This is a genomic window from Actinoplanes cyaneus (assembly GCF_016862095.1).
Taxonomy (GTDB): Bacteria; Actinomycetota; Actinomycetes; order Mycobacteriales; family Micromonosporaceae; genus Actinoplanes; species Actinoplanes cyaneus.
Map to the genome: position 1 here is coordinate 55,377 of NZ_BOMH01000066.1, position 56,014 is coordinate 111,390.

Here is a 56,014-nt window from a genome sequence, read left to right on the forward strand (position 1 = left end):
AGGCAGTCGACGGCCTGGTTGCCCTTGAGGTCGATGATCGTCAGGGTCTGGCCCGCGCGGACGATCGCGGACCACGGTGCCCGCGCCTCGACGATCTGATCAAGAACGGTCGTCATCCGATCCCCCGGGCGGTGAGATAGTCGGCGGTGTTCAGGAAGGCGCGCTCGCCCTCGGGTGACCGGCTCCACAGCGCGTCAGCGGGCGTCGTCGGATGACCTTCGAAGGCGTTCACGCGTACGGCGGAGCAGGTGTAGTCGTCACGAGGGTCGAGCGGGTGCGGCACGTTGGCGAGCAGCACCGTCACCGGCATCTCGGCGCGCAGCTCCACGACCGCGCCCGCCCCGGCCGAGCCGAGCCAGGTGAACCCGCCGTCGTCGCCGACCCGCAGCCCCTGGAAGAAGGAGATGCTCGGCGGCAGGTCGCGGCGGGTCAGGCCGTGCTTGGCGGCGGCGAGCGTGAACAGTTCCCGCCCGGCGGGGGTGGGGCCGTGGGGGCTGCCGTCGCCGTACCGGGAAGTGTTGCTCCGCAGTGTCGTCGTGCCGCAGAACGTGTCCGAGCGGTCGCGCGCTCCGGCCGTCACCGACGCGAGGACGCGCCCCTGGTCGGAGAGGAGCAGGTGACCCTCCCCCACGTAGGCCTGCCAGAGCACCTTGACGGTGTCGGCGACGTTGAGGCGTTCCCACGGTTCGTCGGCGTTGAACAGCAGCACCGAGACGCAGGCGTCGCCGTACAGGTCGGTGAGTCGCAGGGTCGTGCCGCGGGCCAGGCGCTTGCTCGCGTACCCGCCGCCGGGAATGGTCTCTTCCCAGGTCAGCCCGGGTGAGGCGGGAACGGTCGGCATGGCCTCGACGACGGTGCCGCCCTGGGCGCGGGCGTGCTCGCGGGCGCCCGCGGTGGTAGCGGTGGTCGCGGTGCTCATGCGATCTCCTCGGCGACGACGGGCGCCGCGGTGGGCAGGGTCAGGTGCAGCGACATCGCGCGGGTGCGGTAGCGCAGGTAGGCGAGCCCGCCCAGGGCCAGCGCGCCACCGACGAAGAGCAGCGAGAAGTAGTGCAGGTACCAGTGCGCGCCGGCCGGGTCGTAGACCTCGGGACGCGGCCAGCCGAGGTTGAGGATCATGCCGATGCCGTAGACGACGGCGAGGACGTTGACGACCAGGCCGAACCTGCCGAGCGAGAACAGTCTGCCGCCGCGCTCGGTGGTCACCTCGTCCTCCGCGTGCGGCCAGCCCTTCAGCCTGCGGACCAGGAGCGGGACGGTGACCAGGGCGTACGCGATGTAGAGCATCACGATGCAGACGCTGGTGATCGCCGTGAACAGGGCCGGCTGACCGATGTTGACCAGCAGCACCGCCGCCGCGCCGACGCCGACGACCACCGACGGCAGGATCGGGGTGCCGGTGCGCGGCGAGACCTTCTGGAGCGCGCGGGAGAACGGCAGGACGTTGTCGCGGGCCATCGAGAACACCATCCGGCTGCCCGCGGTCTGGATCGCCAGGGTGCAGACCGCGATCGCGATCGCCACGTCGATCAGCAGGATCCGGCCGCCGGTGTCGCCGAGCCGGCTCATCAGCACGTACGGCAGGCCCTCGGTCGCGAGCCGGCCGTCGGTCAGGCTCGGCGCGGCCATCAGCGCGGCGATCAGCGTCAGCCCGCCGCCGATCCCCGCCGCGGCGAGCGCCCGCAGGATCGTGCGCGGGGCGGTGTGCCGCGGGTCGCGGGTCTCTTCGCTGAGCTCGCCGGCGGAATCGAAGCCCACGACGACGTACGCGGCCATCAGCGCCGACACCAGGAAAGGCCCGACGTAGCCGAGGCCCGAGCCGGTCCCGCCGGTGTCGAAAACGACGCCCGGTCCGCGCTCGGCGTGCGTGAACAGCAGCACGATCACGGCCGCCACGCCGATGATCTCCAAGGTCACGCCGGTGCTGTTGACGATGGACATCAGGCGTACGCCGGAGATGTTGATGATCGTCGTGACCGCGATCAGCAGCGAGCCGAGGATCACCGCGTTGGTGGCGCCGGTGGTGGAGGTGAGGGCGGAGTCACCGCCGACCAGCTGGAATCCGGACCAGATCGACGGCAGCACGACCTGCAGCGCGATCGCGGCGGCGGCGACCGTGGCGATCTGCGCGATGATCATGACCCAGCCGGCGAACCAGCCGACCGTGGCATTGGAGAGCCGGCGCGACCACTGGTAGATGCACCCGGAGATCGGGTAGCGGGCGGCCAGCTCGGCGAAGGTGAGCGCGACCATGAACTGCCCGGCGAAGACGAGCGGCCAGGTCCAGAAGAACGCCGGCCCGCCGAACGAGAAGCCGAACGCGAAGAGCTGGAAGACGGTGGTGAGGATCGAGACGAAGGAGAACCCGGCGGCGAAGCTCGCGTAACTGCCGATGCTGCGGCGCAGTTGCGGCTCGTAGCCGAAGCCGCGAAGATCCGCGCCGTCGGTGTCGGGCGGGGCAGAGGTTACAGACATGGCCGCCTCCTGGGAGTTCAATTCCTGTCAGTTGACAGATTCCGGTGAGCAGCCTCGACAGTGGTTTCTCCGCGGTAAACCTTGAGTTGCCGACTGTGTCGGCACGGTTACATCGCAGCCGGGCCGGAAGTGACGTCCGGGGGCCGTGGCACGATTCAGGCGTGAGTTCCGCACCCTCGTCCGTCGGCCGGCCACGATCCGGCGCCCGGCGGCTGCCGTCCGCCAGCGCGCGCGAGGAGATCCTGGACGCCGCCGCCGAGCTGTTCGCCCAGCGGGGTTACGCCGCGACCTCGACGCGGCTGATCGCCGAGCGGGTCGGGATCCGGCAGGCGTCGCTCTACTACCACTTCAGGACCAAGGAGCAGATCCTCGCCGAGCTCCTGGAAGCCACGGTCCGGCCGTCGCTGACGCACGCCGAGTCGCTCGGCGACCTGGACGCGGCTCGGGCACTGGAGTCGCTGGTGCGCTTCGACGTCGGCGTGCTGCTGACCGCGCGGTGGAACATCGGGATCCTGTACGCGTTGCCGGAGATCGCCACCGAGCCGTTCGCCCGGTTCCGCCGCGAGCGTGGCGAGCTGCGCGCCGTGTACCGCCGGCTGGCCGGCTCCCCGACCCCCGGCGACCTGGTGTTCGGGCTGGTCGAGAGCGTGATCGGGATGCGCCGCGACGTGCCGGACCTGCCCCCGGCGGAATCCTTGCAGGCCACTGTCGCGGCGGCCACGACCCGCATCATCGAAGCCACATCGATGATCTAGCATTCCGTGCGGAACGTAGTTACGTTCTCCACTATGACGATCATCAATCGCCGGGTCTTCGTGCTCGGCGGATTGGCAACCGCCGGCACGCTGGCCGTGCCGTCCCTGGCCAGCGCTGCCGTCCCGTACCCGTTCACCCTCGGGGTCGCCTCCGGCGAACCGGACTCCTCCAGCGTCGTGCTCTGGACCCGCCTGGCGCCCTCCCCGCTCAACGCCGACGGGCAGGGCGGCATGGCCAACGCCGATGTCACCGTCGACTGGCAGGTCTCGGCCAGCTCCACGTTCGGCTCGCTGGTCGCGTCCGGCTCGGTCACCGCCCGCTACGCCGACGCGCACTCGGTGCACGTCGTGGCCGGTGGGCTCGCGCCCGGCGCCGAGTACTACTACCGGTTCCGCGCGCAGGGGCACCTCTCCGCGGTCGGCCGCACCCGCACCGCCCCGGCCGCCGGCACGTCCGGCAGCGACCTGCGGATGGCGTTCGCGTCGTGCGCGCACTACGAGTCGGGATACTTCACGGCGTACCGCCGGATGGCCGAGGACCGGCCGGACCTGATCCTGCACCTGGGCGACTACATCTACGAGGATGCCGCCACCACCGGATCGGTGCGCGAGCACGCCGGGGCGGAGATCGTCAGCCTCGCCGACTACCGGCGCCGGTACGCGCAGTACAAGGCCGACCCGGACCTGCAGGCCGCGCACGCCGTCGCGCCGTGGATCGTGGTGCCGGACGACCACGAGGTGGAGAACAACTACGCGAACATGGTGCGCAACGACAACAGCCCGGCGCTGACCGCCGCGCAGTGGACCGCCCGGCGGACCGCCGCGTACCGCGCGTACTACGAGAACATGCCGCTGCGGCCCGCGCAGGCACCGACCGGCAACAGCATCCCGCTGTTCCGGCGGGTGCAGTGGGGCACGCTGGCGACGTTCCACATGCTCGACACCCGGCAGTTCCGCGACGACCAGGCCTGCGGTGACGGGTGGAAGGTGTGCGCGGACGCGGACCTGGCCGGCCGCTCGCTGACCGGCGCGGCGCAGGAGAGCTGGCTGCTCGACGGGCTGGACCAGCACGCCGCGACCTGGGACATCCTCGGGCAGCAGGTGTTCTTCGCGCGGCGCTTCGACACGGCGGGCGCGGCCAGCATGGACGGCTGGGACGGCTACCGGGCCTCCCGGTCCCGCATCCAGCAGGGGTGGCGCGATCGCAACGTCCGCAACCCTCTGGTCCTGACCGGTGACGTCCACCGCGCCTGGGCGAACGACCTGCTCGCCGATTACGCCAGCCCGAACTCCGCGGTGATCGGCACCGAACTGGTCTGCACGTCGATCGCGTCCGGCGGCGACGGCACCGCGAACAGCACCATCCCGGACGTGGCGACCAACCCGCACCTGAAGTTCTACTCCGAGCGCCGCGGTTACACGCTGACGACGATTTCCCCCTCCCAGGTACGGGCGGACTTCCGCGCGGTGGCGTCGGTCAGCGAGCACGGCGCGGCCGTCTCCACGCTCAAGTCGTTCGCGATCCTCGACGGAACCCCGGGACTGGTGGCACTGTGATCCCCCTTCTGACCGCGGCCCTGCTCGCCGCCACCTCGGTCACCTTCAGCACCGTCAACAGCGTCGCCACCGGCGACCAGGACTCCCCCGCGATCGCCACGAACCGCAACGGGCAGGTCGCCGTCGTGTGGAAGGACGACCGGGACGAGACCGACCCGGCGGACGACGCGCACTCCGAGATCTACCTGCGACTGTTCAAGGACGGCACGCCGGTCTACGAGCTCAAGCTGTCCACCGGCGGAACCAGTGGCGTCGACTGGAAACACATCACTCCGGACGTCGGGCTCGACGACAAGGGCAACGCCGTCGTCGTGTGGGCCGACGACCCCGACGGCAACGGCGTGTTCAACATCCCCTACCGCGTCGTGTCGCCCACCGGCGCTGTGCTCGCCTCCGGCCGGGCCAACGCGGACGTAGCCGGTGACCAGCGGGTTCCGCGCGTCGCCGTGGACCCCGACGGGACCTCGGGCAGCGCCTCCGCGGTGGCGTTCACCGTCGTCTGGGAGGACATCCAGGGCTCCGCCTACACCGTCAAGGCCGCCGGATACACGGCCGCGACGACCAAGGCGTACGAGGTGACCGCCTCGCAGTCCACCGGCGCGCACCACCGGCCGGACGTGGCGGTGTCCGCCTCCGGAGACGCGACGGTGGTGTGGGAGGAGGACGCCGACGGCAACGCGTACGACAACGTGGGCCTCGTCCGGCTCGCCCGGGCCAACGGCGCGGTGACGCTCAGCCGCCGCAGTGCCAACTCGCTCGGCGACGGGCAGCAACGCCGGCCCGCGATCGCCGCGAACTACAACGGCGACTTCGTGGTGGGCTGGGAGTCCGACCACACCGGGACGAACGGGGTGTGGGCCCGCTCGTTCACGGCCGCCGGCGTCGCCCGGCACCCCGACGCCGAAGTCTCGGCCACGGCGGGTGCGGCGGCTCCCACCGTCGGCATCGACGACCAGGCCGGCGCGGTGGTGGGCTGGACCGTCTCCGGGGCCGACGGATGGCTGCGCGGGATCAACGAGGACGGGACGTTCACCGGGCGTCTCGGGGCGCAGACCCTGACCGGCACCACGACCGGACGGCAGGACCAGTTCCAGGTGGCGGTGTCGGCTTGGGGTGAGGTGCCGGTCGCGTACACCGACGACAACGACGGCAACCTCTTCGACCAGATCATCCTGGGGGTCGGCGCCACCAACAGCGACTGGTGACCCACCCCACCCCGTAGCCCTCCCGCCCCGACCCCAGCGCTCCACCGTCCGCAGCGCTCGTGCGCGGCCCGCAGCGCTCGTGCGCGGCCCGGCCCGCGGGAGGCCGCCAAGATCGTGGTCGCCGACGAGGGATGGCAGCCGCGGGTGAGCGCCGCGGGCTGGTCTGCCGGCCGGCCCGCGGCGCGACTCACGCTTTCCGGCTCGCCCAACCCCCCGGGTCTGTTCACAGCTCGGGTTCCGTGCGACGTCGTCGAAGTGCTCGTCTTACAGCTGCGGGGACCGTGCGACCTCGTCGAGGTGCTCGATGAAGCGATCGACCGCAGGCGGGCGGCTGCGGCCCGCCGGCGTCGCGGCGTAGACCTTGCGGGCCGGCGCGTCGTCGGCGTGGACCCGCAGCAGGACGAGGTCGGCCGGAGCGCTGCGCGCGGCCAGCGACGGGACCAGGGTGACCCCGAGCCCGGCGGCCACACAGCCGAACTTGGCGGTCCACTCGGAGACGGTGAAGTCGATCCGCGGACGGAAGCCGCTCGCCGCGAACAGGGTCTCCTCCGGCCGGGTGGAGTTCGCGATGAACGGGTCATCGGCCAGCTCGGCCAGCCGGACCGTGCGACGGCGGGCCAACCGGTGATCGCGGGGCACCGCGACCAGCATCCGCTCGTCGACCAGATGGTGCAGGTCGAACCGGGCCGGGTCGGGCGGCCCGGACGGAACCGTGCTGACCACGGCGACATCTACCTCCCCGGCCTCCAGTCGCTGCAGCAGCGCCGGGGTGAAACCCTCCACCAGCGACAACGCGATCGCCGGGAAGGACGCCCGGAACGACGCCAGGGCCCGGGGCACCAGCGCGGCGACCGCGGTGGCGAACGCGCCGACCCGCAGCCGTCCCGCGTCCAGCGCGTCCAGATCGTCGACGGCCTGGCGCGCCGTGGTGAGCCGGTCGAGGAGCGCCTCGGCGTGCGGCAGCAGCGCGCGGCCGTGCTCGGTCAGCGCGATGCCGCGGGGCAGCCGGTCCAGCAGGCGGGCGCCGACCTCCGCCTCCAGGGTGGCGATCTGCCGGGACACTGCGGACTGGGTGAACCTGAGCCGCTGCGCGGCCGCGGTGATCGACCCGAGGCGCGCGACCGTCCGGAACACCTCGAGCAGTTGCGTCTCCACCGAGCCATGCTAGCCGGGCATGGCAGCCATGCGAGACAGTCGCTGGTCGCATGGCTGTCGCTCCCCTAGCGTCATCGGCATGACAGATGTTGCGGTGCTCGGCACCGGAAGGATGGGCGGCGCCATCACGGGCCGGCTGCGCGCGGCCGGCCACCAGGTCACGGTCTGGAACCGTGACCGGACCCGGGCCGCCGCCACCGGCGCCCCGGTCGCACCGACCCCGGCGGCGGCCGCGGCCAGCGCCGACCTGGTGATCACCATGCTGACCGACGGCGAGGCTGTCGAGGCGGTGCTGTTCGACGGGGGTGCCGCGGCAGCCGTACGCCCCGGCGCGGTGCTGGTGCAGATGTCCACGATCAGTCCCGCGCAGACAACGGCGATCGCCGCCCGCCTGCCCGGGACATCCTTCGTGGACGCCCCGGTCGGCGGCAGTGTGGACGCGGTCGCCGCCGGAACCCTCGCCCTGTTCGCCGGTGGCACACCCGAATCCCTGGACCGGGCCGAGCCGGTGCTCGAGAGCCTCGGCACGGTCACCCGATGCGGGAAGGCAGGCGCCGGATCCGCAGTCAAACTCCTCCAGAACACGGCCATGCTGACCGCGCTCGGCGGACTGCACGACTCGCTCGCGCTGGCCGCCGCGCTCGGCATCCCGCACCCGCTGGCGGTCCGGCTCCTGGCCGCCGGGCCGCTCGGGACGGCGCTGCGCCGGGCGGCCAGTGTCACGGCCGACTTCCCGGTCGCGCTCGCCGTCAAGGATCTGCGCCTGACCGGGGCCGCGACGCCGATGATCGCGGCCACGCTCGGGCTCCTGGAAGACGTACCTGATCAGACCGCGGACCTCGGTTCGCTGATCGCTCTCAAGCACCTCGATTCACTGATCGCCCTGAAGCACCTCGATTCACTGATGGCCCTGGAGAACTCGTGAAACTGACGCTGGACAATCCCGCGAGCGTGCCCGCGCCGTTCGCCGACCGGTACACCAACGTGGCGCGGGTCGACCTGCCCGGCGGCGCGCTGCTGACCCTCGCCGGGCAGGTCGCGATCGACGACAACGGCGAGGTGGTGGCACCCGGCGACACGGGGGCGCAGGCCGAGCGGATCTTCGAGCTGATCGGCGACCTGCTCGCCGCGCACGGGGCGGGCTTCGCGGACGTGCTGCACGTGCGGACGTTCATGCTCGACCTGGCCGACCTGCCCGCGTACGGAAAGGTCCGCCGCCAGATCTTCCCGAGCACTCCCCCACCCAGCACCACGGTTCAGGTGAGCGGACTCTTCCTGCCCGGGCTGACCCTGGAGGTCGAGGTCACCGCGGCAGTCACCGTCCCCTGAACCCGGCACGGCCCCGGTGTCAGGAGGCACACACGCCGGGCGCGGTGCCACGAGGTACACACGCCGGGCGCGGGGCTCAGGGAGTGAGGACGCCGGGGCGCGGGGTTCAGGGGGTGAGGACGTCGGGGAAGGCGGCCTCGCCGAACAGGCGGGTGAGGCCGAACAGGATCACGGAGACCAGGACGGAGACCACGATCGCGATGCCGAGGCCGCGCCAGCCGGTGCGGCGTGTCTCCGGGATCTCCGGGCGCGCCCACGGGACTTCGCGGAACGTCCAGTAGAGCACCCCCAGCCCGAACGGGATCAGGGCGAACAGCCACCACCAGTACCACCGCGTGCCGGTGACCGGGGTCGGGCCGGCCCAGAGCACGCCGAGGAAGACCAGCGTGAAGAGCAGGCCGATGCCGTTGATCAGCGTGCTCAGGCCGAGCACGTTCGCCGAGCGATGCTGCGGCAGCTGCGCTTTCAGATCCGGGGTGTCGCTGATGTCGGCCCAGTGAGCGCGGCCGTCCGGCGTACGCCAGGCGAAGATCCGGTCCTGCTCCCCGCCCTCCACGGTCGGCACGGCGAACCAGCGGTCCGGGGCGTTGTCCCGCCATTGTGCCCCGAGTTGGTACGCGACCACGCGGTCGGAGGCCATGTCCGCGAATGCCCTCTCGACGCCGGCCTCGCGCGGCGCGCCCCACCAAGCAGCGCCTGCCGCGACCAGCCACAGCGCGAGGAGCACCCACCGCACGATTCGCCACATGCGCTGACCTTAAACCGGATGATCAAGCATGAAATCGCGCGCCCCCGGGCATCGAACCAGCAACCGAAGGGGAACTTCATGAGCTGGGCACAGACGGTCCGGGAGCGCGCCCGGGCCACACTGGCGACCGCCGCCAGTCGCAACACACCGCCGCCGTTCACGGCCGGCCCCGACCTGACCGACAGCACCACCCCCGTCGTGGTCGTCAACCAACCGCCGACGTCCTCCGCGGACGTGCTGCCGCGCGGTGTGCGCACGGCCGGCGCGTGGTCGTGGCGTTTCATCCTCTTCGTCGTCGCGGCCTACCTCTTCCTGCGCATCGTCGCGCTGCTGCACATCGTGCTGATCCCGGTGGCCGTGGCGATTCTGCTCGCCGCGCTCTTCCAGCCGCTGAGCGCCATCATGATCCGTAACGGCATGAAGAAATCGCTGGCAGCGGGTCTGGTGGAGATCACCGCTCTCCTGGTGGTCATCGGTGGGCTCAGTCTCATCATCCGGACGTTCATCAGCCAGTTCGACAACCTGTCGACCCGGGTCAGCCAGGGCGTCGACGAGGTGCAGCGCTGGCTGGCGGACAGTCCGCTGCACATCACCGATCAACAACTGAGCCAGTACGTCGATCGGGCGCGCGACTCGTTCACCTCCAGCCAGGGGTCGATCACCAGCGGCGCTCTGAGCACGGCCACCACCGTGGGTGAGGTCGTGACCGGGTTCTTCCTGGTCCTCTTCACGCTCTTCTTCTTCCTCCGGGACGGTGGCCAGATCTGGGCTTTCCTGTGCCGGCTGCTCCCGCGGGAAGCCCGGGTGGCGACCGCGCGGGCCGGGCACTACTCGTGGCACACGCTCGTCTCCTACGTCCGGGCGACCGTGCTGGTCGCCTTCGTCGACGCCGTGGGCATCGGCATCGGCCTGTTCGCCTTCCGGGTCCCGCTGGCGCTGCCGCTGGCCGCGCTGGTGTTCCTCGGCGCGTTCATCCCGGTGGTCGGCGCGACCATCAGCGGCGCGGTGGCGGTGCTGGTCGCACTGGTCGCCAACGGCCCGGTGACCGCGCTCGGCATCCTGGCCGTCGTCATCGCCGTCCAGCAGTTGGAGGGGCACGTCCTCCAGCCGCTGATCATGGGACGTGCGGTGGCGTTGCACCCGCTCGCCGTGATCCTGGCGATCGCCGCCGGCGTGGTGGTCGCCGGCATCGTCGGTGGCCTGATCGCGGTGCCGCTGCTCGCCGTGCTGAACACCGCCATCCGATACCTCGTGCAACACCCGAGTGGCGAGCCGACGCCGGATCGTGAGCCGCCGGGCACCGAACCGACCGACGACGACGAGGCGAGGGCCGAGGATCAGGCCGAGGCCGCCGAGCGCCGCCTGGACCCGACCAGCCCGCCCCCGGGCGACACCTCGGTGGCCACCGCCTAATCAGTTACCGACGCCGACGCCGGACATCATCGCCGAGGGGTAGCGGTCGCCTCGGGCCGCTCCCTTCGGCACGGCTCTCTCGATCTCCGCGAGATCGGCCGCCGAGAGCTTCAGGTTCGCCGAGGCCAGGGCTTCCGCCAATCTGGTACGTGTCCGGGCACCGACCAACGGCACGATGTCGTCCCCCTGGGCCGCGACCCACGCGATGGCGAGCTGGGCCACGGTGACGTCTCTCGTCCCGGCGACTCGGCGCAACGCCTCGACCAGGGCCAGGTTGTGCTCGGCGTTCGCACCCTGGAACCGTGGCATGCGCCCTCTATTCTCGCCGGGACGACCGGCGTCGGCCGGTTTCCAGTGCCCCGAGATCAGGCCACGGCTCAGCACCCCGTACGCCGTCAGGCCGATGCCGAGCTCCCGCAGCGTGGGCAGCACCTCCGACTCGACAGCCCGGGAGATCAACGAGTATTCGATCTGGAGGTCGGCGACCGGGTGCACGGCGTGCGCCCGGCGGATCGTGTCGGCGCCCACCTCGGAGAGGCCGACGTGCCGCACATGGCCGGCGTCGATCATCTCCTTGATCGCGCCGACCGTCTCTTCGATCGGCACGGCCGGGTCGAGTCGCGCCGGGCGGTAGATGTCGATGTGGTCGACGCCGAGGCGGGTCATCGAGTGGATCAGGAAGTTCTTCACCGCGGCGGGCCGGCTGTCCTGCCCGTTGAAGCCACCGCCCGGCTGGCTGAGCGCGCCGAACTTGACGCTCAGCAGGTAGGAGTCGCGCGGCCGGTCGCGCAGGGCCTCGGCGAGCAGCATCTCGTTGTGCCCGGTGCCGTAGTGGTCGCCAGTGTCGATCAGGGTTATGCCGGCGTCCAGCGCGGCGTGCACGGTGGCGATGCTCTCGGCGCGGTCGCTGGCGCCGTAGACCCCGTTCGTCATGCCCATGGCGCCCAGCCCGAGGGCCGAGACGACCGGGCCGTCAGTTCCCAGAGTTCGGGTGGATCCCAGAGTTCGTGTGGTGACCGGAGTTCGTGTCTGCATGCCGTTCACCCTGCTCCCGTTTCCGGGTGGCGAGCAGTGGAGCGCTTATCGTGGGAGCAACGCTCCCTGTTTGGTCGCCCTTCGGCGAGGAAGCATGGGGGCATGCAACGAGAGCAGCTCGCCGACTTCCTCCGCCGCCGGCGCGAGGCGATCCGCCCGGCCGAGGTCGGGCTCGCCGACGGTCCGCGCCGCCGCACGCTCGGCCTGCGGCGTGAGGAGGTGGCCGCGCTCGCCGGCATGTCCACTGATTACGTGATCCGTCTGGAGCAGGGCCGCAGCAGCCAGCCGTCCACGCAACTGCTGGGTTCCCTCGCCCGGGCCCTGCGCCTGTCCGACGACGAGCGCGCTCACCTGTTCCGCCTCGCCGGTCACCAGCCGCCGCCGGCCGACGGGGTCGCCCGGCTGGCCCGTGCCGGCCTGGTGCGGATGCTCGACCTGCTCGGCGACACCCCGGCCATGGTCATCTCCGACCTGAGCGAGGTGCTCGCACAGAACCGGGCGTCGCAGCTGCTCGTCGGCGATCTGACCGCTTTCTCCGGGCCCCGCCGCTACCTGATCTATCGCTGGTTCACCGAGCCCGAGGTTCACGCCGTCCACATCCCGGAGGAGCGGCAGCACCACACCCGCCAGCTGATCGCCGACCTCCGGGTGACCGAGGGCCGGCGTCCCGGCGATCCGGTGGTCGAGCGGCTGATCAGCCGGTTGCTGGCCGACAGCGTGACGTTCCGCCGCTTCTGGCCCCAGCACGAGGTCGGCGTCCGCCGGGCCGACCGCAAGACCCTGGTGCATCCCCGGGTGGGCCCGATCCTGCTGGACTGCGAGACCTTGGTGACTCCGGATCTGGGTCAGCAGCTCGTGGTGCTGACCCCGGCCGACGCGGAGTCCCGGGAGCGGATCGACCTGCTGCGCGTCCTCGGCATCGAGGAATTCCCTCTGGCCGAGATCGACGAGAACGTGAGGTGATCCTGGCCTGGGGTTCTAGTGTGGACGCGTGACTACGATCCTTGTGCCCTATCACCAGGACGAGCGGGTGGAGATCCCGGTCCGGGCAGACATCACCGTCGAGCCGGATTTCCCCGGTGGCGACGCCTGGCAGCAGGTCGCGGCGCTGTGCGACGCGACAGCGGCGGCGGTGGCGCCGGCCGTCGCGCGCGGCGAGGTCCCGCTGGTGTTCTCCGGCGACTGCCTGGTCGGTGGCGGCGTGGTGGCGGGCACGCAGCGAGCAGGCGCGGATCCGGCGATCGTGTGGTTCGACGCGCACGGCGACGTGCACACGGTGGAGACGAGCACCTCCGGTTACCTGGGCGGGATGTCGCTGCGGCTGGTGACCGGGGCACATCCGGAGAGGTATGCGGACAGGTTCGGCCTGCGCCCTCTGGGGCCGGAGCGCGCGGTGCTGGTCAACGCGCGTGACCTGGACCCGGCCGAGGCGGAGTATCTGGCGACAAGCGCCACCGGCCGGATCCCGGTCGATCAGGTGACCGTCGACGCGCTGCCCCCGGGCGCCCTGGTCCTGCACGTCGACGTGGACGTGATCGACCCCGCCGACCTGCCCGGGCTCAAGTTCCCTGTCCCGGGCGGCCCGTCCGCGGACGAGGTGCTGGCCGCGTGCGGGCGGGTGCTGGCGACCGGCCGGGTGGTGGCCGTGCACGTCTCCTGCCCCTGGTGGGTCGCCACCGACCGGGAGCAAGACGTCACGCGTGAACGCTTGGCGGCGCAGTTCGCCGCGCTCTGAGCCGCAGCGACACTCAAGCCAGGGGCCGGGCCGAAGCGAGTAGACCCGTTCCCGCCCGGCCCGCCGTTCCCTGACCAGCCCGGCGTCCCTGACCAGCCGCAGATGCTCGGGGATGCTGGGCCGCGCTTCCCGCCAGGCCGGGTTGGCCGGTGCAGGAGATTTCCTACCCGTCGAGCCGCACCAGGCGTTCCTTCAGGTAGTCCCGCTCGGCGGGGTCGCTCGTCAGCTCGATCGCCATCCGGTACGCCGTAACCGCCTCCCCCACCCGCCCGAGCCGCTCGAGCAGATGCGCCCGAGCGGCCCGCGCCGGCTGGAATCGGTCACCTGCCAGCGCGTCGAGCCGCGCCAGCCCCGCGGCGGCGCCTTCCACCTCGGCCACCACGACGGCGTGGGCGACGCTCGCACCGAGCGACGGCGCCACCGAGTCCAGCACCTCGTGCAACGCCAGCAGCGACCGCCAATTCGCGGGCCGCACGCAGTGCACGGCCTGGATCGCCGCCTCGAGCTGGAACCGCCCGAGCCGGCCGCACGCGTGCGCCCGCCGCAGATGCCGATGCGCCCGCTCGATCAGTTCGCGATCCCACCGCGCCGGATCCTGCTCGCCCAGCGGCACGAACCGGCCGTCCCCGTCCGTCCGGGCCTCGGCCCGAGCCGCGCTGAGCTGCATCAGCGCGGCCAGCCCGTGTGCCTCCGGTTCGTCCGGGGCGAGTTCGGTGAGCACGCCGGCCAGATGCAGCGCCTCGCCGGTGGCGTCGATCGCGTACGCCCCGTAGACCGCTTCGAGCACCGCTGTCATCCGCCCCGGCAGGTCACCCCGATCGGGCAGCCGGAACGGGATGCCGGCCGCCTTGATCCGCCGCTTCGCCCGGACGAGCCGGGTCGCCATCGTCGCGCCCGGCGTCGAGAAGGCGCGCCCGATCTGCCCGGCCGTGAACCCGAGCACCGTGTTGAGCATGAGCGGCGTGTGCACCGCCGGGTCGATCGCCGGATGCGCGCACACGAGCATCAGCTCGAGGCGCCGGTCCGGGATCGCGTCGACGTCCAGCTCGTCGAGGTGAGCCGGGGCGTCGCGGGACTCCTCGAGCGGGACGACCCGCCGGAGATCGGCCGACCTCCACCGGTCCCGCAGCCGGTTGCGCGCCACCGTCAGCAGCCATCCGTCGGGGTTGCCCGGGGTGCCACGCTCCGGCCACGTCCGCACCGCCCGCTCGAACGCGTCCGCCAGCGCGTCCTCCGCCGCGGCGACGTCGCTGGTCACCGCGAAGAGCAGCGCCAGCAGCCGCCCGTAGCTGTCGCGCGCCGCGAGCGTCGTCAGTTCGACCATCGGCCGTCCAGGAACGCCGTCGCCACCGGCCGCACCTCGATCGTGCCCCACTGCGCGCCCGGGCACGTGCCGGCCCAGCCGATCGCGGCATCGAGATCGGCGACGTCGACCAGGAAGATGCCGGCCAGGACCTCCTTCGTCTCGGCGAACGGCCCGTCCTGAACCCGCAGCTCACCGTCGCGGCGGGTGACGGTGGTCGTGGCCAGGACCGGCTGCAGCACGTCCGCCGACACGAGCACCCCGGCCTGCTCCAGCGCCTTCGCGTAGATGTCGAACTGCCGCCGCGCCTCGGTGATCGTCTCCTCGGCGAGCTCGCCGTCGGCCGGCTCCCCGTAGTGCATCAGGATGGCGTACCTCATCGTGGATCCTCCCTGCCGAGCATGTGTCGCTGTCACCGATATGACGATCCGGCCCGGCCCTGATCGCCGGATGTGCCATCTTTTCCCGGGATCCGGGTACAGCAGCCGCATGAAAGACTTCCGATGGCTGGGAATCGTGCGGCACGGCGAGAGTGTCGGCAACATAGCCGCCGCCGAGGCGGAGCGCAGTGGCGCCGAGGTGATCGACATCGCGGAACGGGACGCGGACGTGCCGCTCTCGCCGACCGGCCGTCGACAGGCTCAGGCCTTGCACCACCATTTCCGCCGTACGGCGTTGAGCACCGACCTGGCCGTCGTCTCGCCCTACCTGCGGGCGCGGCAGACGGCTGAGCTGGCACTGGACGGTCTCGGCGTCCCGCTGATCGTGGACGAGCGCCTGCGCGACCGGGAGCTGGGCATCCTCGACCTGCTGACCAACGCCGGGGTGCACGCCCGCCACCCGGAGGAGGCGCTGCGCCGCTCCCACCAGGGCAAGTACTACTACCGTCCACCGGGCGGCGAGAGCTGGGCGGACGTGCTGCTGCGTCTGCGCTCGCTCCTGCGGGAGCTGCGCGAGGACCACCCGGACGGCAGGATCCTGCTCTTCGCCCACGAGGCCACGGTGTGGCTGGTCCGCTCGCTGGCCGAGAACGTCCCGGAGCCCGAGCTGATGACGCTGGCGCGCGGCGAGGCGATCGCGAACTGCTCGATCAGCTCGTGGTCCGGGGACGGCGTGCGCCTGACGCCGGAGCGCTTCAACGACGCCGGGCACCTCGAGGACCACGGTGCCCCCGCGACCGAACAGGAGGAAGTCCGTGCCGAACCGGCCTGACGAACAGGTGATCACCCCGCAGGTGCTGCGCGACTGGTCGCTGCCCGATCCCGGGGACAGCAAACTGTCCCGGGGCACGGTGCTGGTGATCGGCGGGTCCCGGTTCAACCCGGGCGCGGTCCTGCTGGCCGGGGAGGCGGCGCTGCGCGCGGGCGCCGGCCGGCTCCAGCTCGCGGTCGCCGACGAGGCCGCGATCTCGTTGAGCATCGCGGTGCCCGAGGCGAAGGTGGTCGGCTTCCCGTCCGGCGGCGGGCCGCTGCCCGAGCAGGTGACCGAACTCGCGGCGGAGGCCGACGTGATCCTGATCGGCCCGGGGCTGGACGACATCGGGCAGACCGACGCGCTGATGCGGCAGGTGCTGGATGCGGCGAATCCGGACGCGGGCGTGGTGCTCGACGCGTACGCGCTGGGTGCTCTGAGCAAGGACGCGGGACTGTTGCCGCAGACCCGAGCCGTCCTCACCCCGAATCTCACCGAGGCCGAGCATCTGCTGGGCCGCGAGCCGGGCGACGACCTGGCCGCGGCGAGCCGGGCGCTGGCTGATCGTTATCAGGCAGTCGTCTCGCTCTACGGCCGTATCGCCCACCCGGACGGGCGGGTGTGGCGGGAGGAGAGCGGCGACGCCGGGCTCGGCACCTCCGGCAGCGGTGACGTACGCGCCGGGATCGTCGCCGGCCTGCTGGGACGCGGCGCCGAGCCGGCTCAGGCGGCGTGCTGGGCGGCGTTCGCGCACGCGGTCAGCGGGCAGCGGCTGACCCCGCGCCGCGGCCGCACGGGCTTCCTCGCCCGGGAACTCGTCGACGAGGTCGCCGACACCCTGGCCACGGTGTGAGGAAACGGATTACCCGCATTCCGGAGTCGTATTCCGGCCACCCAAAGTAATCAGGCAGAAAGCACCGAACTGCATTTCTCCCCCTTTCTTCCGTGCTTCACTCAATGGGTCCGAACCCGAATACGGAAGAAGTGGGAAAATGAGTAGGTCGAAAGTATTGGCGCTGGTGGTCGGCCTGTGCACGCTGGCCGGGCCGATCCCCGCGGCGCACGCCGCACCCCAGCCGCCGCGCGATTTCGACACGATCGGGTACTTCCCCGCGCCGTCCGACTGCCAATGGGCCGGCAACACCGGCCGTCAGCAGAGGCAGTGGACGCGATTCGATTGCGACCGTGCCGGTGGCGCGTACCGCGGGCTGTGGCAGCTCACCGTCCAGCGTTACGGCGCGACCCGGTGGCCGGGTGGCCCCGGCGGCCCGGGCCGCCCCGACTGGCCGCACGGTCCCGGGCCGCGACCGCGCTGATCAGCGGGGACCTTCGGGACGCGGAGTGCCGCAACAACCCGAAGACCCTCAACTCGCAACCAGCCGTGCCGATCTCTGACCATGCGACGGACAGTCCATGACGAGGGAGGCGCGAGTTGGCCCGCTGGCGCGGCTGGTTGACGCCCCTCGCCCTGGTCATGGCCGTGGCGGAGGTGTTGCTGATCCTGCTGGGCACCCGCACCGGCTTCCCGCGGTTGCTGGTGTGGGGCCCGGCGGTGGCCGGGGTCGCATCGACCGTCTGGGCGTTCCGCGTCGCCTCCCGACGAACAGCCGGCGAGCTACGGACCTTCTGGGCCCGCCTGTCCGTGGCGTTGGGCGCGATCCTGATCGCCGCGATCAGTCAGATCGCCGACCTCGTCACGATGCCGTTCACCGGCATGCCGCCGATCGGCGCGCGAACACTGCTGCTGTACGTGATCGGCACCGTCCTGGCCATCGCCGGCCTGCTCCGGCTCCCCGGCGGTGGCAGCTCCTGGCGCCAGCTGACCACCGCGGTGCTGGACGTGGCGGTCGTCGCGGTGACCCTCGGGATCGCCGCCTCGGAGTACGTCGGCTGGTATATGAACAGATTCGGCGTCAGCACGTCCGCGTGGTGGCTGAACATCGCGGTGATGGCGATCGCCGGCGCCGGCGCCACCGTCGTCGTGAAGATCATGGCGGCGCGCCGCAGCCCGGTCCCGCGCGCGGCGCTGTGGTGGCTGGCCCCGATCGGGCTGGCCGGGCCACTCTCCACGGTCCTGATGACCCTGCTCAAGCCGTGGCCGCACCTCAACGGCAGCGCCGCGGTGCTCCCGTTCGTCGGCCTGTTCGGCGTGCTCGCCGCACGCGCCCAGCAGCGTCACCTCGCCGGCGCGCAGGAGACCCCACTGCCCGCGGAGGATCTGCCCGATCACCGGCGGAGCACCGCGATCCCGCTGGTCGCGACCGGGCTGACCAGCCTGCTCGTGGCGACGGTGTTCCTGAGGACCGGGCATCTGAGCACTGTCCAGGTGGCCGGGACGACGCTGTTGTTGCTGCTGGTCGTGGCGCGGCAGGCGGTGGCGCTCGCGGAGAACGGGAGGCTGCTGCGGACCGTGGCGCGCCAGACCGCGCACGACGAGCTGACCGGGCTGTTCAGCCGCCGGCACTTCACCACCGCGGTGGCCCGGGCCGGCGGGACGAACACCGTGGTGCTCCTCGACCTGCGGGAGTTCCGGGCGGTCAACGACGGGCTGGGGTCGGCCGTCGGTGATGCGGTGCTCATCGCGTACGCGAATCGTCTCTGTCTGGTCTTCGGCGACCGTGCGGTGATCGCCCGCCTCGGGGGCGACGAGTTCGGCCTGCTGCTGCCGGAGTCGGTGGACGTCGCCGAGCGGCTGGCCGCGGCGGGCGCCGAGCCGCTGCGTGCCGCCGGGCACGACGTGCTGATGGAGGTCTCCGTCGGTGTCGCCTCGGGCGCCGACGACCTCTACCGGCAGGCCGAGATCGCACTGCGCGAGGCGGCGAGCGGCGCCGGGGCGCGCGTGGTCCGCTACGACGCGTCGCTGGAGCAGCGGCTGACCCAGCGCGCGACGATCGCCGCGGATCTGCGCCGGGGGCTGACCGCGGGTGAGTTCCACCTCCTCTACCAGCCGATCGTCGAGCTGCCGCACGGGCGGACGGTCGCCGTAGAGTCGCTGATCCGCTGGTCGAAGGACGGGCGGACGATCTCGCCGGCCGAGTTCATCCCGGTCGCCGAGGACACCGGGCTGATCGTGGAGCTCGGTGCGTGGATCATCGACACGGTGTGCGCGCAGGCGGCCGCGTGGAGCCGGCGGCACGGATGCGACGCGCTGCGATCAATCGCGGTCAACGTGTCGGCCCGGCAGCTCCTCGACCCGGGTCTGGTGGACGTGGTGGCCGGCGCCATCGCCCGGCACGGGATCCCGGCGGCGCGGCTCACCGTCGAGATCACCGAGACCGCCGTGTTCGCCGGGGGCCGTGCGCTCGCCACCGTCAACGCGCTGTCGGCGCTCGGGGTGACGATCGCGCTGGACGACTTCGGGACGGGCCACTCGTCGCTGGGGCTGCTGCGGATCTGCCCGGTGGACGCCATCAAGGTGGACAAGTCGTTCGTGGACGGGCTGGGCGGCGGGCCGCAGCAGGAGGCCATCGTGATCGCGCTGACCGGGATCGCGGAGACGTTGGGGCTGTACACGGTCGCCGAGGGCGTGGAGACGGCGGCGCAGGCGCGGCGGTTGCACGAGCTCGGGTACCGGTATGCGCAGGGCTTCCACTTCGCCCGGCCGCTTCCCCCGGCCGCCATCGACGACCTGCTCGACCAGCAGGTCACCACCGCCGCCTGACGACACTGACCCCCGGCATCAGTGCGCGACCGTGACGACGATCTTGCCGACGTGCCCGTTGGCCTCCAGGTAGCGGTGGGCGTCGGCGATCTCGCCCAGGTCGAACGTCCGGTCGATCACCGGGGTGAACGAGCCCAGCGCGAGCCCGGCGTTCACGAACGCGACGGCGCGGCGCAGACGTTGCGGATCCGTGGTGATCTCGTGCAGCGTGTACGTCCGGGTCGACAGCGCCGGATAGCTTCGCGCCCGGGGCAGCGGGGTGGTCCGCGGGTCCAGCGCGCCGTAGACCACAAGGCTCCCACCAGGGGCGATGCCCCGCGCGATGGTCTCGACGCCGGGCCCGGCGACCGGGTCGAAGGCGAGCCGCACACCCTCTCCCCCGGTGATCTCCCCGATCCGGGCGGGCAGGTCCTCGTCGTCGGTGACGATCACGTGGGCGGCGCCGGCGTCGAGCAGCCGTTGCCTCTTGGCCGCGGTCCGGGTCGCGGCGACGGGGACCGCGCCGACGTGCCTGGCGATCTGGATCGCGGCCTGGCCGACACTGCTGGACGCGGCGGTGATCAGCACGTGGTCGCCGGGACGGACCTCACCGGTCTCGGCGAGCGGGCCGTACGCGGTCACGTACGCCATCCACACGGCCGCCGCGGTGGTCGCGTCCACGGTCGCCGGGCGGGGAACCACCACCGCGCCCGGCACCAGCACGTGGTCGCCGTACGTACCGTATTCGGTCAGGGAGAACCCGGGGACCACCGCGACCGGATCGCCCACCCGGAGATGGCCGACGTCCTCGCCGAGCGCCTCGACGACGCCGGCCGCCTCGTAACCCAGGGTGGCCGGGAAGCGGGGCCGGACGAAGTAGACGCCCTCGCGGTACATCACGTCGGCCCGGTTCAGACCGATGGCGTCGACGCGGAGCCGGACCTCACCCGGGCCCGGGTCGCCGACCTCCATCTCACGCACTGTGAGAACCTCGGGCCCGCCGAGCCGGTCGAACTGCACGATCCTCGCCACGATGACTCCGTTCTGGCCACGGGAGCAGATGACCGGAACGCTACGCGCTATCTTCGATGACCGTCAAACTTTGACGGCCATCGGAATATCAATCGTCGGCGGAAGCGGACAGCACCGAGGTCAACAGGCCCGGAAAACGCTCCTCCCACTCGTCGGCGCGCAGCGCGTTCATCTTGGTCGTGCCCGCGTAGTACTGCCGGATCAGGCCGGCCTCGCGCAGCACCGCGAAGTGATGGGTGAGGGTGGAATCGGACACGTTCGTGTCGAAGGATCCGCAGCTCTTCTCCGCCTCGCTGCGCGCCAGCTGAACGACGATCGAGCGGCGCACCGGGTCGACCAGCGCGTCGAGCAGCTGCTGGAGCGACACGTCCGACACGTCCGGATGCTCGATGGTCCGGACGGCACTGCGGGGGCGGGGCACGACGAACTCCTCCAACCAGACGACAAGTCAGACTAGCTCTCCGTCAGAGCGCGATCAGGCCGGCCGGGGTCGGGCGGAAACCGCACCGGTCCAGGTAGAAGTGCTCCAGGTGCGGCTCGAAGTCGACGTGCCGCCACCGCCGGGTCACCGCCGAATGCCCGGGCGTGCAGGGCGCTGAGGACGCGGTCGTCGACCGGGAACCGCGGGCCGAGTCGCATCAGGCGGCGCTCCTGGGTGCGTACATGATGATGGCGACACCGGCCAGGCAGATGCCGGCGCCGATCAGATCCCAGCGGTCCGGGCGGAACCTGTCCACCAGCACTCCCCAGGCGAGCGAGCCGGCCACGAAGACTCCGCCGTACGCGGCGAGGATGCGCCCGAAGTTCGCCTCCGGCTGCAGGGTGGCGACGAAACCGTACGCGCCGAGCGCGATCACGCCGGCGGCGACCCACCACAGCCCGCGGTTCTCCCGCCAGCCCTGCCAGATCAGCCACGCCCCGCCGATCTCGGCGAGAGCAGCGAGAACGAAGAGCAGCAGGGAGCGTACGACGATCACGCGCCCGAACCTACCGTCCGCCCGCCCGGGTCGTCCCACGGCATCGGTCCGCAGGACCCCTCGGACGCCTGCGGAAACGTATCCTGAGGCGGCCCCGACGAGACGGAGAGCCATGGCAGACGACACCGGCGTGCTGCTGGAAGCGGTCGCCAAGGGCGACGAGAAGGCTTTCGGCCGGCTCTACGACCTGGTCGCGCCGCGCGTGTTCGGCCTGATCCGGCGCGTCCTGCGGGACCCGTCGCAGTCCGAGGAGGTCGCGCAGGAGGTGCTGGTGGAGATCTGGCGCTCGGCGGCCCGCTTCGACCCGTCCCGCGGCACACCGACCGGCTGGATCCTCACGATCGCCCACCGCCGCGCCGTCGACCGGGTCCGCGCCGAGCAGGCCGCGGCCGACCGGACCCGCAGTGTCGGCGCGGCGTCGCTGGACACGCCGTACGACACCGTCGCCGACGAGGTCACCGGCCGCCTCGAACGCGAACAGGTGCGCGACTGCCTCGACGGGCTCACCGAGCTGCAACGGCAGGCGGTGACGCTCGCGTACTACCGGGGTCACACGTACCCGCAGGTGTCCAAGCTGCTCAACGTGCCGCTGCCGACCGTCAAGACCCGGATGCGCGACGGCCTGATCCGCCTGCGGGACTGCCTCGACGTGGAGGTCACGGCGTGAACGCGGACATCCACTCGCTCGTCGGCGCGTACGCGCTGGACGCCCTCGACGACCTCGAACGCGCCGCCTTCGACCGGCACCTGCGCGAGTGCGAGCCCTGCCGGATCGAGGCCGATGAACTGCGCGAAACGGCGGGCCGGCTCGCCGCCGACTCCTGGTCGGCGCCGCCGCCCGCCCTGCGCGACGACGTCCTGGCCGCCGTCGCCGGGACCCGCCAGCTCGGCCCCGCCGCGGAGCAGCGCGCCGCGAAGCCGCCACGCCGGCTGCGGTGGGTCGCCGCGGCCGCCGTCGTTCTCGCGGCCGTCGGCGCGGGCACAGTTGTCTATGCCATTCAGGATCAGCGCGTACGGCGTGAGCGGGTGCTCGCCGCGATCCTCACCGCCCCGGACGTCATCTGGCACGAGGAGGCCCTGCTCGGCGGCGGTCGCGTCCGGGTCGCCACGTCCGCCAGCCGCGACGCCGGGGTGATCCTGCTGAACGCGGCGAAGGCGCCCGAGGCCGGCAAGGTCTACCAGCTGTGGACGATCCGCGGGGGTGTGCCGGCGTCGGCGGGGGCGCTGGGCGAAGGGCAGGCCGTGTCGACCCAGGTCGTCGAGGAACTGCCGACGGCGAGCGCGGTGGGGGTCACCGTGGAGCGGGCGCCCGCGGCGACGACGCCGACGGCGCCGCTGGAGGCTCAGGTCACGCTCGGCTGAGCCGGATCCGCAGGGGCGCGCCAGGCTCGGCTGGGCCGGACCCGCAGGGGCGCCCCCCGATGCGATTGTCCCAAGGCTTTCGATGATCATGTCGGTGGCCTGTGGACGAACGACTTCTGTGGAAAACCCATCCGCACCCACCACCGCTCCGAACCCCCTGCGCAGACGAGGAGTTCGGGGGTGCGGGATGGGCGGCGTGGACAACACCGACGATCGGGTGGGCGGCCGGTACCGGCTGCTGGAGGTGGTCGGCACGGGCGGGATGGGTCAGGTCTGGCGCGCCGAGGACGACCTGCTCCTGCGGACCGTCGCGGTCAAGGAGATCACCGTGCCGTCCACCGCGCTGCTGGTGGCGGAGGCGATGCGGGAGGCACGGGCGGCGGCCCGGCTGGACCATCCGGGCGTGGTGAAGATCTTCGACGTGGTGTGGCGGCGGGGACGCTGCTGGATCGTGATGGAGTACGTCGAGTCCCGATCGCTGCAGCGGGTCGTGCGGGAGGGCGGGCCGTTGCCGTACCGCGAAGTCGCCCGGATCGGCCTGGCCGTGCTCGCCGCCCTGCGCACCGCGCACGCCGCCGGAGTCCTGCACCGGGACGTGAAGCCGGACAACGTGCTGCTCGCTGACGACGGCCGGGTCGTGCTGACCGATTTCGGACTGGCCACCGTGAGCGGCGCCGAGGACGGACCGGATCCGCGGCTCGGCTCGCCGAGTTTCATCGCGCCGGAGCGCCTGGAATCGGATGATGCCGGCGTCGCGTCGGACCTGTGGTCGTTCGGGGCGATGCTGTACGCCGCGGTGGAGGGCCGCCCGCCGTTCGCCCGCGGTGACGCGGCGACCTCGTTGCGGGCGCTGCTCGAGGACCCGCCGGACGCCCCGAAGCTGGCCGGGCCCCTGACGCCGATCATCCTGGCGCTGCTCGACAAGGATCCGGCCCGCCGCCCGTCCGCCGCGCAGATCGAGCCCCGGCTGAGCGCGGCCCTGCGGCCTCGCCGTCGCTCCCGGCTGGTCCTGGCGTCGCTCGCCGTCGTCGCTCTCGTCGCCGCCGTGATCGTCGTCGGTCACGATCCCGGCCAGAAACCACAGCGGATCTCCCCGGCCGCGATGCGGCCGGCGGTGTCGGCGACAGCCCGGGTCCCGGGCGGCACCGAACCGTTGATGGCCGTCGCGACAAGTCCCTGCGGCGCCCCGGGGAATGTCGTGGCCGCCGCGACCACCGGGGCCCCCGCGGACCTTGCGCCGGGCTGGATCTGGTTCCGCGACCCGACCGGTTTTGCCCTGTCCCTGCCGCGGGGCTGGCGCCGCTCCCCCGAGGACACCGACTCGCGGGGCGACAGCGGCGTCTGCTTCAGCGACCCGACCGGACACCAGGCTCTCACGGTACGCAGCGTCACCACGGAGGCCGCCGCCCCGTACTGGCGGAAGCAGGAGGCCGCCCGTCCCCTGACCGGCTACCGTCGCATCGCCCTGGACGCCGAGTGGGAGTATCTCTGGAACCCGGCGCCGGCCACGATCCGTCACGAACGCCGCGCCCTGATCCCCGCCGTCCGCAACCGCTCCTATCTGCTGCGCTGGCGGGTGGCGGATCCCGAGTGGTCGTCGACGGTCACCATCCAGCGTGGGCTCTTCGACCGGTTCCGATCAGAAGCCTGACGCGGGCACGGCGACCTGCGCAACGCGCTGCAGCCGGGCCGGCCCGATCACACCTCGTCGCCCGGCACGGACATCGGATGCCGCCGGTCGTCGCGGGCGGCGAGGCCCTCGACGGCGCGCCGGTACTGCTCGGGGCTGATCTCGCGGCGCATCAGGTGGGCGACGAGCACGCCCTCCAGACTGTCCGGTGAGGGCCGCACGGGCTCGGCGACCGACTCGGCCTGGCGGGCCGCCCGCGCTGACGACGGCCACACCGCCCACACCCCGACGGCGAGCGCGGCCAGCCACAACAGGATCACGATCGCCATCATCGCCGCGCCCTCCTTCGCCAGAGCCTCCTGTACCCGGTTCCCGCCCATTCTCACGCCGCGACGCCGCTACGGACAGAGGCCGAGGTGACCGATCACGGAAACACATCGGTGCAACCATGGTCGGATGACGATCAGGGTGGCGATGTGGTCGGGGCCGCGGAACATCTCGACGGCGATGATGCGCAGCTTCGGCGAGCGCGCGGACACCGTGGTGGTCGACGAGCCGCTCTACGCGCACTACCTCGACGTGACCGGGATCGACCATCCCGGTCGGGACGCGATCCTGGCGAGTCAGCCCCGGCGGTGGCAGGACGTGGCGGCCGCGCTGACCGGTCCGCTGCCCGGCGACCCGGCCGTGCAGTACCAGAAGCACATGACGCACCACCTGCTGCCGGGGATCGGGCGTGACTGGCTGCGCGGCCTAACGCACGCGTTCCTGATCCGGGATCCGGCGCACGTGGTCGCCTCCTACGCGCGCGTGCGCGGCGAGCCGACCCTGGAGGATCTGGGCTTCCCGCAGCAGGCGGAGATCTTCGCGGCGTACGGCGGGCCGGTCGTCGACGCGGCGGACGTGCTGCGTGACCCGGCCGGGACACTGGGCCGGCTCTGCGCGGCTCTCGGCATCGCCTTCGATCCGGCGATGCTCACCTGGGCGCCGGGTCCGCGACCGGCCGACGGGGTGTGGGCGCCTTTCTGGTACGACGCGGTGAACGCGTCCCGCGGTTTCGCCCCCTACGATCCACGGCCGGCCGCCGTGCCGGACCGCCTCGCGCACCTGGTCGAGGCGGCCCGTCCGTACTACGCCGAGCTAGCCGGGCACCGTCTCGTCTGAGATCCGGACCCCGTTGGCCGCCGCGTGCTCCTGGTAGCGCTTGGCGATCCGCCGCGTCAGCTCCCCCACCTGACCGGTCCCGATCATCCGGCCGTCGATCGTGGTGACCGCGGCGATCTCGCCCATCGTGCCGGTGCAGAACACCTCGTCGGCGGTGTACATCTCGGTGAGCGACACGTCCCGCACGGCCGCCGGGATGCCGTCGGCCGCGGCCAGCTCCAGCACCGTCTGCCGGGTGATCCCTTCCGGGCAGGCAGCCGTCGTCGGCGTCACCAGAGCACCGCCGGCGACGGCGAACAGATGCGTCGCGTTGGTCTCCGCGACGAAGCCGCGCCCGTCGAGCATCAACGCGTCGTCGGCGCCCGCCACGTTCGCCTCGATCTTGGCGAGGATCGAGTTCAGCAGGTTGTTGTGGTGGATCTTCGGGTCGAGCACGTCCGGGCCCGGGCGGCGCACGCTCGCCGTGACCAGCGTGAGCCCGGCAGTGTCGTAGACCGGTGGCTTGTGCTCCGCCAGCACGATCAGAGTCGGACCCTCGGTGTTCAGTCGCGGATCCATGCCGCTGGTCACCTTGCGGCCACGGGTGAGGGTCAGCCGGACGTGCACCCCGTCGTACATCCGATTGGCCCGCAAAGTCTCTTTGACTGCCTCGATGATGGCGTCGTCGGACGGGATGACGCCGAAGCCGAGGGCGGTCGCCGAGCGGCGCAGGCGGGCCAGATGCGCGCCGAGCCCGAAGATCGCGCCGCGGTAGAGGCGCAGCCCCTCCCAGACCCCGTCGCCGCCCTGGACCACCGAGTCGAAGGGCGAGATGCCCGGCTCGTCCCGGTGCAGGAGCCGGCCGTTCACCCAATAGCGCAGGTCGGCATTGCGCTCGTCGTATCGCTGGAGCATGTCTAAGTTCTATCCGGTGATCGACACTCATGGCACGCCCTCGCAGGAGTTCCCGCACACCGTCACGTCACTCTCCGACGATCTGCGCACGCTCGGGCTCGCCGCCGGAGACACCGTCCTGGTGCACTCCTCGGTCAGCGACACCTCCGACTCGGGCGGCTCGGCGCGGACTACGAGGCCACCGGCGCCGTGACCACGGGCCGGGTCGGCAACGCCACAGCGCGCCTGATGTCCCAGCCGCACCTCGTCGACTTCGCCACCGCATGGATCGCCACTCATCGAACGGGGTAGATATGCCGACCCGGCCCGCCTACGATCCACATCGGACTCTCAGCACCCGCGGGGAGGTTTTCATGACGGACGGACGGCGTGCGCTCGCCGAACAGGTGGCCGGTGATCATGCCCGGGGCGCGTTCTCCCGCCGCGAGGCGATCCGCAGACTGGGCGTCATCGGACTCACCGGCGCCGCGGCGACCGGTCTCACCGACGTGCTGACCCCCGCTCCGGCGGCAGCCCAGGCGGGCACCACCGCCGCGCCGAAGCTCGACGACGAGTCGGAAATCCAGGGCAACATCCTGCGAGCCTTCGGCGGGCAGCACCACGCCTACCTCTTCGTGTCCTTCGGCAACAATCGGGCCCAGGCACGCACCTGGCTCACCACCGCCGCCGGCCGCGTCGACACCACCGCGGACGTGGCGGCAGCGCGAACCTCCGGGGCCGCGATGATGGGTCTCGGACTCACCGCGACCGGCCTCGTCACGCTGCACCCCGAGGTGGCCGCGGACCTCGTGCCGTACGAGGCGTTCTGGCTCGGCCCGCTCGGCAACCGGCTCGACGACGCCGGCCGCCTCACCACCACGCCGACACTGCTCGGCGACGTCGGCGCGGCCCACCCCGCGAAGTGGGTCGTCGGCGGGCCCGGTCGCGCGCCGGTCGACGCGCTGCTCACCCTCGCCGCCGACGACGAGACGACGCTCGAGCAGCGCGTACAGAGGGAACGTCAGGCGCTCACCGGCGCCGGGCTCACCGTCCTGCACGAGCAGCGGGGCGCTGTGGTCCGCACCGCGAGCGGGCAGCGGGCCGAGCACTTCGGCTTCGCCGACGGCATCGCGCAGCCCACCGTCCGCGGCGCCCACGGCACACCGGAGGACATCGCGCCGGGCGAGTTCCTGCTCGGCTTCACCGGGGAACGGCGGCCGATGAATCTCGGACATCGCCCGGCCACCGCGGCGTGGATGTGGGGCGGCTCGTTCCAGGTGTTCCGCCGGTTGCGGCAGGACGTGGCCGGCTGGTGGGCGAAGATGAACCAGCTCCGCGAGAACGGTCAGACCGCCGAGGACGTCGCCGCCCGCGCGATGGGACGCAAACTCGACGGGACGCCCCTGGGCCTGGACTTCGACAAAGACCCCGAAGGCAAGACCACTCCGCTGTACGCCCATGTCCGCAAGATGAATCCACGCGACGACACGGTGTTCCGGGACCGCAGCCACCGAATCCTGCGGCGCGGGATCCCATACGGGCCGGCGATGGACCGGTCCGCGCCGGACTCGCAGGACCGCGGGATGCTGTTCAACGCGTACATGGCCAGCATCGAGGACCAGTTCGAGTTCCTGCAGCGACGCTGGGCCAACGATCCGTCCGTCGCCTCGTCGACACTCACCAAGTCCGGGAAGAAGGCCGGACCGGACGGCTTCGACCCGGTCATCGGCGATGATCCTGCGGTGGCCGCGAAGCGCTTCGGGGCGGATGCCGTCAAGAAGGTGCCGTCGGCGGCGTTCGGCGGGTTCGTGACCACCACCGGGTCGGTCTACGCGTTCACGCCGACGCGGGCCGCCCTCCGCCTGCTGTCCACCGACTCGAGCCTGTAGGGAGAGCAGCGATGACTGGTGTCGGTGTGAGTGACGCGTTCTTCGAGTTGGAGGGCGCCTGTGTGCATTCGATTCGCTTCATCTTCGCGGCGCAGGTCGACTATCCGTACGCCGCAGCCCGCCTGGCCGATGACAACCCGCCGGAGTCGCTGTTCCGCCGGGTGCAGGCCGCCTCGGCGCCACCGGCCCGGAGCGGGAAACCCTGGCAGACCGGGCTGACACTGAACGGCGCGGCGTTCGACCCGTCGGCTCCGCTCGACCACTACAACGACGTGAACTTCGTGACTGGGATCGACAACCTCGACGCGCCGTCGCCGGAGACAATTGTCCTGGATCACTGGTTCGAGATCCCGCGAGCTCCCCGGACCGTAGCCTGGTCCTGGGACGAGCCGCGACGGTACCTGCTCTCGTTCCCGTACTGGCAGCCCATCAGCGGCCCCGGCGACACCGCCTCGCAGAACGTCGACTACTCGGCGGTGCTCCGGCTCAACTGGACGAAGCCGCCGGCGTCCTCCTGGGTCGCGGTCAGCTTCGACGCCTTCTGGCCGAGCGAGCGCGACAGCGCCGAAGTGCTCATCCCGTTGCACGCCTGCGACAGCCTCTGCCCCCGCTGACCCCGGCAAATGAAGCCGCCGCCCGAGATCCGGGCGGCGGCTCCGTCGCTTCTCAGCTGCTCGAAGGGCAGTGCTCGTCGCACTCCCCGAGCGGAATCAGCAGGTCCGCGCTGTCCCGCTCCGGCGGCCAGAACGCATCAAAGCTGACCGCGATCCAGTCGTCGGCCGGCGGGCGGTCGAAGTCCAGCCGGTACGTCGCGTAGTACTGCAGCTCTTTCGTCACGCTCTGCTCGCCCGCCGGAACCGGGTTCCAGTACTGCACGGCAAGCACATAACGATCATCACCCGAGCTGGAGAACTCCATCGTCGCCTGTTGCCCTGGGATACTGATCCATCGGTCGAGTACGATCCTCTCCGGATCAGGCAGGTCCAGTGAGGGCGTACCCTCAGTGATCTGCACCTCCGCGAGGCGGCGGGGAAGCTCGCTCGGCTCGAACGGCTTGTCCTCCACGGTCAAACCGTTCTGCCAGGCCTCGCCGTCGCGGGTCGGCGGCGGGGAAACGACCTGCAGCCGTCGATACAGCGCCGGAGCTGGATTGGTCGTCGACAGGTCGACCTTGGCATATGGGCGGTCGAGAGGAGCCCCCACCGCGAACCGGAGGGCGTGGTTGCACGCACCGATCAACTCGAAGGCCGCCTCGCTGGCCGCGATACCAGTCATTTCTCCGCATCCCCCAGGCTGAACTGCAAACTCACCGACGACCGGATGATCCGACGTCAAGACCGAAGGGTGGCCATACCGGGCATGGCCGATGATCCCTCCCGTCCCAGCGCCCAGTCCGCGGATCATTTGACCGCGACCTGGCGGTCTTACCTGCCAGAGCATGCCATCGATCTACTCAGGACCGTTGAAACTGTCGGCAATCCGCCGATGATCCAAGACGATGACGCGGTAGTCCTCTTCGCCGATGTCGCCGGGTTCACTGCCATGGCCGAAAGTCTCGCGGGGTCCGGCAGTTATGGCACCGAACGCCTTACCTCGGTGATCAATCGCTGGTTCGCACTCACAGCTGAGGCCATCACGGATGCTGGCGGTAGCGTCGTGGACTTCGCCGGCGACGCCCTGGTCGGTATGTTCCGGTATTCGACCGACTCGGCGGCTGCAGTAGCCCGGCGGGCGATCCACTGCGCGGAACTCATTCGGCAAGCGACTTCATCGGTCGCTCCCGTTCCTACCCCGAACGGCCGACGAGCCCTCGAGATCCGCGTCGGCTTGGCGGCCGGCCCACTGCGTCTGATGATCCTTGGGGACCCTGCCATCCGGCTGCAGCATCTGGTCGCAGGACCCGCGCTGGATCGTTCGGTGCAAGCTCTGCATCGGGCGGACCGCGGGGAGATCGTCGTTGATGACGTGCTGTTGGAGATGGCCGAGGCGCAAGTGCACCCCTTGTTGGTGGCGCCGCAGTCCCCGGTCGCCGATCTGGAGAAACTGCTCACGCCATTCCTGCATCCCGCGATCCGGGCGCGGCTGCGGTCGGGGCGGAATGAGTTGGTCAACGAGCACCGAAAAGTGAGTACCGCTTTCGTCCGTCTCCCCGACCTGTCCTTGGACGACCATCGGACGACCGACGCACTACAGCGCTTTCTTGCTGCCGGCGTGGGTGTGATAAGTCGGTATGGCGGTCACCTTCGTCACCTGATGGCAGACGACAAGGGCATCGTGCTGGTGGCTGTCTTCGGCACACCGGTCAGCCACGAAGACGACGAAGAGCGGGCAATCCGCTGCTGCCTCGAACTACTTGCGTTGCAGGGCGGGCCCTACCGCGGCGGCGTGACCACCGGCCAGGTCTTCTGCGGCGAGGTAGGGTCGGACATCCGCCGGGAGTACGCGGTGGTAGGCGACAGCGTGAATCTCGCTGCGCGTCTCATGCAAGCAGCGCCGCCCGGGCACCTTCTCATCGATCAGAACACGTACAATCGAGTACGCGACGTCGTACTCGACGTGCGTCCAGCAGCCGTCAGCGCCAAAGGTAAGGCAAGCCCTGTACCGGTATGGATAGTGCACGAGGCACGAGAGATCGGGCCGGCTCCTGAATCGATACCTGATCAGGGCCCGCTGGTCGGCCGCACGGCGGAGATGCGACTTCTGAAAGCGTTCGCACAGCACGTACAGTCCGGCCGTGGGCAACTGGTATGGCTGCACGGTGAAGCCGGCATCGGAAAAACCCGGCTTGCCGACGAGGCATGCCGAATCGCCCGGGAGCTTGGATTCGCTCAATTCATCGGCGGTGCCCGATCCCAAGGCCGCAGCACCAGCTACCTCCTCTGGCGTCCGATCTGGCGAGAGCTACTCAGAATAGACAGAGACGCTTCCATCGAGGCGCAACTGTCATCGCTCACTGAGCGAGTCGCCGCTTATGACGGTTCAGGCCAGCGAACGCCGCTTCTCGCCGCCCTGGTCAACCTGCCAATGCCCGATACTGAGCTGACGGCACAACTCGAGCCCGCCGGACGCGAGGAATTACTCCGTTCCACGCTGCTCGCGTGTCTACGCGACCATGCATCGGCTGGGCCTTTGATCCTGCGCTTGGAGGACTGTCACTGGATTGACCCCGCTTCATCAGCGTTGCTGGAGTATCTCGTTCAGAACATCGCGGACCTACCAGTGCTGGTCGTAGCGACCTCACGGGAGCCGATGCCCGTCCGATTGACCAGCCGATCGCATCTCGTCGATCTGCGGCTGGATCAGATGACCCGCGAAGACGCCGAACAACTCGCCTCCCTTCGCTTCCGTGAACGCTACGGTCAGGCAAGTCAGGTTGCCCCCGAGGTCCTGCGGCAGATTTCCGAGCAGGCCGGCGGAAACGCTTTCTACATCGAAGAACTCGTCAGCTACCTGCACGGCCGGGGAGTCGACCCGGGAGACCCTCGCGCCCTCGCCACGTTGCGAGTACCCGACAGCCTTCAGCGGTTGGTCATGGCTCGCATCGACGAACTCAGTGACGACGAGAAGGCAACCATCAAGGTCGCCAGCGTGATCGGGCGGCGTTTCCAGCCGCCGTGGATCACGTCGGCATATCCGGCTGCCGGAACGATCAAGCAGGTAGCCGACCACTTAGATCGCCTACAGGCCCTGGACCTGACTCTGCGAGTGCCAGGCGAGGCTGAGGTGGAGTACGAGTTCAAGCATCCGGTCACGCAAGATGCCGCATACCAGAGCATCACCTACGACACGCGGGCTGCTCTACATGAACGCATCGGACAATTCATCGAGCAAGTCTATTCCGACCGGCTTCCTCAGTATGTCGATGTACTGGCACATCACTACGCACGGACGGAACGCAGCGACAAGCAGCGGGTGTGGTATCGAGCCGCCGGAGATCGCGCCAAGATGATCTTCGCCAACGAAACCGCGACTTATTACTACGGATTGCTACTCCCACTACTGCCAGCGGCAGAAGGCGCGGAACTTCACGTCGAGATCGGCGCTGTCAACCAGCACACCGGGCAGTGGACTGAGGCTGAAGATCACTACCGACAGGCGATGCAACTTGCACGAGCGAATGATCGTCTCGACGTTTTGGCCAGCGCCCAACGGCAGCTCGGAGATCTTCTAACATACACCCGTTCCGATGATGAACCAGTCACCTGGCTGCAACGGGCTCTAACCCAATTCGAGCGACTCAACGACGTCCAAGGCCAGTGCCGGACCATGGACCGAATCACTTTTGCTCTCTATCGCCAAGGATCGTACACGGAGGCTTTCGAGATGGCTCAGCGCCATCTTTCGATGGCTACCGAAATCGGCGATCTTGCCGCGAGAAGCGCGGCTCTCGGGCACATCGGGTTGGTGTATCTGAATACGGGACACCCGGACAGCGCGCAGGAGTACCTACGGAAGGCTTTGGCCACGGCGGAGGAAGCTGGCGACAGGCAAAGTACGCTGATTCTGGCAGTCAACCTAGGCCTGGCTCTGATGCGCAGCGCAGACCATGCCCAGTCGATTGCTTCTTACAGATATGCACTGGAGGTAGCGCGCGAAATCGGAGCCGGGCACAATGCCACCATCGCCGTCGGGAACATGGGAGAAATCTATCGCTACGAGGGTGATTTCGAGCGGGCACGGACCTGCGCGCTCCACGCACTCAGAGTTGGTGCCGAGTTAGGCGACCTCCTGATGGTGGCAGACCAATTTTCGAATCTCGGCGCGATCGCCGAGGCCAAAGACAATACTGCGGAGGCCCAGCACCTATTCGAACGGGCGATCGAGTTGGCGCGTCAACTCAACGCTCCCTACTATCTTTGCGATTGGCTACACCGCCTGGCTCGCCTACACCTGGAAACGAATCAGCCAACGGAGGCCGACAGGCTCAATGCCGAGGCATTGAAGATCGCTGAGGAACAGGAACAACGAGACGTCCAAGTCAGTGCATCGCTCTTGTCGATCCGGCTACGAGTCCGTGACAATTCCTTGGATCGGCACACAGCCATCAAATCTCTGCGCCAGGCCATGCAGGAGTGGAACGAGCCCCACGAGGTTGCTGCCCTTTTGGACGCGGTGCGCGAACTCGATCCAGGCGACGAGGAGGCCCGGATCACGGCCGCCGAGATCTACCGCACCCTGTATGAACGTGCCCCGAGTATCGAATACCGCCGCGCATACCATCGCCTGACCGGCAAGCTACTTCCTCTTGGGCCACCATTGCCGGAGCTCCCCGACTGGATCGCCGCGGAGGGCGGTGCCGACTTGGAGAACCTGCTTCAGCGGATTGACCGCTCGGCGCAGAAGCCCCGAGCGGTCTGAGACCGTCAGCCGCCGACGATGGTGTTGCCGGCGAGGAGGTGGAGGGTGCGGAGGGACGGGGCGAAGGCGTACACCGCGCCGGTCGTGGTGACGAAGCCGCCGAAGCCGGCGGCCGGGATGGCCTGGACCACGTCGGGGGCCAGGGTTTCGGAGGCGATCTGTGAGCTCGCGCCGAGGACCGGGTCGAGGCCGTCGACGCCGGGCGCCGAGCGGCCGTACGCGGCGAGGGTGGAGGCGGGGAAACCGGGGTTGGTCGCCCACCGGCGCTGCACGTATTCGAACTGGTCTTCGATGCTGGCCATGTAGGCGTTGAACAGCAGGCCGCGTTCCTGCCCGTCGTCGGCCTGGCCGCGGGGCAGGGGCGAGCCGAACGGGATGCCGCGGCGCAGCATCTTGTGGCCGCGGTCGCGGAAGACGCCGTCCTCGCGCGGGTTGACCTTGCGGATGTGCGCGTACCGCGGGGTGCGGGTGCCGTCGTCGTCGCCGTGGTACGTGAACGCGTTCAGCTCGTTGTCGGGTGCGGACGCGGCGAGCGGGCGTCCGTCGAGGTGCCGGCCGAGCGCTCGGGCGGCGGCGTCGTCAGGGTTGTCGTCGAGCGTCGCCATGTGGTCCCACCAGCCGGCCACGTTCTGCCGGAGCCGGCGGAACACCTGGAAGGAGCCGTGCCGCATCCACGGCGCCGGGGTCGGGCGCGGCGTCCAGGACGGCGGCCGCCGCTCCCCCGGGTAGCCGAGGACGAACTCGCCGGCGGCGATGACCGCGGCGCCGGGCCGGACGGTGTCGGGGAAGCCGCGGACGCCGGGCTGCGAGATGCCGTCGGCGAAGCCGAAGTGTTCGATGCGTTTGCCGCCGTCGTTGCGCAGCACGTCGCCCCACTGGACGAGCAGGACTTCGAGGCCGTGCCGGGCGGCCTCGCGGACCTCGCTCTCGACCGCGTCCTGAAGCGTGTCCGCCTCGTGTGCGGCGACGGTGAGCAGCGCGTCGACCGGACGGCCGGGGCCGCCGATCACCCACTGTGACGGGTCGCCGGGGCCGAGGTCGCCGAGCAGCGCGGGCGCGGTGGTGACCGCGCCGTCGTCGTCGAGGCGGGTGCCGAGTGGTCCCTGCCAGAACGCGGCGTGGCCGACCAGGTCGCCGGAGACCTCGGGGTGCAGCAGGGCCAGGCCGGACGCGGTGAAGCCGACGTTCAGCAGGGCGAGCCGCGGCGTGTCGCCCGGCGCGGGACGGACCTGGGGAACGTCGTCGTGGCCGCTGGCGCGGGTGGCGGCGCCGGTCAGCCAGGTGCGCGCGCCGCCCCGGTCGCTGCGGAACGACAGGAAGAGAAATGCCTGGTGGTCGCCCCGGAACGGCCGCAGGACGTTGCCCTGGATCTGGGATGTGTCGGACAGCGGGGATGCCATCGTCGGAACGTCTCCTGCTTCGGGTCGATGGATCAGCTTTGATTGCGTTGGACAATCCACCGTGGAACTCGATCCGGCATCCCTCCTGTCAAGAATCCGATCAAGAACATCCCGGCGTCACGCGTCCCGCCGCTGGAGGGTGATCGCGCCCGCGAGCAGCGCGGCGAGGGTCCACAGCGCCAGGACGCCGAGACCCTTCCACGGGCCGATCAGCGGGTCCGCCTCGGTGGACTGGACGGCCAGGCCCGCGCTGACCGGCGCATACTTCACCAGGCGGTCGTGCCAGACCGGGTCGGTGACCACGGTGACGATGATCGGGACGGAGTAGAGCAGGGCGAGGACCGTGCCGATGGCCGCCGCCGGGTTGCGCACCGCGGTGGCCAGACCCAGGCTGAGCAGGGCGATCAGCACGAGGTAGAGCACCGTGCCCACGGCCGGGCGCAGCGTGGCGTGATAGGCCGGGAGCAGTGTCTCCCCGATGGCGACCGAGCCGGCCACCGCCACGGTTGCGGCGACCGTCACCCCGGCGGCGACCACCAGCGCCTTGCCGATCAGGACCAGGAACCGCCGTGGCACGGCCGCCAGGGTCACCCCGATCATGCCGGTGCTGTACTCGTTGCCGATCACCAGCACCGCGAGGATCGCCACGATCGCCTGCCCGAGCTGGACGCCGGTCAGGGCGACATCCGCCCCGCAGGTGGCGCCGGAGCAGGCGGCGGCCACGATCCCGCTCAGCCCGGCCGTGCCCGCGATGACCATCACGAGCAGGCCGGACGTGCCGGGTGAGGTGAGCGCTTTCGTCCACTCGGCGTGCAGCGCCCGCCGCATGCTCATACGTCCCTCCGGCGTAGGAGCAGCGCTGCGGCGCCGAGGATCACGACGGTCCAGCCGATCAGGACCGCGAGACCGGCCCACGGCGCGAGCGGGAAGTAGCCGGCGGAGGGCGCATACACGTCGTCGACCTGTGGGTACTGCTTGACGGCCTGTTGCAGGGCGAACGCGGCCGCTGGGGTGAAGGTCAGCAGTCGGCGGGCGGCCTCGACCGGCAGCACGATCACGGCCAGCAGGTAGGGCAGGACGATGACCACGATCGCGACGGTCACGGCGGTGACGCTGCGCTTCAGCAGGGCGCCGAGGCCGAGGGCGAGCACCGCGGAGACCGCCAGCAGCGCGCCCGTCCCGGCGACGATCCGCACCTGGGTCGTGGCGGAGCTCTGCAGGAGGGCGACTCCGTTGGCGCGCAGGATCCGCTGACCGAAAACGACCACGATGGCCGAGGCCACGACGCCGATGCCGAACGTGGCCCCGCCGATCACCGCCGCCTTCGCGGCGAGCACCCGCAGACGGCGTGGAGCGGCGGCGAACGTGGTGCGGATCAGGCCGCGCCGATACTCCGTGCTCATGGCGACGGCGCCGAGCACAACCACGGCGATCAGGCCCGTGAACGTCCCGACCAGGGTCTGCGTCACCGACACGCCGGCCCCCGCCGGCCCGACGTCGCCGGAGCCGGCCACCCGGAACCCCGCACCCTGCTGTTGCGGGTCGGGCAGCTCGGTCCAGTCCGGTCTGCCGCCGATCCAGTCGGTGTGCCAGGCCGCGCCCGTCCAGCCGTCGCCCGTGGTGAGCTGCTCGAACGCGCCGGTCGCCTGGGTCGGCCCGCCCTGCGAGCCGTTGAGCAGCCCCTGGTGCATCTCCGAGGTGTACTCCGGGGCGGTGACGAACAGGCCCACCTCGGTCGTGGCCGGCAACCCGGCGAGCCGCGTGGCGCCGATCTCCGTCCACGTGACGCCGTCGGTGGAGGAGGCGGTCGTGACGATCTCCCCCGTACGGGAAAGGCGAAGCCATTGCGGCCCGAAGCCGGACGGACCGGCCTTGTCGTGGGTGTAGTCCCACTGCATGCGCACCCCGTGTGAGCCGGTGAGCAGCACGGACGCGTAGGCCGACCCGGGTGTCAGTCCAGATTTGATCATGAGACCGGCCTTGGCCCACGGCGCGAGCCCGGGTCGCTCGGCGCCCGGACCGTCGAAGATCGACCCGGTCAGCGAGGTCACCCGGACGGAGACGCTGCCGTCGCCGGCCAGCGGTTGGTGCACGAAGGTGAAACGGTCCTTCACCTGCTCGCCACCGGGCCCGATCGTGGGCGTGCAGGCCGAGGCCGGCCCGTGTTTCCCGCAGGACCCGGACATGCCCGGCGCCAGGCCGAACAGAAGGATCAGCCCGGCCGCGGCGGCCAGACCGAGAACCCAGCCGCGCACGCTGCGGAACTTCGTCCACTCGGCATGCAGGATGCTCATCGCGGATCCTCCGCCCGGTAGTCGACGGCGTCGCGGGTGAGTTCCAGATAGGCGTCCTCGAGGGTGGCCCGGTGGGCCGCGAGCTCGGAGAACGCCACGTGGTGCCGCTGCAGCACGCCGGCGATCGCCTCGGCCGGCAGGCCGGCGATCGAGAGGCCGCCGTCACCCGTGGGCACGACCGCCGCGCCGGCTGCGGCAAGGATCTCCGGCGCCTCCGGCGCTTGCGTGCGTACGGTGATCCGGCCGCCGGATGCCGAGCGGAGCAGCTCGGCGACGGTCGCGTCGGCGATGACCCGGCCGCGTCCGATCACGATCACGTGGTCGGCGGTGCCCTGCAACTCACCCATGAGGTGGCTGGAGACGAGCACCGCGCGGCCCTGACCGGCGAGGGATCGCAGGAAGCCCCGCATCCAGATGATCCCTTCCGGGTCCATCCCGTTGAACGGCTCGTCCAGCATCAGCGCGGGCGGATCGCCGAGCAGCGCCGCCGCGATGCCGAGCCGCTGCCGCATGCCCAGCGAGAAACCGCCGGCGCGGCGACGGGCCACGCCACCGAGACCGGTCTGCTCCAGGACCTCGTCGACGCGGCGCGCGCCGAGGCCCTGCGAATGGGCCAGCCACAGCAGATGGTTGCGTGCCGTCCGGCTGGGCTGCAGTGCACCGGCGTCGAGCAGCGAACCCAGGTGCCGCATCGGATCGGTCAGCTCGCGATACCTCTTACCCTCCACGAGGGCCTCGCCGGAGTCGGCCGCGTCGAGGCCGAGGATGACGCGCATGGTGGTGGACTTGCCGGCGCCGTTCGGCCCGACGAAGCCGGTGACCTGGCCGGCCCGCACGTCGAAGGTCATGCCGTCCAGCGCGACGGCGCCGCCGTACCGCTTTCGCACTCCGCTCACGGAAATCATGGCTGGAGTTCTACGCGGCGGCCGGTGTCAGCCGGGTATCGACGGCTGACACCTGTTTGACACCGGCGGGCTGGCATCGTGGTGGCATGCGAGTTTTGGTGGTCGAGGACTACGCGCTGCTGACCCGGACGATCGGGAAGGGGCTGCGTCAGGAGGGCATGGCCGTCGACCTGGCCTTCGACGGCGACGAGGCCCTCGATCGGCTGGCCGTGAACAGGTATGAGGTGGTGGTGCTCGACCGCGACCTGCCGGGCACCCACGGCGACGAGGTCTGCCGGCAGATCGTCGCCCACCATCAGACCAGCCGTGTGTTGATGCTGACCGCGTCCGGAAGTCTGCAGGACCGGATCGAGGGCCTGGGTCTGGGCGCCGACGACTACCTGCCGAAACCGTTCGAGTTCGCCGAGCTGGTGGCGCGGATCCGGGCGCTCGCCCGACGCCCGACGACGCTGGTGCCACCGGTGCTGCGCTCCGGCGACCTGACGGTCGACAGCGGGCTGCGGGTCGCGGTCCGGGGCGGGCGCCGGCTCGATCTGAGCCCGAAGGAGTTCGGTGTTCTGGAGTGCCTTCTCGCGGCGGGCACGCGGCCGGTCCCCGCGGAGGAACTGCTGGAGAGGGTGTGGGACGAGGCCGCGAACCCGTTCACCACGACGGTGAAGTCGACCGTCAAGCGGCTGCGGGCCAAGCTGGGCGAGCCGCCGATCGTGCAGACGGTGCGCGAGGGCGGCTATCGGATCGGCACGCCATGAGGCTGCGGACGCGGCTGATGCTGCTCTACTCGGTGCCGTTCTTCGTGGTGGGGTCGCTGCTGGTGACCGTGCCCCTGCTCGGGGCACGGCAGTCGGCGCCGGTCGGCAGCGGGCCCGATCCCCATCCGATGCCGGAGATCACGGCGTTCCCGGTCGGCGCCTGGGTGCTCGCGCTGGCCGGGTTGGTGCTGGTCTCGGCCGGGCTGGGCTGGGCGGTGTCGGGGCGGTTCCTGCGTCCACTGCGGATGATGACCGAGACCGCGCAGGACATCTCGGCGAACAACCTGCACCGTCGGCTGGGCGTCCCCGGGCGCCGCCGGGACGAGTTGGCCGAGCTGGCGGCGACGCTGGATCAGCTGTTCGCGCGGCTGGAGGCGTCGTTCACCTCGCAGCGGCACTTCGTGACGAACGCGTCGCACGAGTTGCGCACGCCGCTGACCGCGGAGAAGACGCTGCTGCAGGTCGCGCTGGCCGACCCGGAGGCCTCCGTGGAGTCACTGCGCGAGGCGTGCCGCCAGGTGCTCGCGCTCAGCGATGCGCAGGAGCGGCTGATCGCGGCCCTGTTCACCCTCGCCAACGGCCAGCAGGGTGTCGAGCGGCCCACCGATCTGGACCTGGCAGCGATCGCCGGGTCGGTTCTCGCCGGTCGCTCCGCCGGCGGGCTGACCGTGAAGACCGCGCTGGCGGCGTCCCCGGTGCGGGGCGATCCGCACCTGGTGGAGAGCCTGATCGCCAACCTGGTGGAGAACGCGCTGGTGCACAACGTGCCCGGGGGCTGGGTCGAGGTGGTCACCGAGCCGTTCGACCCCAGCCTGGTCAGCCCGGGCGTCTACGCCGTGAGCAAGCGGTCCGCCGGCGGCCGGCTCGACGGGCGGATCGTCGTGCGCAACACCGGTCCGGTTGTCCCGCCGGATGAGGTGGAGCGGCTGTTCGAGCCGTTCCAGCGGATGCGGGGCACGCGGTTGCACGGCGAGGGGCACGGGCTCGGGCTGGCCATCGTGCAGGCGATCGCGGACGTCCACGGCGCCCGGGTGGACGCGTGGACCCGGCCCGAGGGCGGGCTCGACATCACGGTCACGTTCCCGGCCGATGCGTTCCCGCCGGGTTGACCATGACCGGTCAGACAACCACGGCGGGACGGCGAGGCCGGCGGACGGCGGGGTGCGCGGGGCCAGCGGGTCCAGCCAGGGCGGCGGGCCAGCAGGGTCGGCGGCGGGGTCGACGCGGCGATCGGGGCCGATGGGCGGCGGAGCCGGCGGGATCGGCGCGGCCATCGGGGCCAGCGGGTCGGCGGGCAACGGTCGGCGGGGCCGGGGCCGGGGCCGAGCCGGCGGGTCAGGGGGTGTGTTCGGCTCGGATGAGGGCGTGAGCGGCGGCGACGGCGCGGCCGGCGGTGGCATCGATCGACAGGGCGCCACGGTTGAAGAAGCCGTCGGTGAACAGCGAGGTGTAACCGTGCGCGACCGCGATGATTGCCTCCACCAGGGCGACCGCCTGCTGGTAGGAGGGCACGTCGACGGCGAACGCGAGATCCAGCACGGTTTCCATCAGGGCGCGGGTGTGCTCGCGTCGTTCGTCGTCGGGCACGGCGTACAACTCCTGGGCGTAGATCACGTGCAGGCCGGCGCCGGTGCTCACGACGTACCGGAAATAGGCTCCCGCCACCGACGCCAGCCGGGCGCACGGATCGTCGCCGGCCGCGTCGGCAGCCGTGAGGATCGCGGCGCGAAGATCCCGGGCGGCGGCCGCCGACACCGCGGAGAGCAGGTGGTCACGGTCGGGGAAATGGCGGTAGGGAGCCGCGGAGCTGACACCCGCCCGGCGGGCGACCGCGGCCACCGAGAACCGGCGCAGCCCGACCTCGGCGAGCTGCTCGAAACTGGCCGTGATCAGGGCTGCCCGCAGGTCACCATGGTGGTAACCCCGGTCTCGCGACTCGCCCATGCCGACCCCTCACTCCCGTGTAAGTTGGCTCTTACATTACCAAGTGAGAGGCCTCTTACATCAAATCGGGAGGCATGACGATCCGGCTGCGCCGTCAGGTCAGGCCACCGTAGCGGCAACCCCTCGGGCAGGCACGGCCGGACCGCCGTGGGAGATATCGAGCGGCATGACGATCTGGCTGCGCCGTCAGCTCCGGGCACGGTAGCGGCGACCCCTCGGGCAGGCACGACCGGACCGTCCTGGCAGATATCGATGAGTTTGGCGCTCCCCCCTAGACTGACCGTGCGGTCGGGGCACGGCGGCCCCGTGCACCACCCGCATCCCGGTGGAGGCGGATGTCGATTGCCTGAGCAGACGGGGCGGCCCGGCGACAAGCAGCGCCTGCACGCCATCGCGGCCGGCGTCGTGGCCCTGGTGGTCGCCGGCATCGCCCAATACGCACTTCAGCGCGCCGACAACACGGCGCTGCTGCTGGTCTCCGCGATGGTGCTGGCCGCGGTCAGCCTCTGGTCGCTCGCCTTCCTCGCCTCCATCTCGTGGCTGGTCGAGGGATGTGTCGCGCTGATCAGCAGGATGTCGAGGCGGGCCAGGATCCTGGTGGCGTCGGGCATGGCCGTCGTCCTGCTCGCCGGCGCGGCGGTGACCTTCTTCCGAATGTCCGGCGACGATTCCTGCCCGCAAGCGCTGGAGCTGCGCATCCTCGCCTCGCCCGACGGCTTGGAGACGACCGGTGAGCTGGCCCGGGCGTACGCCAGGGTCACCGCCCGCGACAACGACGGCTGCCCCGCGGTGTATCCGTACGTGTTCGCCGCGGCCACCTCCGCGGTCAGCGGCGCCCTCGCCCGCAGGTGGTCCGACGCGAACGAGGAACGCCCGCTCGAGCAGCTCGGCCCGCGCCCGGACATCTGGCTGCCCGATTCGATGCTCGACGTGCGTCAGGTGCGGGACATCGTCGTCAAGGGCACCCTGCCGTCACCGCTGCGGCAGGTCACGTCGATCGCGTCGTCGCCGATCGTGCTGGCCGGCACGGATGTGGCAGTGGTGCCGCACACCGACGCCGATTCGCTGCCGAAGCTGGTGTCGGCCCTGCTGGCGCGGGGCGTGCCCGGCCCTTCGCTGTCGGCGGCCGATCCGGTCGCGTCGACCGCCGGCCTGCTGGCCGCCGATGTCTACCTGCGCGACGCCGACGGCGAGATGGTCGCGCCGGACGAGGCGCGCCGGCGGGAGCAGATCGTCTCCGACTCGGCGAGTTCGGTGTCCGACGAGGTCGGTCTGCTGTGCGGGTTCCAGCGGGAGCAGAAGGCGCCGGCGGCGGTGCTCGTCAGCCTGCGGTCGTGGCAGCGGTTCGTGGCGGGCCGGGCGCTGGGCGGTGGCTGCCCGGCCGCCGTCGCGCCGCTGGCGGACCTGCCGGATCCGGTGGTGGTCGCTTCCGCGCCGGCGCTCGATCAGCCTTTCGTCCAGTTCACCTGGACCGGGGCCCGGCAGAGCCGGGAGGTCGAGCGGTTCCGTGATTGGCTGCGCAGTGCGGACGGCGGCGCGGCGCTGCGCGAGGCGGGTCTCCGCCAGCCTCTGGCCGCCTGCTCCGAGTTGGACCTCAACGCGTGTCTGCCGGACGAGCCGCGCAAGACGCTGAGTCTGTACGAGCAGGCGAAACGCCCCGGCCGAGTGCTTCTCGCGGTGGACACGTCGGGGTCGATGGGCCAGCCGGTGGGTTCGGCGGCCACCAGCCGGTTCACGGTGGCGGCCCGGGGTGTTGGCGAGGCGCTCGGGCAGCTGGGCCCGAAGGACGAGTTCGGGTTGTGGGCGTTCCCGATCAGCGGGGGCCGTAAGTCGTACGAGCTGGTCGGTGTCGCGACCGGGTCGGCGCGGCACCGCACCGCTGTCGTCGACGCGTTGCGGGCGGTCAAGCCGAGCGGGTCGACGCCGCTCTACGCCACTGTCGTCGCCGGTCTGGGCGCCCTGTCCGGGGGTGCCGACGAGCAGCGGGTCCAGGCTCTGGTGGTGCTGACCGACGGCGAGGACACCAGCACCGAGCCGGGTCTTCCCGCCGCGCTGGAGCAGGCCCGTCGCGCGGCCGGCGCGAATGTCCGGCTGTACGTGATCGCCACCGGTGAGGCCCGGTGCGACGGGCCCGGCGGGCAGGCCGGGCCGGGGCCGCTGTATCAGCTGGCCCAGGCGGGGCGCGGCCAGTGCCTGTCGGCCGGGCTGGAGGAGGTTCCCGAAACCATGGCTCAGCTCTTCGAGACCCTGTGGAGCGGACGTTGACAGAGACCGGAAGCCCGCGCAAAGAGCCGGCCCGCGCCCGCGCGTGGTGGCCGCGACGGTCACCGTGGCGTTCGCTCGCCTGGTTCACCACCGGGGTGCTCATCATGGTCGCCGCCACGAGCGCCCGCGAGCGGTTCGACCGGCCGGACAGCGCCGCGCCGCAGGCCGGTCCCGCCGAGCTGGTGATCTATTCCGGGGTCGACGAGAGCACCGGCGGGCAGCGGGAGAAGCTGATCGAGGAGTGGAACAACCTGCACCCGGAGACCCCGGCGCGGCTGGTGAGCCTGTCCCGCAGCGCGGACGCGCAGCACAGCGAGATGAGGGCGACGGCGCAGTCGGACACCCCGGACGCCGACATCTACAACCTGGACACCACGTGGACGGCGGCGTTCGCCTCGGCCGGTTTCATCCTTCCGATGGCGCCGACGACGGACACCAAGGGTTTCCTGGCCGCGCCGCTGGCGACCTGCAGGTTCAGCGGCAAGCTGTGGGCGTTGCCGTTCAACACCGACGCGGGCCTGCTCTACTACCGCACGGAGTTGCCGGCCAGCGCCCTGCCGTCGGCGTTGCCGCCGGACGCGAACGACGTCCGGGCGCTCAGCGGCGCGGTGCCCGGCATCGAGGCGGGGTTCGTCACGCCGCTGGACACCTACGAGGGGCTGACCGTCAGCGCGCTGGAGGCCATCTGGGCCGAGGGCGGTGACGTGTACGACGCGAAGAACGACCTGGTCGTGATCGACAGCGAGCGGACGCGTGCCGCGCTGCGCAAGCTCGCCCAGTCGATGCGGCAGGTCGACGGGGTCCTGCCGGCCGTGCATCCGCAGGCGTTGCGGTTGCGGGAGGACACCAGCCGGGAGGCGTTCCGGACCGGCAAGGTCGCGTTGATGCGCAACTGGCCGGTGGCGTACAGCCAGCTGCGGGCTGGCGATCAAGCCATGAAGGATTTCGGCGTACGGACGTTGCCCGGTCCCAGCGTCCTGGGCGGGCAGAACCTCGCCGTGGCCAGCAGCACCGACAACCCCGCCGCCGCTCAGGCGCTGATCACGTTCCTGACCAGCGAGGAGAGTGAGCTCCGGCTGTTCCGCGACGGCGGGCTGGCCGCCACCCGCACGGCGGCCTACACGAACCCGTCGGTCCTGGCCCGCCAGCCCTACGCCCCGATCCTGAAGGAGGCGCTGGACAACGCGAGACCACGGCCGGAGACCACCCACTACGAGCTGTTCAGCAGCACCTTCCAGGAGATCGTCACGCAGGCGCTCGGCAACGGGGGCAGCCTGCCCGACGATGCCGTGGCCCGCCTGACCAAGGCGTTGCAGGGACGCCTCGACTGAGCACCCGGGCTGGCGCGTCGGGATCGCACGTCACGATCGTGTGCGGTGGGTCAGCCAGCCGGCCATGGTACGCACGCCGTGACCGATGGCGCGCTCGTCCGGGTCGAACGTCCCGAAGTGGGGGTAGCTGGTGGCGATGTCGGCGTCGGGGCGGCGGACACCGAGGAAGGTGTACGTGCCGGGCATCCGGTTCAGGAACAGGGCGAAGTCCTCGCCGCTGAACGGGACCGCGGCGTACGTCGGCAGGGTTCTGCTGTCGCCGATGGTGCGGCGCAGATAGCGGTTGAGCGCCTGGCCCTCGCGCTGCGGGCACACCATCGCCGGGAAGGGGTCGGCGGGGAAGGTGACGTCGGCGGCGCCGTACCGCTGGGCCAGTCGCCGGATGGCGGCGCGCACCTCGGGGTATCGCTCCTGCGGCCAGCAGCGGTAGGCGACGCGCACGCTGGCGCCGGCCGGCTGGGCCTGCACGAAGACGAACCGGGACAGTGCGCTGCCCGGCCGTTCGATCTCGGCGACCAGGTTCTCGAGATCGCCGGAGGTGACGGGACGGGACACCGTCCCGAGCGCGGCGAGGTCGGTGGCGAGCGCCTTCGCGTTCGCCGCGGCGTCCGGCCCGGTCAGCGTGATGGTGCCGCGGTCCTGGCCGGGCAGGCCGAACCCGGCAGTGGTGGCGAACGTCCCGACCGGGAACGGCCCGCAGTGCAGGGCGTGGATCTCCTCCGGGCGGACGCTGTCGAACACGCCGTCGTCGAGCATCGCGCCGGCGCCGGCCAGCGACTCCTCCCCCGGCTGGAAGACGAAGACCAGCCGGCCGGCGAGACGGGCGCGCAGCCGGGCCAGGGTCAGCGCGACGCCCACCCCGACGGCGGTGTGCAGATCGTGCCCGCACACGTGGGCCACCTCCGGGCCGCCCCCGATCTGGTCCTGCGGCGGCACCGCGTCCATGTCGGCGCGGTAGGCGATCGTCCGGCCGGGCCGGGCGCCGGTGAGGACACCGGCCACGCCGTGGCCGCCGATGCCGGTGGTGACGTCCAGACCGGCCCCGCGCAACTGCCGCGCGACCAGGGCGGCGGTGCGGGCCTCCTGGCCTGCCGCCTCGGGGTGACGGTGGATGTCGCGGCGCAGCTCGATCAGGTGGCCCTCGAGGCGGCGGGCCACGTCGTCGATCGAGCGCGGCGCGGCGTGCGCGACCGCGGCCGGGGCCAGCAGTGCTCCGGCGGCGCCACCGATCCCGCCCAGCACGATCCGTCGGCTGACCGCCCGATTTCCCAGGTTCGACATGGTCTTCCTCCCCGTGTTCCCGGCTGCCCTCCGGCGAGCCGGCCGGGATAAGGATGTCCTCCGGTACGGGGGTGAGGCAGTAACGCAGGGTCCCGGACACATGGTGGTGCCAGCGTTACTGTCACGGCCCGGCCGGACTGCAAGGATCGCGAGCGGGCGTACCGGCACCGGCTCAGGGAAATCGCGCGGGAGCCGAACAGATGGAGTACCAACGGCTCCGGCCCGGCGTGGCGGTGAGCCGTCCGCGGCGGGCGACTGCCTGACAGCCACGAGATGAGAAACCGCCGTGAGCGCAGATAACACCGCGGGCGCCGAGCAGACCCGCATGGCCAACGACCTGACGAACCTCGCCGGCGGATTCCGCCACTGACGCCCACCCACGCCCACCTGATGTCCCGGACCACTTGGAGTCCCCGTGACCACACCCGAAACGCCCGGCGACGCCTACGGGCTGTCGCGCCCCACCATGGCCGACGCCCGCGACGCCATGCATCGCGTGCACGGCCACACCGGGCGCTCCTCGTGGGCCCGGCTGCTGGCAGCCGCGAAGCTGACCGGCAACGAGACCGACGAACCGTCCCTGCTGCGCCTGCTGGAGACGATGACCAACCTGGACCCGGTCAGCCGGCTGTGCGCCCAGGCCCTGCGCATCCGCCTGACCTCGCACACCCACCTCGCCGCCGCGCAACTCGCCACCAGGAGTCCCGCATGAACCTCGCGACCGACAACGGCATGACCGGCGCCGCCCTGTTCGACCGGCTCGGCGAGCCCGGCCGGATGCGGCAACTCGCCGGCTACGACCTCTTCCACCCCGGTCTGCGCGACGCCCTCGACCGGATCGCCGCCCGCAGCGCGCAGCGCCTCGGCGCACCGGTGTCGATGGCCTCGGTCCTGCTGGACAGCGCGCAACTGGTCATCGGCCGGCACGGCGTGCCGGACGCCGGCGACGATCTGCAGGGCATCCCCGCGGAGTGGTCGCTGTGTGCCCACACCGTGCTGACCGGCCGCCCGTACCTGGTGGCCGACGGCGACGCCGACCCGCGGCACGCCGGCAATCCGATGCTCGCGCTGACCCACCTGCGCAGTTACGCCGGTGTGCCGCTGACCGACGGCAGCGGGCACGTCCTCGGGGCGCACTGCGTCCTGGAGGCCGCCCCGCGGCACTTCACCGACGCGGACCTCGCCGTCCTCACCGAGGGCGCGGCCGACATCATGCGCGTCCTGGAAGGCTATCGGGTCGATTAGGCGCTCGGCGGGTGCCCGCCGGTCGGCCGGCGGGCGCCGTGACGGGCACGTCAATTACTTGCACATTGAAGTTGTCCGGTCGTACGGTTCACTTAACAGTTGAAGTGATCGAGCGCCCGGGAGAGTCCATGAACCCCGCCGTCCCCGCCGGTGCCTACGACGCACTGCTCGCCCGCGTGCTGCCGGAGGCACGCGACCACCGCGTCTGGGAGCCGGCCGACGGTCCGCTGCCCGCCCTGTTCGTCAGCCACGGCGCGCCGCCCACCCTCGACGACGCCCGCTGGCTCGACGACCTGTTCGCCTGGGGCCGATCCATGCCGAAACCGCGCGCCATCGTCGTCGTCTCCGCCCACTGGGAGAACGCTCCGGCCGCGCTGTCCGGCACCGACGCGGGCACCCCGCTCTACTACGACTTCGGCGGGTTCCACCCGCGGTACTACACCTTGCCGTACGCGACGCCGGACGCCACCGCCCTGGCCCACCGGGTGGCCGGCACGCTGGGCTCGACCGGCCCGGTCCACCAGTTCACCGACCGGGGCCTCGACCACGGCGCGTTCATCCCGCTGATGGCGATGTACCCGGCCGCCGACGTGCCGGTCGTCCAGCTGTCGATGCCCAGCCTCGACCCGGAGGCGCTGCTCGCTCTCGGGCAGCGGCTGCGGGGCCTGCGCGACGAGGGGATCCTCGTCATCGGCTCCGGGTTCATGACGCACAGCTTCGCCGCGATGCGCAATCCCGCCCTGGCCGGCCACAACGCCGCCTTCGACGAGTGGGCCGCGGACAGCATCCGGCGCGGCGACATCGACGCGCTGGTCGACTACCGCGCCAAGGGGCCGGGTGCGCACGTCGCGCACCCCACCGCCGACCACTACGTTCCGCTGCTGCTCACCATGGGCGCCGCCAGTGATCCGACGACCGCGACCTCGGCCATCGAGCGGATCGTGTTCGGCAACTCGATCCGCTCGCTCCTGGTGCACTGACACCCGGGGGTCGCGCGCTCGACGGCGTACGCCAATCGGGCCTGATGATTCTGATCGGTTCGCCGGTGGTCATCCCAGGCGGAACCGCTGGGCGGCGCTGCCGTTGCAGTCGTAGATCTGCAGCAGGTCGCCGGGCTGCTGCTTGTTGCCGGTGTCGTCGAGGCAGCGGCCGGACTGGGCGTTGAAGAGGGTGCCGTCGGCGCGGCTGACCCACTTCTGCGAGCCGCTGCCGTTGCAGTCGAACAGCTGGACCGGGGTGCCGTTGGTGGTGCCGGCGTTGCTGACGTCGAGGCATTTGCCGAACACCCGGAGGGTGGCGTCGCCCGGGGTGGACCAGCGTTGGGCGTCGGTGCCGTTGCAGGTGAACAGCTGCGCCGCGGAGGCGGAGGACGGGTCGGCGTCGACGATGTCGGCGCACAGCCCGCCGGGGCCGGTGATCGGGCCGGGCGGCAGCTGCCAGAGCTGACCGTCGGTGCCGGCGCAGTCGTAGAGCTGCAGTTGCACGGCCCCGGGCGTGCGGTTGGAGCCGGGCACGTCGAGGCAGCGCCCGGACGCGGGGTTCAGCAGGCTGCCGTCGGCCCGCCGCGTCCACGACTGGCCGGCGGCGCCGGTGCACGCCGCGATGGTGACCGCCGCGGTGTTGCCGGTGCCGGTCGTGTTCAGGCAGCGGCTCAGCACGCGCACGGTGTTGTCGCTCCCGTAACCGATCTGCTGCGCGGCGCTGTGGTTGCAGGTGTACACCTGGACCGGCTGACCGTCGGCCGCCACTCCCCCGCGTACGTCCAGGCACAAACCGCCGACGCCGAGCACCTCACCGGTGGCCGGGTTGTCGGCGGCCGAGCCGCTCAGCGTGACGGTGTGCGCGGAGCCTGCCGGGAGGTTCGCGGTGGTGACGGTGACGGTGCGGCTGTTCCGGTTGTACGCCCACGCCGTCTCCGGCACCTGCACGCCGTCGACCAGGACGGCGGCGGGCGCCCCGCTGTTGGCGACCCGCAAGGTGTAGGCGCGGGCGGCCGGCGCGCCCGGGAAGCTGCCTGCAGTGGCGCCGACGGTGAACGTGCGGGTGCCGTCCGCCCAGGACAGCGGCGTGGTGGTGGACGGCCCGCTGCCCTCACCCGCGTCGGCGTACAGGGAGAAGGTTCCGTCGGCCCCGGCCGCGACCGTGACGGTGAGCTTGCTCGCGACGCTCTCCTTCTGACCGTGCACGTAGTCGGTGCGGGCGGGCACCAGGCCACCGGCCCGGACGAGCACCGGCATCCGGGACAGCGGCGCGGTCATCGTGACGGTCGCCGGCCCGGTCCAGCTCGCGCCGGTGAAGTAATCGGTCCAGGTGCCCGGCGGCACCCACACCGGCACCGAGCCGTTGCCGGCCGCGTCGTTCGGCGTGACGATCGGCGCGACCAGCAGGTTGTCGCCGTAGAGATACTCGCCGGTCGCGCTGTAGGCGGCTTCCTGACCGGGAAACTCCAGATACATCGGCCGTACGATCGGCAGGCCGTTCTGACTCGCCTGACGCGCCGTCGTGTACGTGTAGGGCACCAGCGCCTCCCGCAGCCGCAGGAACTTCTGCGCGCTCGCCTGGGCCGCTCCGGGGTAGTCCCACGGGAGCCGGTCGCCGTGGTCGGAGTGCATCCGGTCGACCGGCTGGAACGTGCCGAACTGCATCCACCGCGCGTACAGGTCGTCGGCGAGGTGCCCGCCGTGGAAACCGCCCAGGTCGTGGGTGACGTTGGAGAGCCCGGCGGCTGCCTCCGCGGCGGTGAACCGCACCTCGTAGGCCAGGGTGTCCCACGTCGAGTAGGTGTCCCCGGTGAACGCCAGCGTGTTGCGCCGTTCCGACCAGGGGCCGAGCGCGAAGTTGCTGGCGTCGAGGCTGCCGTGCTCGGTGCCGCCGATCCGGCTGAACGCGAAACCGCGCAGGCCACGGGCGGTGTCATGGTCGGCGTACGCCTGGTTGATCAGATTGTCCGGCGCCACGTGCGGGTTCGAGGCGATCGACGAGCCGCAGCCGCCGCAGTAGTCCAGCCACCAGTTGCGGACGCCCTGCTGCTCGAACGGCGTGTGCAGGCTCTGGTACGCGCTCAGGTGCGCCGGGTTGGACCAGTCGAAGTAGTGGGTGTGCCCGTCCGGCTGCACCGGCAGCCCACCGGCCGCCGCGTTCGCCGCCGGGAATCGCGGGTCGCTCGCGTCGATCGCGGGGTGGATGTTGAAGCTGGTGTCGAGGTTCAGCTGCTTCGTCCAGGTCAGGAACGCCTGCGGATCGGGGAACAGGTCGGTGTTCCAGTTCCAGCCGTCCCACTGCACCGGCTTCTTCCAGTCGGTGTCCACGACCAGCCAGTCCAGGGGCGTGAAGTTCCTGCGGAACGCGGGCAGCACGGTGTTCTGGTAGTCGGACGTGCTGTACCCCCAGAAACGGGAGAACCAGACGCCGTACGCGGTCTGGGGCAGCAGTTTCGCCGGGCCGGTCAGCGCGTTGAGGTCGGCGAGGGCCTGCTTGTAGTTCTGGCCGTACCCGAAGAAGTAGCCGTCCTGGTAGGGCTGGGCGCCGTGGCCCGGCCGGTCGCCGACCGTGTGGTTCGCGCTCAGCAGCGCGGTGCGGGTGTCGTCGAGCAGGTACCAGCCGCCGCGGTTCAGCACGCCCGGGTGCAGCGCGTTCGCGTCCGGCAGGCCGTTCGGCAGGTTGTCCAGCGAGCGGTACCAGCCGCCGAGCTGGCTGGCCGGGCCGGCGCCGTAACCGGTGGTGCGCAGGTCCGTGGCCGGCCCCGGATAGGTCGTGCTCGTGGCGGGCAGGACCGCGAGGCTGTCGAGGTTGACCCGGCCCGAGTCGGCGGCGTCGCGCGCGACGTCGATCGTGTTGACACCCGCCCGCAGCGCCACCGTGACCGAGGCGGTCGACCAGGTGTCCCAGGAGGCGGTCGGCGGCAGATTGAACCGCGGCCCGGTCGCGCCGTTGACGTGCGCGGTCAGGGTCCGGGTCGTGGACTGGTTGTCGCTGCCGACGGCGTTGGCGTATCGCAGCGCGAGCCGCCACGTGCCGGCCGTGGGCACGTCCACGTCGTACCGCACGCCGCTACCGGTGCTCTCGAACCCGCCGGCGAACCCGGTGCCGGTGTGGCCCTGGTGGTCGTAGGCGGGGGTCACTCCGCCGGTGAAGAGCGCGTTCTCCCCCTCGCACGACGTCGACGCCGGGCAGTAGGACGGATAGACCGGGCGTGCGGTGACGCCCGTCGCGGTGATCGCCACGCTGAGGTTGGCAGCGGTGAACGGGCCGCTGTTCTGCTTGTACCGCAGGGTCAGCGCGCTGGTCCGGATCTCGCGGAACCCGTCGGCGGTCACCGACGTGGTGTAGGCGGGTGCGGTGAACGCCCGGTTGACCACGTTGAAGGTGGTGGCGTCGGTGAAGGCGCCGTCACCGGCGTACTGCATGCGGATCAGCGTCGGGGTGAGCACCTCGAACCGGGCGGCACCGTCCGTCACCGCCGCGGCCGCGGCCGCCGTCGCGGTTGCCGTCGCTGTTGCCGGAGGTGCCACGACGGCGATCGTGGCGGCCAGGGTGAGCGCGAGAACCGCTGCCGAACGCCGGAAGGGTGAAGCCGGAACCCACATGTGCACCTCGCACGACTCGATCCACCTCCCCGCATCCAATCACCATCATCGATACTTGTAAACAATGCTTACGGTTTCGCCCTCGGCCGCAAAGGATTCACGCGGCAGGCGGATCGAGGGGATCGAGGTGGGCGATCAGGGCGGCCAGATCCCGGCGACGGGAATCGGCCGGCCACGTGGCCCACGTCCGCCGGATCAGCGGAGAGCCGACCAACGGTGTCCACAGCACGCCGGCCGGCAAGGGCTGGGACCAGTCGCGCGGCGCGAACGCGAAGGCCTGACCGGAGCTGACCGCCGCGAACTTCACCTCCGCGATCAGGAACTGCCCGGGTGGCACCGCCGGGCCCGGATCCACGCCGTGACTGCGCAGCACGGCGTTGACCTCGTCGAACCAGGGCGGACTGTCGGCCCTCGCGAACGCCAGCCAGTCGAGACCGGCGAGCTTCTCCAGCCGTACGCCGGCGGAATCCGATCTCTGATCGGAAGCGGACAGCAGGACGCCCAGCGGCTCCTCCACCACCAGCATCGCGTCGAAGTCGCTGTCCATTGGGTGCGAGCGCAGCAGGCCGAGCTCCAGGTCGCCGTCGCGCAGCGCGTCGAGTTGGGCGGCGGAGGTGAGGTGGCGGACCTCGGTGCGGGTCCGCGGATGCGACCCGGCGAGCGCCGCGAAGGCACTCGGCAGCAGGCCGGGAGGCAGTTCCAGCGGTACGCCGACCCGCAGTCGCGTGTCGGCGCTCAGCGCGAACCGGCCGACCGCGGACAGCGCCTGCTCGTAGCGGGCCAGGACCGCCCGTGCCTCGCCGGCCAGCACCACGCCCGCCTCGGTGAGCCGCACCCCGGTGCTGCTGCGTTCCAGCAACTCCACGCCGACCTGCTGCTCCAGGGCGGCCACCGTCTGCGACACGGCCGGCTGGCTCACCCGAAGCCGGCGGGCCGCACCGGAGAGGCTGCCCCGTTCGGCGATGGCCAGAAAGACCCTGAACTCGCGGAGATCCATCCGAGCATCGCACCACATCGCCCCTGATGGGGGCCGATAAGGAGGGCTTATGGCGGACGGGATGGGCACGCCGGGCCGCGATGCTTACACCTTCCGCGAGCCCCGCCACCGGGGCCGCGGGACAGAGAAGGTGTACGAACATGGCAACTGCACTATCCGGCAGGACAGCCCTGATCACCGGCGGCAACAGCGGCATCGGGCGGGCCACCGCGGTGGCGCTGGCCGCACAGGGCGCCACCGTGGTGATCGCCGGGCGGGACGCGGACCGCGGCGAACGGGCGGTGCGGGAGATCGAGCAGGCCGGGGGCACGGCGTACTTCGTCGCGGCCACCCTGGACGGCGAGCGGTCCGCACGGGCGCTGGCGGCCACCGCGGAACAACTCGCCGGGCCGATCGACATCCTGGTCAACAGTGCCGGGGTGTTCCCGTTCGGGCCGACCGGGAACACCACCGAGGAGCAGTTCGAGCAGGTCTACGCGCTGAACGTGAAAGCGCCGTACTTCCTGGTCGCCGAACTGGCGCCGCGAATGGCGGCCCGCGGTCACGGCGCGATCGTCAACGTGACCACGATGGTCGCCGAGTTCGGCATGGCGGGCATGGCGCTGTACGGCTCGAGCAAGGCCGCCGTCGGGCTGCTGACCCGGTCGTGGGCCGCCGAGTTCGGTCCCAGCGGCGTGCGGGTCAACGCGGTCAGCCCGGGCCCGACCCGTACCGAGGGAACCGCCGCGCTCGGCGAGGGGCTGGGTGACCTTGCCGCGGCCGCGCCCGCGGGCCGGCCGCGGCTCCCGAGGAGGTGGCCGCGGCGATCGTCTTCCTGGCCGGGGACGAGGCGTCCTTCATGCACGGCGCGGTCGTGCCGGTCGACGGCGGACGCACCGCGGTCTGACCGCGACCGGGGCCTCGGCCCCCGTGTCCGTCGTCATGGGCAGGACGACGGACACGGGGCCGGAGGCCTCAGCGCGCGTACGCCTCCAGGGTGGAGAGCTGCCCCGCCGGCCAGCCGGAGTTCGCGGTGAAGGTGACCCGCAGATAGCGGATCGTCGACGCCGGGAAGGTGACCGTCACCGTGTTGCCCGAGGCCGGGTCGAAGCCGCGCCCGGCGGCAGCCGACAGCGTGTCGAACGAGGACCCGGTCGTGCCGCCGGACACCGCGAGGGTCTGACTGCGCGCACCCCACGCCGGTGGCAGTCCGAGCACCACCCGCCCGACCGGGACCACCGAGCCCAGGTCGACCTGGATCCACTGCGGGAAGGCGTTGTTGGTGCTCTCCCAGTAGGTGCCGGCATCACCGTCGACAGCGTTGCCCGGGCCGTAGACCTGGGTGTATCCGCTGGTCGACGTGCCTCGGCCACGAGCCAGGTCGGTGTTCGGCGGCGTCGTGGTCACCGTCGGCGGGGTCGGCCGGACGGCGGTGAGCGCCAACTGCCCCTTGAGCATCCGCCCCGCGTCGGCGGTGATCCGCAGGTAGTAGTCGGCGGAGCAGAACGTGCCGTCCTCGTCGAGCGCGCGGATGCCGGTGCCGGCCGGCACGGACGCGGCCGTCTCGGCGGTCTTGGCGATCTGGTTGCCCTCGTTGTATTCGTCGAACATCGAGACGTACAGGCCCTGGGCGCCGAGCCGGATCATGTTGTAGACGCTGCGCCAGTAGAAGTCGCCGTGCCTCCGGTGCCCGGCCGACAGGTCACCCGGCAGGACGCAGGGCTGGTAGTCGATACCGTGCGCGGTGCAGTCGGCCTGGTCGGCGGTGTTGACGTTGGCGTAGAACCAGTCCAGTCCGGCCAGGTCACCGGTGCGCCCGACCATCCACGGCGAGATCATGTCGAAGGCGTGGTAGACGTCGAGATACCCGGCGCGGCTGTCGTTCCTGCCCTCGCGCCAATAGGTGGGGACGCCACCGATGACGTAGCAGCCCTGCGCCTTGAACCAGGTGATCACGTCGAGGCAGGCGGCCGGGGTGAAGGCGTGGTTCTCGTCGGCGAAGCCGAAACCCCAGACGCAGACGACCGGTTTGCCGTTCTGCCGGGCATAGGCGCCGGACGCGGCGTGCGCCGACATCCTGGTGAGCCAGTCGGTCTTGATCTCCGCCTGCATGGTCGCCCAGCCGCTGACGTCGTACATGAGGTAGAACTTGCGGCCGGTGCGCTCGGCCGCGGCCCGAACCTTCTGCGCCATCGCGTCCCGGGTCGGGCCCTCGTCGCCGAACGGGTTGAACCGCTGCAGCGCCGCGGTGTCGATGCCGTAGGTCCGCATCCAGTCGAAGTGGGTGTCCACCGTCTGCTGGTCGTAGGAGGAGAAGAGCGCGGCCGGCTGCCCGCCGCCGAGATTCGGGTACGCCGTCGGATAGGTGTGCGTGTAGTCGCGGACGTCCGGCCAGGACACGATCGTCGTGTTGCCCGGTGATGGCGGCTGGAAGCGGTCACGGCTCCAGTGCCACCAGCCGCCGATCGGGGCCGCGTCGCCCGGGCAGGCGAACCAGCCCTGATACCCGACGGTGATCTTGCCGACGACGTCGCCGGCGGGGGAAACCGCCCGCGCGGGCGAGGCGCCGGCGAGGACAGCGGCGGGAGGTGCGAGCGCGGCGGCAGACAGCAACGTGCGCCGGGAAACAGCCATGGGGACTCCTGGACGGCCGGGTGGGGGAATGGATCGATGGCCATCGTGGCAGCGCCGGACACATGTACGCAATAGTTGAATCGGTCTTTGCAAGATTGAGTCACGACTGTGAAAATCCGGCACGGAACCGGTGGCCGGTCACTTCAGCTGGGCCCTCGTGTAGAAGCCGCTGTCGATCAGCGCCTTCTCGTAGTTGCCCTTGTTCACGATCGTGGTGTCGAGCAGCATCGACGGCACCACCTTCACCCCGTTGTCGTAGTCCTTGTCGTTGTTGGTGGCCGGCTTGCTCCCCTTGAGGACGGCGTCGGCCATCTGCGCGCTGGTCCTCGCCAGGTCGCGATAGTCCTTGAAGATCGTGGAGTACTGCTCGCCCGCGACGATCGACTTCACCGACACCACCTCGGCGTCCTGGCCGGTGACCACGGGGTACGGCTGCCCGGTGGTGCCGTACCCGTTGCTCTTGAGCGCCGAGACGATGCCGATCGACAGGCCGTCGTAGGGCGACAGCACACCGTCCACCTTCAGGCCGGACCGATAGGTGGAGGTCAGCAGGTTCTCCATCCGGTCCTGGGCGGTCC

Annotated in this window: 53 protein-coding genes (2 of these 53 only partly in view); 29 read left to right on the forward strand and 24 right to left on the reverse strand. The window is 71.1% G+C overall.

Annotated features, from left to right (window positions below; translation table 11 throughout):
* The 3 genes in view from Acy02nite_RS37705 to Acy02nite_RS37715 are tightly spaced (each overlapping or abutting the next) and all read right to left on the reverse strand, a layout consistent with a single transcriptional unit that may run on beyond the window.
* A protein-coding gene (locus Acy02nite_RS37705; RefSeq protein ID WP_203752521.1) for an urea amidolyase associated protein UAAP2 crosses the window boundary here: on the reverse strand, positions 1-116 show its start. It extends 487 nt beyond the left edge of the window; the window shows 116 of its 603 coding nt (coding positions 1-116); it begins with the start codon at positions 114-116; its stop codon lies off the left edge, out of view.
* Positions 113-919: an urea amidolyase associated protein UAAP1 gene (locus Acy02nite_RS37710; protein ID WP_203752524.1), complete on the reverse strand. Its 807-nt coding sequence runs from the start codon at positions 917-919 to the stop codon at positions 113-115. Before Acy02nite_RS37710 ends, Acy02nite_RS37705 begins: the two co-directional genes overlap by 4 nt.
* Positions 916-2,475 (reverse strand): amino acid permease, encoded by a 1,560-nt coding sequence (locus Acy02nite_RS37715; RefSeq protein WP_203752526.1) that lies wholly within the window; start codon positions 2,473-2,475, stop codon positions 916-918. Before Acy02nite_RS37715 ends, Acy02nite_RS37710 begins: the two co-directional genes overlap by 4 nt.
* A 161-nt stretch (positions 2,476-2,636) precedes the next feature.
* Here Acy02nite_RS37715 and Acy02nite_RS37720 point away from each other — a divergent pair, with 161 nt between their 5' ends.
* From Acy02nite_RS37720 to Acy02nite_RS37730, 3 genes are read left to right on the forward strand one after another with little or no spacing between them, the layout of a single operon-like run.
* Positions 2,637-3,230, forward strand: coding sequence for a TetR/AcrR family transcriptional regulator (locus Acy02nite_RS37720; RefSeq protein WP_203752530.1), 594 nt, complete (start codon positions 2,637-2,639; stop codon positions 3,228-3,230).
* A gap of 33 nt (positions 3,231-3,263) precedes the next feature.
* Positions 3,264-4,787 (forward strand): alkaline phosphatase D family protein, encoded by a 1,524-nt coding sequence (locus tag Acy02nite_RS37725; RefSeq protein WP_203752533.1) that lies wholly within the window; start codon positions 3,264-3,266, stop codon positions 4,785-4,787.
* Positions 4,784-5,992, forward strand: coding sequence for a hypothetical protein (locus Acy02nite_RS37730; RefSeq protein WP_239175559.1), 1,209 nt, complete (start codon positions 4,784-4,786; stop codon positions 5,990-5,992). Before Acy02nite_RS37725 ends, Acy02nite_RS37730 begins: the two co-directional genes overlap by 4 nt.
* A 264-nt stretch (positions 5,993-6,256) precedes the next feature.
* On the opposite strand, the gene Acy02nite_RS37735 is transcribed toward Acy02nite_RS37730, so the two are convergent.
* Positions 6,257-7,147: a LysR family transcriptional regulator gene (locus tag Acy02nite_RS37735; protein WP_203752535.1), complete on the reverse strand. Its 891-nt coding sequence runs from the start codon at positions 7,145-7,147 to the stop codon at positions 6,257-6,259.
* A gap of 79 nt (positions 7,148-7,226) precedes the next feature.
* On the opposite strand from Acy02nite_RS37735, the gene Acy02nite_RS37740 reads away from it, so the two are divergent.
* Positions 7,227-8,072 carry an NAD(P)-dependent oxidoreductase gene (locus Acy02nite_RS37740; protein ID WP_203752537.1) on the forward strand — a complete coding sequence of 282 codons (846 nt, stop codon included), beginning with the start codon at positions 7,227-7,229 and terminating at the stop codon, positions 8,070-8,072.
* The gene (locus Acy02nite_RS37745) at positions 8,069-8,476 is read left to right on the forward strand and encodes a RidA family protein (protein ID WP_203752539.1); all 408 of its coding nucleotides are present in this window, start codon (positions 8,069-8,071) and stop codon (positions 8,474-8,476) included. Before Acy02nite_RS37740 ends, Acy02nite_RS37745 begins: the two co-directional genes overlap by 4 nt.
* A 106-nt stretch (positions 8,477-8,582) precedes the next feature.
* Here the strand turns inward: Acy02nite_RS37745 and Acy02nite_RS37750 are convergent, their stop codons facing one another.
* Positions 8,583-9,224, reverse strand: a complete 642-nt coding sequence (locus tag Acy02nite_RS37750) for a hypothetical protein (RefSeq protein WP_203752541.1) — start codon at positions 9,222-9,224, stop codon at positions 8,583-8,585.
* A gap of 78 nt (positions 9,225-9,302) precedes the next feature.
* Here Acy02nite_RS37750 and Acy02nite_RS37755 point away from each other — a divergent pair, with 78 nt between their 5' ends.
* The gene (locus Acy02nite_RS37755; protein WP_203752542.1) at positions 9,303-10,637 is read left to right on the forward strand and encodes an AI-2E family transporter; all 1,335 of its coding nucleotides are present in this window, start codon (positions 9,303-9,305) and stop codon (positions 10,635-10,637) included.
* Here Acy02nite_RS37755 and Acy02nite_RS37760 read toward each other — a convergent pair whose 3' ends face one another.
* On the reverse strand, positions 10,638-11,672 hold the full coding sequence (locus tag Acy02nite_RS37760) for an aldo/keto reductase (RefSeq protein WP_203752544.1): 1,035 nt from the start codon (positions 11,670-11,672) through the stop codon (positions 10,638-10,640).
* 102 nt (positions 11,673-11,774) lie between these two features.
* Between Acy02nite_RS37760 and Acy02nite_RS37765 the strand changes: the two genes are divergently transcribed.
* Positions 11,775-12,635, forward strand: coding sequence for a helix-turn-helix transcriptional regulator (locus tag Acy02nite_RS37765; RefSeq protein WP_203752545.1), 861 nt, complete (start codon positions 11,775-11,777; stop codon positions 12,633-12,635).
* 28 nt (positions 12,636-12,663) lie between these two features.
* Entirely contained in the window at positions 12,664-13,407 is a 744-nt protein-coding gene (locus tag Acy02nite_RS37770; RefSeq protein ID WP_203752547.1) for an arginase family protein, read from the forward strand.
* 163 nt (positions 13,408-13,570) lie between these two features.
* Here the strand turns inward: Acy02nite_RS37770 and Acy02nite_RS37775 are convergent, their stop codons facing one another.
* Both Acy02nite_RS37775 and Acy02nite_RS37780 read right to left on the reverse strand, forming a co-directional pair.
* A complete protein-coding gene (locus Acy02nite_RS37775; RefSeq protein WP_203752549.1) occupies positions 13,571-14,731 on the reverse strand; it encodes an RNA polymerase sigma factor in 1,161 nt (386 codons plus the stop codon).
* Entirely contained in the window at positions 14,719-15,090 is a 372-nt protein-coding gene (locus tag Acy02nite_RS37780; RefSeq protein WP_203752550.1) for a YciI family protein, read from the reverse strand. The genes Acy02nite_RS37775 and Acy02nite_RS37780 overlap by 13 nt, the downstream gene beginning before the upstream one ends.
* Before the next feature lie 109 nt (positions 15,091-15,199).
* On the opposite strand from Acy02nite_RS37780, the gene Acy02nite_RS37785 reads away from it, so the two are divergent.
* The 4 genes from Acy02nite_RS37785 (at position 15,200) to Acy02nite_RS37800 (ending at position 19,562) form a co-directional block, all read left to right on the forward strand.
* Positions 15,200-15,922, forward strand: coding sequence for a histidine phosphatase family protein (locus Acy02nite_RS37785; RefSeq protein ID WP_203752551.1), 723 nt, complete (start codon positions 15,200-15,202; stop codon positions 15,920-15,922).
* Complete coding sequence (locus Acy02nite_RS37790) at positions 15,906-16,754, forward strand: NAD(P)H-hydrate dehydratase (RefSeq protein WP_203752552.1); 849 nt, start codon at positions 15,906-15,908, stop codon at positions 16,752-16,754. The genes Acy02nite_RS37785 and Acy02nite_RS37790 overlap by 17 nt, the downstream gene beginning before the upstream one ends.
* Positions 16,755-16,893: 139 nt before the next feature.
* Positions 16,894-17,217, forward strand: a complete 324-nt coding sequence (locus tag Acy02nite_RS37795; protein ID WP_203752553.1) for a hypothetical protein — start codon at positions 16,894-16,896, stop codon at positions 17,215-17,217.
* A gap of 116 nt (positions 17,218-17,333) precedes the next feature.
* Positions 17,334-19,562: a putative bifunctional diguanylate cyclase/phosphodiesterase gene (locus tag Acy02nite_RS37800; RefSeq protein ID WP_239175560.1), complete on the forward strand. Its 2,229-nt coding sequence runs from the start codon at positions 17,334-17,336 to the stop codon at positions 19,560-19,562.
* A gap of 18 nt (positions 19,563-19,580) precedes the next feature.
* Here Acy02nite_RS37800 and Acy02nite_RS37805 read toward each other — a convergent pair whose 3' ends face one another.
* The 3 genes from Acy02nite_RS37805 to Acy02nite_RS37820 all read right to left on the reverse strand — a co-directional run bounded on the left by Acy02nite_RS37805 (position 19,581) and on the right by Acy02nite_RS37820 (position 21,550).
* A complete protein-coding gene (locus Acy02nite_RS37805; protein ID WP_203752556.1) occupies positions 19,581-20,573 on the reverse strand; it encodes a zinc-dependent alcohol dehydrogenase family protein in 993 nt (330 codons plus the stop codon).
* Positions 20,574-20,661: 88 nt separating this feature from the next.
* Complete coding sequence (locus tag Acy02nite_RS37810; protein ID WP_203752559.1) at positions 20,662-20,994, reverse strand: ArsR/SmtB family transcription factor; 333 nt, start codon at positions 20,992-20,994, stop codon at positions 20,662-20,664.
* 217 nt (positions 20,995-21,211) lie between these two features.
* Positions 21,212-21,550, reverse strand: coding sequence for a YnfA family protein (locus tag Acy02nite_RS37820; protein WP_203752562.1), 339 nt, complete (start codon positions 21,548-21,550; stop codon positions 21,212-21,214).
* Here Acy02nite_RS37820 and sigK point away from each other — a divergent pair.
* The 3 genes from sigK (at position 21,546) to Acy02nite_RS37835 (ending at position 24,563) form a co-directional block, all read left to right on the forward strand.
* Complete coding sequence (sigK, locus tag Acy02nite_RS37825) at positions 21,546-22,217, forward strand: ECF RNA polymerase sigma factor SigK (protein ID WP_425548175.1); 672 nt, start codon at positions 21,546-21,548, stop codon at positions 22,215-22,217. The two genes, Acy02nite_RS37820 and sigK, sit on opposite strands and share 5 nt — an antisense overlap.
* Positions 22,214-22,912, forward strand: coding sequence for an anti-sigma factor (locus Acy02nite_RS37830; RefSeq protein WP_203752568.1), 699 nt, complete (start codon positions 22,214-22,216; stop codon positions 22,910-22,912). Before sigK ends, Acy02nite_RS37830 begins: the two co-directional genes overlap by 4 nt.
* A gap of 196 nt (positions 22,913-23,108) precedes the next feature.
* Positions 23,109-24,563 (forward strand): serine/threonine-protein kinase, encoded by a 1,455-nt coding sequence (locus Acy02nite_RS37835; RefSeq protein WP_239175561.1) that lies wholly within the window; start codon positions 23,109-23,111, stop codon positions 24,561-24,563.
* Between the two features lie 47 nt (positions 24,564-24,610).
* Here Acy02nite_RS37835 and Acy02nite_RS37840 read toward each other — a convergent pair whose 3' ends face one another.
* Positions 24,611-24,874 (reverse strand): hypothetical protein, encoded by a 264-nt coding sequence (locus tag Acy02nite_RS37840; protein ID WP_203752574.1) that lies wholly within the window; start codon positions 24,872-24,874, stop codon positions 24,611-24,613.
* Between the two features lie 124 nt (positions 24,875-24,998).
* Between Acy02nite_RS37840 and Acy02nite_RS37845 the strand changes: the two genes are divergently transcribed.
* Positions 24,999-25,706: a sulfotransferase-like domain-containing protein gene (locus Acy02nite_RS37845; protein ID WP_203752577.1), complete on the forward strand. Its 708-nt coding sequence runs from the start codon at positions 24,999-25,001 to the stop codon at positions 25,704-25,706.
* Here Acy02nite_RS37845 and Acy02nite_RS37850 read toward each other — a convergent pair.
* The gene (locus Acy02nite_RS37850) at positions 25,683-26,600 is read right to left on the reverse strand and encodes an aminotransferase class IV (RefSeq protein WP_203752580.1); all 918 of its coding nucleotides are present in this window, start codon (positions 26,598-26,600) and stop codon (positions 25,683-25,685) included. The genes Acy02nite_RS37845 and Acy02nite_RS37850 overlap by 24 nt on opposite strands.
* Between Acy02nite_RS37850 and Acy02nite_RS37855 the strand changes: the two genes are divergently transcribed.
* From Acy02nite_RS37855 to Acy02nite_RS37870, 4 genes are all read left to right on the forward strand, one after another.
* Complete coding sequence (locus tag Acy02nite_RS37855; protein ID WP_203752583.1) at positions 26,599-26,793, forward strand: hypothetical protein; 195 nt, start codon at positions 26,599-26,601, stop codon at positions 26,791-26,793. The genes Acy02nite_RS37850 and Acy02nite_RS37855 overlap by 2 nt on opposite strands.
* Positions 26,790-26,891: an AAC(3) family N-acetyltransferase gene (locus Acy02nite_RS37860; protein ID WP_239175562.1), complete on the forward strand. Its 102-nt coding sequence runs from the start codon at positions 26,790-26,792 to the stop codon at positions 26,889-26,891. The genes Acy02nite_RS37855 and Acy02nite_RS37860 overlap by 4 nt, the downstream gene beginning before the upstream one ends.
* A gap of 62 nt (positions 26,892-26,953) precedes the next feature.
* The gene (locus tag Acy02nite_RS37865) at positions 26,954-28,468 is read left to right on the forward strand and encodes a Dyp-type peroxidase (RefSeq protein WP_203752586.1); all 1,515 of its coding nucleotides are present in this window, start codon (positions 26,954-26,956) and stop codon (positions 28,466-28,468) included.
* Between the two features lie 11 nt (positions 28,469-28,479).
* Positions 28,480-29,082, forward strand: coding sequence for a hypothetical protein (locus Acy02nite_RS37870; protein WP_203752589.1), 603 nt, complete (start codon positions 28,480-28,482; stop codon positions 29,080-29,082).
* Positions 29,083-29,134: 52 nt separating this feature from the next.
* Here the strand turns inward: Acy02nite_RS37870 and Acy02nite_RS37875 are convergent, their stop codons facing one another.
* Positions 29,135-29,743, reverse strand: coding sequence for a hypothetical protein (locus tag Acy02nite_RS37875; RefSeq protein WP_203752591.1), 609 nt, complete (start codon positions 29,741-29,743; stop codon positions 29,135-29,137).
* 84 nt (positions 29,744-29,827) lie between these two features.
* Here Acy02nite_RS37875 and Acy02nite_RS37880 point away from each other — a divergent pair, with 84 nt between their 5' ends.
* Entirely contained in the window at positions 29,828-33,826 is a 3,999-nt protein-coding gene (locus Acy02nite_RS37880) for a tetratricopeptide repeat protein (RefSeq protein WP_203752593.1), read from the forward strand.
* Positions 33,827-33,831: 5 nt separating this feature from the next.
* Here the strand turns inward: Acy02nite_RS37880 and Acy02nite_RS37885 are convergent, their stop codons facing one another.
* The 4 genes from Acy02nite_RS37885 to Acy02nite_RS37900 form a co-directional block, all read right to left on the reverse strand.
* Positions 33,832-35,226, reverse strand: a complete 1,395-nt coding sequence (locus Acy02nite_RS37885; RefSeq protein ID WP_203752595.1) for a Dyp-type peroxidase — start codon at positions 35,224-35,226, stop codon at positions 33,832-33,834.
* Between the two features lie 117 nt (positions 35,227-35,343).
* Positions 35,344-36,060, reverse strand: a complete 717-nt coding sequence (locus Acy02nite_RS37890; RefSeq protein ID WP_239175563.1) for an ABC transporter permease — start codon at positions 36,058-36,060, stop codon at positions 35,344-35,346.
* Positions 36,057-37,520: a DUF1349 domain-containing protein gene (locus Acy02nite_RS37895; protein WP_203752597.1), complete on the reverse strand. Its 1,464-nt coding sequence runs from the start codon at positions 37,518-37,520 to the stop codon at positions 36,057-36,059. The genes Acy02nite_RS37890 and Acy02nite_RS37895 overlap by 4 nt, the downstream gene beginning before the upstream one ends.
* Entirely contained in the window at positions 37,517-38,425 is a 909-nt protein-coding gene (locus Acy02nite_RS37900) for an ATP-binding cassette domain-containing protein (RefSeq protein ID WP_203752598.1), read from the reverse strand. The genes Acy02nite_RS37895 and Acy02nite_RS37900 overlap by 4 nt, the downstream gene beginning before the upstream one ends.
* 86 nt (positions 38,426-38,511) lie before the next feature.
* Between Acy02nite_RS37900 and Acy02nite_RS37905 the strand changes: the two genes are divergently transcribed.
* Together Acy02nite_RS37905 and Acy02nite_RS37910 are read left to right on the forward strand one after the other, a co-directional pair.
* Positions 38,512-39,174, forward strand: a complete 663-nt coding sequence (locus Acy02nite_RS37905) for a response regulator transcription factor (protein WP_203752599.1) — start codon at positions 38,512-38,514, stop codon at positions 39,172-39,174.
* On the forward strand, positions 39,171-40,283 hold the full coding sequence (locus Acy02nite_RS37910) for a sensor histidine kinase (protein WP_203752600.1): 1,113 nt from the start codon (positions 39,171-39,173) through the stop codon (positions 40,281-40,283). The genes Acy02nite_RS37905 and Acy02nite_RS37910 overlap by 4 nt, the downstream gene beginning before the upstream one ends.
* A 226-nt stretch (positions 40,284-40,509) precedes the next feature.
* On the opposite strand, the gene Acy02nite_RS37915 is transcribed toward Acy02nite_RS37910, so the two are convergent.
* Positions 40,510-41,118, reverse strand: a complete 609-nt coding sequence (locus tag Acy02nite_RS37915; protein WP_203752601.1) for a TetR/AcrR family transcriptional regulator — start codon at positions 41,116-41,118, stop codon at positions 40,510-40,512.
* A 342-nt stretch (positions 41,119-41,460) separates the two neighbouring features.
* Between Acy02nite_RS37915 and Acy02nite_RS37920 the strand changes: the two genes are divergently transcribed.
* Together Acy02nite_RS37920 and Acy02nite_RS37925 are read left to right on the forward strand one after the other, a co-directional pair.
* Positions 41,461-43,383 (forward strand): vWA domain-containing protein, encoded by a 1,923-nt coding sequence (locus tag Acy02nite_RS37920; RefSeq protein WP_203752602.1) that lies wholly within the window; start codon positions 41,461-41,463, stop codon positions 43,381-43,383.
* Positions 43,380-44,714 carry an extracellular solute-binding protein gene (locus Acy02nite_RS37925; protein WP_203752604.1) on the forward strand — a complete coding sequence of 445 codons (1,335 nt, stop codon included), beginning with the start codon at positions 43,380-43,382 and terminating at the stop codon, positions 44,712-44,714. The genes Acy02nite_RS37920 and Acy02nite_RS37925 overlap by 4 nt, the downstream gene beginning before the upstream one ends.
* Positions 44,715-44,744: 30 nt before the next feature.
* Here Acy02nite_RS37925 and Acy02nite_RS37930 read toward each other — a convergent pair whose 3' ends face one another.
* Entirely contained in the window at positions 44,745-45,995 is a 1,251-nt protein-coding gene (locus Acy02nite_RS37930) for a M20 metallopeptidase family protein (RefSeq protein ID WP_203752607.1), read from the reverse strand.
* Positions 45,996-46,410: 415 nt separating this feature from the next.
* Here Acy02nite_RS37930 and Acy02nite_RS37935 point away from each other — a divergent pair, with 415 nt between their 5' ends.
* From Acy02nite_RS37935 to Acy02nite_RS37945, 3 genes are all read left to right on the forward strand, one after another.
* On the forward strand, positions 46,411-46,707 hold the full coding sequence (locus Acy02nite_RS37935) for a hypothetical protein (protein ID WP_239175564.1): 297 nt from the start codon (positions 46,411-46,413) through the stop codon (positions 46,705-46,707).
* Positions 46,704-47,240 (forward strand): GAF domain-containing protein, encoded by a 537-nt coding sequence (locus Acy02nite_RS37940; protein WP_239175565.1) that lies wholly within the window; start codon positions 46,704-46,706, stop codon positions 47,238-47,240. The genes Acy02nite_RS37935 and Acy02nite_RS37940 overlap by 4 nt, the downstream gene beginning before the upstream one ends.
* A gap of 128 nt (positions 47,241-47,368) precedes the next feature.
* On the forward strand, positions 47,369-48,220 hold the full coding sequence (locus tag Acy02nite_RS37945; RefSeq protein WP_239175566.1) for a dioxygenase family protein: 852 nt from the start codon (positions 47,369-47,371) through the stop codon (positions 48,218-48,220).
* A 69-nt stretch (positions 48,221-48,289) separates the two neighbouring features.
* Here the strand turns inward: Acy02nite_RS37945 and Acy02nite_RS37950 are convergent, their stop codons facing one another.
* Both Acy02nite_RS37950 and Acy02nite_RS37955 read right to left on the reverse strand, forming a co-directional pair.
* Positions 48,290-51,826: a ricin-type beta-trefoil lectin domain protein gene (locus Acy02nite_RS37950; RefSeq protein WP_203752610.1), complete on the reverse strand. Its 3,537-nt coding sequence runs from the start codon at positions 51,824-51,826 to the stop codon at positions 48,290-48,292.
* Positions 51,827-51,923: 97 nt separating this feature from the next.
* Positions 51,924-52,823 (reverse strand): LysR family transcriptional regulator, encoded by a 900-nt coding sequence (locus tag Acy02nite_RS37955; protein WP_203752613.1) that lies wholly within the window; start codon positions 52,821-52,823, stop codon positions 51,924-51,926.
* A 140-nt stretch (positions 52,824-52,963) separates the two neighbouring features.
* Between Acy02nite_RS37955 and Acy02nite_RS37960 the strand changes: the two genes are divergently transcribed.
* Entirely contained in the window at positions 52,964-53,839 is an 876-nt protein-coding gene (locus tag Acy02nite_RS37960) for an SDR family NAD(P)-dependent oxidoreductase (protein ID WP_425548174.1), read from the forward strand.
* Here the strand turns inward: Acy02nite_RS37960 and Acy02nite_RS37965 are convergent.
* Complete coding sequence (locus Acy02nite_RS37965; RefSeq protein WP_203752617.1) at positions 53,778-55,436, reverse strand: glycoside hydrolase family 99 protein; 1,659 nt, start codon at positions 55,434-55,436, stop codon at positions 53,778-53,780. The genes Acy02nite_RS37960 and Acy02nite_RS37965 overlap by 62 nt on opposite strands.
* Before the next feature lie 138 nt (positions 55,437-55,574).
* Positions 55,575-56,014: the final stretch of a multiple monosaccharide ABC transporter substrate-binding protein gene (gene chvE / locus Acy02nite_RS37970; protein WP_203752622.1), read on the reverse strand. The gene runs 691 nt beyond the window's last position; 440 of the gene's 1,131 nt are visible here — the last part of the coding sequence; its start codon lies beyond the right edge, outside the window; its stop codon occupies positions 55,575-55,577.

Excerpts from the sequence above, each read along its gene's own strand:
- Acy02nite_RS37710 (WP_203752524.1), bottom strand. The coding sequence starts at position 919 with ATGAGCACCGCGACCACCGCTACCACCGCGGGCGCCCGCGAGCACGCC.
- Acy02nite_RS37715 (WP_203752526.1), bottom strand. The coding sequence starts at position 2,475 with ATGTCTGTAACCTCTGCCCCGCCCGACACCGACGGCGCGGATCTTCGC.
- Acy02nite_RS37725 (WP_203752533.1), top strand. The coding sequence starts at position 3,264 with ATGACGATCATCAATCGCCGGGTCTTCGTGCTCGGCGGATTGGCAACC.
- Acy02nite_RS37740 (WP_203752537.1), top strand. The coding sequence starts at position 7,227 with ATGACAGATGTTGCGGTGCTCGGCACCGGAAGGATGGGCGGCGCCATC.
- Acy02nite_RS37750 (WP_203752541.1), bottom strand. The coding sequence starts at position 9,224 with ATGTGGCGAATCGTGCGGTGGGTGCTCCTCGCGCTGTGGCTGGTCGCG.
- Acy02nite_RS37755 (WP_203752542.1), top strand. The coding sequence starts at position 9,303 with ATGAGCTGGGCACAGACGGTCCGGGAGCGCGCCCGGGCCACACTGGCG.
- Acy02nite_RS37760 (WP_203752544.1), bottom strand. The coding sequence starts at position 11,672 with ATGCAGACACGAACTCCGGTCACCACACGAACTCTGGGATCCACCCGA.
- Acy02nite_RS37765 (WP_203752545.1), top strand. The coding sequence starts at position 11,775 with ATGCAACGAGAGCAGCTCGCCGACTTCCTCCGCCGCCGGCGCGAGGCG.
- Acy02nite_RS37775 (WP_203752549.1), bottom strand. The coding sequence starts at position 14,731 with ATGGTCGAACTGACGACGCTCGCGGCGCGCGACAGCTACGGGCGGCTG.
- Acy02nite_RS37780 (WP_203752550.1), bottom strand. The coding sequence starts at position 15,090 with ATGAGGTACGCCATCCTGATGCACTACGGGGAGCCGGCCGACGGCGAG.
- Acy02nite_RS37785 (WP_203752551.1), top strand. The coding sequence starts at position 15,200 with ATGAAAGACTTCCGATGGCTGGGAATCGTGCGGCACGGCGAGAGTGTC.
- Acy02nite_RS37795 (WP_203752553.1), top strand. The coding sequence starts at position 16,894 with ATGAGTAGGTCGAAAGTATTGGCGCTGGTGGTCGGCCTGTGCACGCTG.
- Acy02nite_RS37840 (WP_203752574.1), bottom strand. The coding sequence starts at position 24,874 with ATGATGGCGATCGTGATCCTGTTGTGGCTGGCCGCGCTCGCCGTCGGG.
- Acy02nite_RS37845 (WP_203752577.1), top strand. The coding sequence starts at position 24,999 with ATGACGATCAGGGTGGCGATGTGGTCGGGGCCGCGGAACATCTCGACG.
- Acy02nite_RS37855 (WP_203752583.1), top strand. The coding sequence starts at position 26,599 with ATGTCTAAGTTCTATCCGGTGATCGACACTCATGGCACGCCCTCGCAG.
- Acy02nite_RS37850 (WP_203752580.1), bottom strand. The coding sequence starts at position 26,600 with ATGCTCCAGCGATACGACGAGCGCAATGCCGACCTGCGCTATTGGGTG.
- Acy02nite_RS37865 (WP_203752586.1), top strand. The coding sequence starts at position 26,954 with ATGACGGACGGACGGCGTGCGCTCGCCGAACAGGTGGCCGGTGATCAT.
- Acy02nite_RS37870 (WP_203752589.1), top strand. The coding sequence starts at position 28,480 with ATGACTGGTGTCGGTGTGAGTGACGCGTTCTTCGAGTTGGAGGGCGCC.
- Acy02nite_RS37875 (WP_203752591.1), bottom strand. The coding sequence starts at position 29,743 with ATGACTGGTATCGCGGCCAGCGAGGCGGCCTTCGAGTTGATCGGTGCG.
- Acy02nite_RS37880 (WP_203752593.1), top strand. The coding sequence starts at position 29,828 with ATGGCCGATGATCCCTCCCGTCCCAGCGCCCAGTCCGCGGATCATTTG.
- Acy02nite_RS37885 (WP_203752595.1), bottom strand. The coding sequence starts at position 35,226 with ATGGCATCCCCGCTGTCCGACACATCCCAGATCCAGGGCAACGTCCTG.
- Acy02nite_RS37890 (WP_239175563.1), bottom strand. The coding sequence starts at position 36,060 with ATGAGCATGCGGCGGGCGCTGCACGCCGAGTGGACGAAAGCGCTCACC.
- Acy02nite_RS37895 (WP_203752597.1), bottom strand. The coding sequence starts at position 37,520 with ATGAGCATCCTGCATGCCGAGTGGACGAAGTTCCGCAGCGTGCGCGGC.
- Acy02nite_RS37900 (WP_203752598.1), bottom strand. The coding sequence starts at position 38,425 with ATGATTTCCGTGAGCGGAGTGCGAAAGCGGTACGGCGGCGCCGTCGCG.
- Acy02nite_RS37905 (WP_203752599.1), top strand. The coding sequence starts at position 38,512 with ATGCGAGTTTTGGTGGTCGAGGACTACGCGCTGCTGACCCGGACGATC.
- Acy02nite_RS37910 (WP_203752600.1), top strand. The coding sequence starts at position 39,171 with ATGAGGCTGCGGACGCGGCTGATGCTGCTCTACTCGGTGCCGTTCTTC.
- Acy02nite_RS37915 (WP_203752601.1), bottom strand. The coding sequence starts at position 41,118 with ATGGGCGAGTCGCGAGACCGGGGTTACCACCATGGTGACCTGCGGGCA.
- Acy02nite_RS37930 (WP_203752607.1), bottom strand. The coding sequence starts at position 45,995 with ATGTCGAACCTGGGAAATCGGGCGGTCAGCCGACGGATCGTGCTGGGC.
- Acy02nite_RS37940 (WP_239175565.1), top strand. The coding sequence starts at position 46,704 with ATGAACCTCGCGACCGACAACGGCATGACCGGCGCCGCCCTGTTCGAC.
- Acy02nite_RS37945 (WP_239175566.1), top strand. The coding sequence starts at position 47,369 with ATGAACCCCGCCGTCCCCGCCGGTGCCTACGACGCACTGCTCGCCCGC.
- Acy02nite_RS37950 (WP_203752610.1), bottom strand. The coding sequence starts at position 51,826 with ATGTGGGTTCCGGCTTCACCCTTCCGGCGTTCGGCAGCGGTTCTCGCG.
- Acy02nite_RS37955 (WP_203752613.1), bottom strand. The coding sequence starts at position 52,823 with ATGGATCTCCGCGAGTTCAGGGTCTTTCTGGCCATCGCCGAACGGGGC.
- Acy02nite_RS37960 (WP_425548174.1), top strand. The coding sequence starts at position 52,964 with ATGGCAACTGCACTATCCGGCAGGACAGCCCTGATCACCGGCGGCAAC.
- Acy02nite_RS37965 (WP_203752617.1), bottom strand. The coding sequence starts at position 55,436 with ATGGCTGTTTCCCGGCGCACGTTGCTGTCTGCCGCCGCGCTCGCACCT.